Origin of the sequence: Rubellimicrobium aerolatum (genome assembly GCF_017872975.1) — a bacterium.
GTDB classification, from domain to species: domain Bacteria; phylum Pseudomonadota; class Alphaproteobacteria; order Rhodobacterales; family Rhodobacteraceae; genus Rubellimicrobium; species Rubellimicrobium aerolatum.
Genome location: NZ_JAGGJP010000002.1, coordinates 114,230 through 168,499 on the forward strand (window position 1 = coordinate 114,230; position 54,270 = coordinate 168,499).

At 70.0% G+C, this 54,270-nt stretch carries 56 protein-coding genes and 1 pseudogene (2 of these 57 only partly in view); 29 read left to right on the top strand and 28 right to left on the bottom strand.

Going from position 1 to position 54,270, the window contains the following annotated elements:
* Positions 1-1,500: the 3' portion of an NADP-dependent malic enzyme gene (locus J2Z33_RS02780; protein ID WP_209837677.1), read on the top strand. 780 nt of this gene lie to the left of the window's left edge; the window shows 1,500 of its 2,280 coding nt (coding positions 781-2,280); its start codon lies off the left edge, out of view; its stop codon occupies positions 1,498-1,500.
* Here J2Z33_RS02780 and J2Z33_RS02785 read toward each other — a convergent pair.
* The 3 genes from J2Z33_RS02785 to J2Z33_RS02795 all read right to left on the bottom strand — a co-directional run bounded on the left by J2Z33_RS02785 (position 1,497) and on the right by J2Z33_RS02795 (position 2,889).
* Entirely contained in the window at positions 1,497-1,682 is a 186-nt protein-coding gene (locus J2Z33_RS02785; RefSeq protein ID WP_209837679.1) for a hypothetical protein, read from the bottom strand. The two genes, J2Z33_RS02780 and J2Z33_RS02785, sit on opposite strands and share 4 nt — an antisense overlap.
* Positions 1,683-1,804: 122 nt before the next feature.
* Positions 1,805-2,128, bottom strand: a complete 324-nt coding sequence (locus J2Z33_RS02790; RefSeq protein WP_209837681.1) for a YnfA family protein — start codon at positions 2,126-2,128, stop codon at positions 1,805-1,807.
* Entirely contained in the window at positions 2,125-2,889 is a 765-nt protein-coding gene (locus J2Z33_RS02795) for an NAD kinase (RefSeq protein ID WP_209837683.1), read from the bottom strand. The genes J2Z33_RS02790 and J2Z33_RS02795 overlap by 4 nt, the downstream gene beginning before the upstream one ends.
* Before the next feature lie 165 nt (positions 2,890-3,054).
* Here J2Z33_RS02795 and glyA point away from each other — a divergent pair, with 165 nt between their 5' ends.
* Entirely contained in the window at positions 3,055-4,338 is a 1,284-nt protein-coding gene (glyA, locus tag J2Z33_RS02800; protein ID WP_209837685.1) for a serine hydroxymethyltransferase, read from the top strand.
* A 66-nt stretch (positions 4,339-4,404) separates the two neighbouring features.
* Entirely contained in the window at positions 4,405-5,154 is a 750-nt protein-coding gene (locus J2Z33_RS02805) for an alpha/beta fold hydrolase (protein ID WP_209837687.1), read from the top strand.
* A 20-nt stretch (positions 5,155-5,174) separates the two neighbouring features.
* Here J2Z33_RS02805 and J2Z33_RS02810 read toward each other — a convergent pair whose 3' ends face one another.
* Positions 5,175-5,675, bottom strand: coding sequence for a pyridoxamine 5'-phosphate oxidase family protein (locus J2Z33_RS02810; RefSeq protein WP_209837689.1), 501 nt, complete (start codon positions 5,673-5,675; stop codon positions 5,175-5,177).
* A 157-nt stretch (positions 5,676-5,832) separates the two neighbouring features.
* Between J2Z33_RS02810 and J2Z33_RS02815 the strand changes: the two genes are divergently transcribed.
* Positions 5,833-6,156: a hypothetical protein gene (locus tag J2Z33_RS02815; RefSeq protein ID WP_209837691.1), complete on the top strand. Its 324-nt coding sequence runs from the start codon at positions 5,833-5,835 to the stop codon at positions 6,154-6,156.
* Positions 6,157-6,228: 72 nt separating this feature from the next.
* Here J2Z33_RS02815 and J2Z33_RS02820 read toward each other — a convergent pair whose 3' ends face one another.
* From J2Z33_RS02820 to J2Z33_RS02840, 5 genes and pseudogenes are all read right to left on the bottom strand, one after another.
* Positions 6,229-6,426 (bottom strand): hypothetical protein, encoded by a 198-nt coding sequence (locus tag J2Z33_RS02820; RefSeq protein ID WP_209837693.1) that lies wholly within the window; start codon positions 6,424-6,426, stop codon positions 6,229-6,231.
* 890 nt (positions 6,427-7,316) lie between these two features.
* Positions 7,317-7,865, bottom strand: coding sequence for a hypothetical protein (locus tag J2Z33_RS02825; protein ID WP_209837695.1), 549 nt, complete (start codon positions 7,863-7,865; stop codon positions 7,317-7,319).
* 70 nt (positions 7,866-7,935) lie between these two features.
* Positions 7,936-8,337 (bottom strand): annotated as a pseudogene (locus tag J2Z33_RS02830) (elongation factor 4); the annotation flags it as partial.
* A gap of 48 nt (positions 8,338-8,385) precedes the next feature.
* On the bottom strand, positions 8,386-9,063 hold the full coding sequence (locus J2Z33_RS02835; RefSeq protein WP_209837697.1) for an AIM24 family protein: 678 nt from the start codon (positions 9,061-9,063) through the stop codon (positions 8,386-8,388).
* Positions 9,063-9,905 (bottom strand): bestrophin-like domain, encoded by an 843-nt coding sequence (locus J2Z33_RS02840; protein WP_209837699.1) that lies wholly within the window; start codon positions 9,903-9,905, stop codon positions 9,063-9,065. The genes J2Z33_RS02835 and J2Z33_RS02840 overlap by 1 nt, the downstream gene beginning before the upstream one ends.
* Before the next feature lie 120 nt (positions 9,906-10,025).
* Between J2Z33_RS02840 and J2Z33_RS02845 the strand changes: the two genes are divergently transcribed.
* From J2Z33_RS02845 to J2Z33_RS02905, 13 genes are all read left to right on the top strand, one after another.
* Positions 10,026-10,997, top strand: a complete 972-nt coding sequence (locus tag J2Z33_RS02845; protein WP_209837701.1) for a TAXI family TRAP transporter solute-binding subunit — start codon at positions 10,026-10,028, stop codon at positions 10,995-10,997.
* Positions 10,998-11,074: 77 nt separating this feature from the next.
* Positions 11,075-11,863, top strand: a complete 789-nt coding sequence (gene rlmJ / locus J2Z33_RS02850) for a 23S rRNA (adenine(2030)-N(6))-methyltransferase RlmJ (RefSeq protein WP_209837703.1) — start codon at positions 11,075-11,077, stop codon at positions 11,861-11,863.
* 28 nt (positions 11,864-11,891) lie between these two features.
* Positions 11,892-12,335 carry a tellurite resistance TerB family protein gene (locus J2Z33_RS02855; RefSeq protein WP_209837704.1) on the top strand — a complete coding sequence of 148 codons (444 nt, stop codon included), beginning with the start codon at positions 11,892-11,894 and terminating at the stop codon, positions 12,333-12,335.
* Positions 12,336-12,532: 197 nt separating this feature from the next.
* A complete protein-coding gene (locus J2Z33_RS02860) occupies positions 12,533-13,312 on the top strand; it encodes an ABC transporter ATP-binding protein (RefSeq protein WP_209837706.1) in 780 nt (259 codons plus the stop codon).
* 33 nt (positions 13,313-13,345) lie between these two features.
* Positions 13,346-14,086, top strand: a complete 741-nt coding sequence (locus J2Z33_RS02865) for a transporter substrate-binding domain-containing protein (RefSeq protein ID WP_209837708.1) — start codon at positions 13,346-13,348, stop codon at positions 14,084-14,086.
* Positions 14,087-14,197: 111 nt separating this feature from the next.
* Complete coding sequence (locus tag J2Z33_RS02870) at positions 14,198-15,094, top strand: ABC transporter permease (RefSeq protein WP_209837711.1); 897 nt, start codon at positions 14,198-14,200, stop codon at positions 15,092-15,094.
* Positions 15,091-15,894 (top strand): ABC transporter permease, encoded by an 804-nt coding sequence (locus J2Z33_RS02875; RefSeq protein ID WP_209837712.1) that lies wholly within the window; start codon positions 15,091-15,093, stop codon positions 15,892-15,894. The genes J2Z33_RS02870 and J2Z33_RS02875 overlap by 4 nt, the downstream gene beginning before the upstream one ends.
* Positions 15,895-15,966: 72 nt before the next feature.
* Positions 15,967-17,298, top strand: coding sequence for a glutamine synthetase family protein (locus J2Z33_RS02880; protein WP_209837714.1), 1,332 nt, complete (start codon positions 15,967-15,969; stop codon positions 17,296-17,298).
* Positions 17,299-17,373: 75 nt separating this feature from the next.
* Positions 17,374-17,937: a GNAT family N-acetyltransferase gene (locus tag J2Z33_RS02885; RefSeq protein ID WP_209837716.1), complete on the top strand. Its 564-nt coding sequence runs from the start codon at positions 17,374-17,376 to the stop codon at positions 17,935-17,937.
* A gap of 635 nt (positions 17,938-18,572) precedes the next feature.
* Positions 18,573-19,256 (top strand): type 1 glutamine amidotransferase, encoded by a 684-nt coding sequence (locus J2Z33_RS02890; protein WP_209837718.1) that lies wholly within the window; start codon positions 18,573-18,575, stop codon positions 19,254-19,256.
* Positions 19,253-20,602, top strand: a complete 1,350-nt coding sequence (locus tag J2Z33_RS02895) for a glutamine synthetase family protein (RefSeq protein WP_209837720.1) — start codon at positions 19,253-19,255, stop codon at positions 20,600-20,602. The genes J2Z33_RS02890 and J2Z33_RS02895 overlap by 4 nt, the downstream gene beginning before the upstream one ends.
* Complete coding sequence (locus J2Z33_RS02900) at positions 20,602-21,915, top strand: NAD(P)/FAD-dependent oxidoreductase (RefSeq protein ID WP_209837722.1); 1,314 nt, start codon at positions 20,602-20,604, stop codon at positions 21,913-21,915. The genes J2Z33_RS02895 and J2Z33_RS02900 overlap by 1 nt, the downstream gene beginning before the upstream one ends.
* A 152-nt stretch (positions 21,916-22,067) precedes the next feature.
* Complete coding sequence (locus J2Z33_RS02905) at positions 22,068-23,435, top strand: aminotransferase (protein ID WP_209837724.1); 1,368 nt, start codon at positions 22,068-22,070, stop codon at positions 23,433-23,435.
* A 67-nt stretch (positions 23,436-23,502) separates the two neighbouring features.
* Here the strand turns inward: J2Z33_RS02905 and phaR are convergent, their stop codons facing one another.
* The 3 genes from phaR to phaC form a co-directional block, all read right to left on the bottom strand.
* Positions 23,503-23,991, bottom strand: a complete 489-nt coding sequence (gene phaR, locus J2Z33_RS02910) for a polyhydroxyalkanoate synthesis repressor PhaR (protein ID WP_209837725.1) — start codon at positions 23,989-23,991, stop codon at positions 23,503-23,505.
* A 133-nt stretch (positions 23,992-24,124) separates the two neighbouring features.
* Positions 24,125-24,592 (bottom strand): phasin family protein, encoded by a 468-nt coding sequence (locus tag J2Z33_RS02915; protein WP_209837727.1) that lies wholly within the window; start codon positions 24,590-24,592, stop codon positions 24,125-24,127.
* 145 nt (positions 24,593-24,737) lie between these two features.
* Positions 24,738-26,534 (bottom strand): class I poly(R)-hydroxyalkanoic acid synthase, encoded by a 1,797-nt coding sequence (gene phaC / locus J2Z33_RS02920; RefSeq protein WP_245218509.1) that lies wholly within the window; start codon positions 26,532-26,534, stop codon positions 24,738-24,740.
* A gap of 118 nt (positions 26,535-26,652) precedes the next feature.
* On the opposite strand from phaC, the gene phaZ reads away from it, so the two are divergent.
* On the top strand, positions 26,653-27,948 hold the full coding sequence (gene phaZ / locus J2Z33_RS02925) for a polyhydroxyalkanoate depolymerase (protein ID WP_209837731.1): 1,296 nt from the start codon (positions 26,653-26,655) through the stop codon (positions 27,946-27,948).
* 3 nt (positions 27,949-27,951) lie between these two features.
* Here the strand turns inward: phaZ and J2Z33_RS02930 are convergent, their stop codons facing one another.
* Together J2Z33_RS02930 and J2Z33_RS02935 are read right to left on the bottom strand one after the other, a co-directional pair.
* Positions 27,952-29,208, bottom strand: coding sequence for a glycosyltransferase family 4 protein (locus J2Z33_RS02930; protein ID WP_209837734.1), 1,257 nt, complete (start codon positions 29,206-29,208; stop codon positions 27,952-27,954).
* A 228-nt stretch (positions 29,209-29,436) separates the two neighbouring features.
* Positions 29,437-30,168, bottom strand: coding sequence for an alpha/beta hydrolase (locus J2Z33_RS02935; protein WP_209837736.1), 732 nt, complete (start codon positions 30,166-30,168; stop codon positions 29,437-29,439).
* Positions 30,169-30,296: 128 nt separating this feature from the next.
* Here J2Z33_RS02935 and thrS point away from each other — a divergent pair, with 128 nt between their 5' ends.
* From thrS to J2Z33_RS02950, 3 genes are all read left to right on the top strand, one after another.
* Positions 30,297-32,243: a threonine--tRNA ligase gene (thrS, locus tag J2Z33_RS02940; protein WP_209837738.1), complete on the top strand. Its 1,947-nt coding sequence runs from the start codon at positions 30,297-30,299 to the stop codon at positions 32,241-32,243.
* Between the two features lie 102 nt (positions 32,244-32,345).
* The gene (locus J2Z33_RS02945) at positions 32,346-33,962 is read left to right on the top strand and encodes a DUF2382 domain-containing protein (RefSeq protein ID WP_209837741.1); all 1,617 of its coding nucleotides are present in this window, start codon (positions 32,346-32,348) and stop codon (positions 33,960-33,962) included.
* 167 nt (positions 33,963-34,129) lie between these two features.
* The gene (locus J2Z33_RS02950) at positions 34,130-34,339 is read left to right on the top strand and encodes a cold-shock protein (RefSeq protein ID WP_209837743.1); all 210 of its coding nucleotides are present in this window, start codon (positions 34,130-34,132) and stop codon (positions 34,337-34,339) included.
* 776 nt (positions 34,340-35,115) lie between these two features.
* On the opposite strand, the gene J2Z33_RS02955 is transcribed toward J2Z33_RS02950, so the two are convergent.
* Both J2Z33_RS02955 and thyX read right to left on the bottom strand, forming a co-directional pair.
* On the bottom strand, positions 35,116-35,832 hold the full coding sequence (locus tag J2Z33_RS02955; RefSeq protein ID WP_209837745.1) for a DUF3800 domain-containing protein: 717 nt from the start codon (positions 35,830-35,832) through the stop codon (positions 35,116-35,118).
* A gap of 3 nt (positions 35,833-35,835) precedes the next feature.
* Entirely contained in the window at positions 35,836-36,741 is a 906-nt protein-coding gene (thyX, locus tag J2Z33_RS02960; protein ID WP_209837746.1) for an FAD-dependent thymidylate synthase, read from the bottom strand.
* A gap of 184 nt (positions 36,742-36,925) precedes the next feature.
* Here thyX and J2Z33_RS02965 point away from each other — a divergent pair, with 184 nt between their 5' ends.
* Positions 36,926-37,354, top strand: a complete 429-nt coding sequence (locus tag J2Z33_RS02965; RefSeq protein WP_209837748.1) for a VOC family protein — start codon at positions 36,926-36,928, stop codon at positions 37,352-37,354.
* A 16-nt stretch (positions 37,355-37,370) separates the two neighbouring features.
* Here the strand turns inward: J2Z33_RS02965 and J2Z33_RS02970 are convergent, their stop codons facing one another.
* Both J2Z33_RS02970 and J2Z33_RS02975 read right to left on the bottom strand, forming a co-directional pair.
* Positions 37,371-37,877, bottom strand: coding sequence for a MarR family winged helix-turn-helix transcriptional regulator (locus J2Z33_RS02970; RefSeq protein ID WP_377109630.1), 507 nt, complete (start codon positions 37,875-37,877; stop codon positions 37,371-37,373).
* 158 nt (positions 37,878-38,035) lie between these two features.
* Positions 38,036-38,323: a succinate dehydrogenase assembly factor 2 gene (locus J2Z33_RS02975; protein ID WP_209837752.1), complete on the bottom strand. Its 288-nt coding sequence runs from the start codon at positions 38,321-38,323 to the stop codon at positions 38,036-38,038.
* 81 nt (positions 38,324-38,404) lie between these two features.
* On the opposite strand from J2Z33_RS02975, the gene J2Z33_RS02980 reads away from it, so the two are divergent.
* A complete protein-coding gene (locus tag J2Z33_RS02980) occupies positions 38,405-39,607 on the top strand; it encodes a pyridoxal phosphate-dependent aminotransferase (RefSeq protein ID WP_209837754.1) in 1,203 nt (400 codons plus the stop codon).
* A 208-nt stretch (positions 39,608-39,815) separates the two neighbouring features.
* Here J2Z33_RS02980 and J2Z33_RS02985 read toward each other — a convergent pair whose 3' ends face one another.
* The 3 genes from J2Z33_RS02985 to J2Z33_RS02995 form a co-directional block, all read right to left on the bottom strand.
* Entirely contained in the window at positions 39,816-40,430 is a 615-nt protein-coding gene (locus tag J2Z33_RS02985) for a DedA family protein (protein ID WP_209837755.1), read from the bottom strand.
* Positions 40,431-41,816 carry an MATE family efflux transporter gene (locus J2Z33_RS02990; RefSeq protein ID WP_209837757.1) on the bottom strand — a complete coding sequence of 462 codons (1,386 nt, stop codon included), beginning with the start codon at positions 41,814-41,816 and terminating at the stop codon, positions 40,431-40,433.
* Positions 41,817-41,900: 84 nt separating this feature from the next.
* Positions 41,901-42,779, bottom strand: a complete 879-nt coding sequence (locus J2Z33_RS02995) for an NAD-dependent epimerase/dehydratase family protein (protein ID WP_209837759.1) — start codon at positions 42,777-42,779, stop codon at positions 41,901-41,903.
* 105 nt (positions 42,780-42,884) lie between these two features.
* On the opposite strand from J2Z33_RS02995, the gene J2Z33_RS03000 reads away from it, so the two are divergent.
* From J2Z33_RS03000 to J2Z33_RS03015, 4 genes are all read left to right on the top strand, one after another.
* Entirely contained in the window at positions 42,885-43,550 is a 666-nt protein-coding gene (locus J2Z33_RS03000) for a glutathione S-transferase family protein (RefSeq protein ID WP_209837761.1), read from the top strand.
* Positions 43,551-43,662: 112 nt separating this feature from the next.
* Positions 43,663-45,615: a DNA topoisomerase IV subunit B gene (gene parE / locus J2Z33_RS03005; protein WP_209838226.1), complete on the top strand. Its 1,953-nt coding sequence runs from the start codon at positions 43,663-43,665 to the stop codon at positions 45,613-45,615.
* A gap of 46 nt (positions 45,616-45,661) precedes the next feature.
* The gene (locus J2Z33_RS03010) at positions 45,662-46,492 is read left to right on the top strand and encodes a hypothetical protein (protein ID WP_209837763.1); all 831 of its coding nucleotides are present in this window, start codon (positions 45,662-45,664) and stop codon (positions 46,490-46,492) included.
* Position 46,493: 1 nt separating this feature from the next.
* Positions 46,494-47,189 carry a hypothetical protein gene (locus J2Z33_RS03015; protein ID WP_209837765.1) on the top strand — a complete coding sequence of 232 codons (696 nt, stop codon included), beginning with the start codon at positions 46,494-46,496 and terminating at the stop codon, positions 47,187-47,189.
* A gap of 121 nt (positions 47,190-47,310) precedes the next feature.
* Here J2Z33_RS03015 and J2Z33_RS03020 read toward each other — a convergent pair whose 3' ends face one another.
* The 3 genes from J2Z33_RS03020 to J2Z33_RS03030 are packed head-to-tail and all read right to left on the bottom strand — an operon-like array spanning position 47,311 to position 49,703.
* Entirely contained in the window at positions 47,311-47,703 is a 393-nt protein-coding gene (locus J2Z33_RS03020) for a c-type cytochrome (RefSeq protein WP_209837767.1), read from the bottom strand.
* 43 nt (positions 47,704-47,746) lie between these two features.
* Positions 47,747-48,427 carry an ABC transporter ATP-binding protein gene (locus J2Z33_RS03025; RefSeq protein ID WP_209837769.1) on the bottom strand — a complete coding sequence of 227 codons (681 nt, stop codon included), beginning with the start codon at positions 48,425-48,427 and terminating at the stop codon, positions 47,747-47,749.
* Positions 48,420-49,703: an ABC transporter permease gene (locus J2Z33_RS03030; RefSeq protein WP_209837771.1), complete on the bottom strand. Its 1,284-nt coding sequence runs from the start codon at positions 49,701-49,703 to the stop codon at positions 48,420-48,422. Before J2Z33_RS03030 ends, J2Z33_RS03025 begins: the two co-directional genes overlap by 8 nt.
* A gap of 184 nt (positions 49,704-49,887) precedes the next feature.
* On the opposite strand from J2Z33_RS03030, the gene J2Z33_RS18810 reads away from it, so the two are divergent.
* A complete protein-coding gene (locus tag J2Z33_RS18810) occupies positions 49,888-50,499 on the top strand; it encodes a VPLPA-CTERM sorting domain-containing protein (protein WP_209837773.1) in 612 nt (203 codons plus the stop codon).
* Positions 50,500-50,536: 37 nt separating this feature from the next.
* Here J2Z33_RS18810 and J2Z33_RS03040 read toward each other — a convergent pair whose 3' ends face one another.
* The 4 genes from J2Z33_RS03040 to J2Z33_RS03055 form a co-directional block, all read right to left on the bottom strand.
* Positions 50,537-51,247 (bottom strand): ThuA domain-containing protein, encoded by a 711-nt coding sequence (locus J2Z33_RS03040; RefSeq protein ID WP_209837775.1) that lies wholly within the window; start codon positions 51,245-51,247, stop codon positions 50,537-50,539.
* 71 nt (positions 51,248-51,318) lie between these two features.
* Entirely contained in the window at positions 51,319-52,659 is a 1,341-nt protein-coding gene (proS, locus tag J2Z33_RS03045; RefSeq protein WP_209837777.1) for a proline--tRNA ligase, read from the bottom strand.
* A gap of 108 nt (positions 52,660-52,767) precedes the next feature.
* Positions 52,768-53,196 carry a hypothetical protein gene (locus J2Z33_RS03050; RefSeq protein WP_209837779.1) on the bottom strand — a complete coding sequence of 143 codons (429 nt, stop codon included), beginning with the start codon at positions 53,194-53,196 and terminating at the stop codon, positions 52,768-52,770.
* A gap of 44 nt (positions 53,197-53,240) precedes the next feature.
* Entirely contained in the window at positions 53,241-53,783 is a 543-nt protein-coding gene (locus tag J2Z33_RS03055; protein WP_245218510.1) for a cupin domain-containing protein, read from the bottom strand.
* 169 nt (positions 53,784-53,952) lie between these two features.
* On the opposite strand from J2Z33_RS03055, the gene J2Z33_RS03060 reads away from it, so the two are divergent.
* Positions 53,953-54,270: the beginning of an AI-2E family transporter gene (locus J2Z33_RS03060; RefSeq protein ID WP_209837781.1), read on the top strand. The gene runs 741 nt beyond the window's last position; only the first 318 of its 1,059 coding nucleotides appear in the window; its start codon is at positions 53,953-53,955; the stop codon falls past the right edge of the window.

The window sequence follows — 54,270 nt, forward strand, 5'->3', positions numbered from 1 at the left end:
GACATGTTCCTCGGCCTCTCAGGCCCGAACGTGCTCTCCCCTTCGATGGTCGCGCGCATGGCCGAGCGGCCGATCATCTTCGCCCTCGCCAACCCCTCGCCCGAGATCCTACCCGACCTCGCGCGGCAGGCCGCCCCCGGTGCGGTCATCGCCACCGGCCGGTCGGACTTCCCCAACCAGGTCAACAACGTCCTCTGCTTCCCGTTCATCTTCCGCGGCGCGCTGGACGTGGGCGCGACCACGATCAACGACGCCATGAAGCTCGCCTGCGTCGAGGGCATCGCCGAGCTGGCGCGCGCCACGACCTCCGCCGAGGCCGCCGCCGCCTACCACGGCGAGGAGATGACCTTCGGCCCCGACTACCTGATCCCCAAGCCCTTCGACCCCCGCCTGATGGGCGTCGTCGCCACCGCCGTCGCCCGCGCGGCGATGGAGTCGGGCGTGGCCACCCGGCCCATCGCCGACCTCAAGGCCTACAAGGACCAGCTCGACGGCTCGGTGTTCCGCTCGGCGCTCATCATGCGGCCCGTGTTCGAGGCGTCCAAGCACGCCGCCCGCCGGATCGTCTTCGCCGAGGGCGAGGACGAGCGGGTGCTGCGGACCGCCGCCGCCATGCTGGAGGAGACCGACGACAAGCCGATCCTGATCGGCCGCCCCGAGGTGGTCGACGTGCGCTGCCGGAGGCTCGGCCTGCCGATCCGTCCCGACCGCGACTTCGAGCTGGTGAACCCCGAATCCGACGCCCGCTACCGCGACTACTGGGGCACCTACCACGAGCTGATGGCCCGGCGCGGCGTCACCCCCGACACCGCCCGCGCGATCATGCGGACCAACACGACCGCCATCGGCGCGGTGATGGTCCACCGGGGCGAGGCCGAGTCCCTCATCTGCGGAACCCTGGGCCAGTATCTCTGGCACCTGGGCTACGTCCGCCAGATCCTCGCGCGGGACGGGCTGCGGCCCGTGGGGGCCCTGTCGCTGATGATCCTGGACGACGGCCCGCTGTTCGTCGCCGACACCCAGGTCCACCCCGACCCCACGCCCGATCAGGTGGTCGAGGCCGTCATCGGCGCCGCCCGTCACGCCCGCCGCTTCGGCGTCGTGCCCAAGGTCGCGCTCTGCTCGCATTCGCAGTTCGGCAACCTCGACACCGCCTCGGGGCTCCGGATGCGCGCGGCGATGGAGATCCTCGACCGGCTGCGGCCCGACTTCGCCTACGAGGGCGAGATGCACGTGGACGCCGCGCTCGACCCCGAGATCCGTGACCGGCTCCTGCCCGGCAGCCGGCTGGAGGGGGCGGCGAACATCCTGATCTTCTCGGGCACCGACACGGCGTCGGGGGTGCGGAACATCCTGAAGATGAAGGCGCGCGGGCTGGAGGTCGGGCCGATCCTGATGGGCATGGGCAACCGCGCCCATATCGTCACGCCCTCGATCACCGCGCGCGGCCTCCTGAACATGAGCGCCATCGCCGGGACCCCGGTGCAGCACTACAGCTAGGGCGCCGACTGGCAGGCGCGCGTGCCGCCCGCGAGCGTCAGGACGCAGACGGGGAGCGGGGCCGTCGCGGTCCCGGTCACGGGCGCGCGGGACGGCCGGGCCTCCGGCCCGCCGAGCGCCAGGGCGAAGGCGGTGAGGATCAGGGCCGCGAGGCCCAGGAGAAAGGATGGGCTGTCGGTCATGGCGTCTCCCGGACGGCCCCGAGCAGGGGGGACCACGCCGGGAGTTCGGGCCGGACCGGGATGCCGGGCAAGAACGGCGCGTTGCTAGGCGCCGGGGCCGGACCGCTATCGGCTAACGGCGCTCAACCGCTCCGGGGCGCCCAGAGGATCAGGGCCGCGCCGGCCAGCACCACCGCCCCGCCCGCGAGATCCCAGCGGTCCGGCCTCTGCCCCTCGACCAGCCAGAGCCAGAGCAGCGAGGCCGCGACATAGACCCCGCCATAGGCCGCGAAGGCCCGGCCCGCGAACCCCGACTCCGCTCGGGTGAGGAGCCAGGCGAAGCCGAGAAGCGCGGCCAACCCGGGAACCAGCCAGCCCGGGGACGCGCCGCCGCGCGCCCAGGCCCAGACGGCGAAGCAGCCGCCGATCTCCAGCCCCGCCGCCAGGGCATAGAGCGCGAGCGTCACTCGAACTGCTCGCGGATCAGCCGCTCGTCGAGGCCGTGGCCGGGGTCGAAGAGGAGGTGGTGGCGCACGGCGGGCTCCGAGGACACCTCGACCCAGGCCACGTCCTGCACGGGGCGGGAATCGGCGTCGGCGCGGACGGGGCGCTTGCCGGCCTCGATCACGTCGAAGCGCACCACGGCGTCCCTGGGGATCAGCGCGCCCCGCCAGCGGCGCGGGCGGAACGGCGCGATGGCGGTCAGCGCCAGCACCTCGGCCCCGATGGGCAGGATCGGCCCATGCGCCGAGTAGTTGTAGGCGGTCGAGCCCGCTGGCGTCGCCACCAGCGCGCCGTCGCAGACCAGCTCCTCCATCCGCACCTTGCCGTCCACGCTCACCCGCAGCTTGGCGGCCTGGGGGCCGGCGCGCAGGAGGGACACCTCGTTGATGGCGAGCGCCTCCTCGACCCCGCCCGTCACCGGGGCGGCGCGCATCCGCAGCGGGTTGATGATCGCGTGCTCCGCGCGCGCCAGCCGCTGGCGCAGCTCGGTCTCGCGGTAGGCGTTCATCAGGAAGCCGACCGTGCCCCGGTTCATGCCGTAGACCGGCACCTCGCGCCCTTCGACGGCGTGGAGCGTCTGGAGCATGAAGCCGTCGCCGCCCAGCGCGACCACGACCTCCGCCTCCTCGACCGGGGCTTGGCCGTAGCGGGACACCAGCCGGTCGCGCGCCTCCTGGGCCAGGGCGGCGTCGCTCGCCAGAAAGCGGATGCGAGGCGCGGTCATGCGCGAGGGCTCCCCCAGGTTTCCGTGGGGTTGTCCGCCGCCGTGATGCGAAACGCAAGCCGCCCCTTCGGCGACGCCCGAGGCCCGCCGCGCGTCGTTTTGCGCCTCGCGCCGGGGCCGCGCAGCCGCTAGAAGGCCGCAGACCCGCCTGACAAGGATCGCCCGATGCTGGACAACGGCTTCTTCGACACCTCTCTCGCCGCCCGCGACCCCGAGATCGCCCACGCCATCGCGCAGGAGCTGGGCCGCCAGCGCCACGAGATCGAGCTGATCGCGAGCGAGAACATCGTGAGCCGCGCCGTGCTGGAGGCGCAGGGCTCGGTGATGACCAACAAGTACGCCGAGGGCTATCCGGGCAAGCGCTATTACGGCGGCTGCCAGTTCGTGGACGTGGCGGAGACGCTGGCGATCGAGCGGGCGAAGCGGCTCTTCGGCTGCGCCTTCGCCAACGTCCAGCCCAACTCGGGCTCGCAGGCGAACCAGGGGGTCTACACGGCGCTCCTCCAGCCGGGCGACACCATCCTCGGCATGAGCCTCGACGCCGGCGGCCACCTGACCCACGGCGCCAAGCCCAACCAGTCGGGCAAGTGGTTCAACGCCATCCAATACGGAGTGCGGCGGCAGGACAGCCTTCTCGACTACGATCAGGTCGCGGGGCTGGCCACCGAGCACAGGCCCAAGGCGATCATCGCCGGCGGCTCGGCCATCCCGCGCGTCATCGACTTCGCCCGGATGCGCGAGATCGCCGACAGCGTGGGCGCCTACCTGATCGTGGACATGGCGCACTTCGCGGGGCTCGTGGCGGCGGGGCTCTACCCCTCGCCCTTCCCCCACGCCCATGTCGCGACCACGACCACGCACAAGACCCTGCGCGGCCCGCGCGGCGGGATGATCCTCACCAACGACGAGGACATCGCCAAGAAGATCAACTCGGCCATCTTCCCCGGCATCCAGGGCGGCCCGCTCATGCACGTCATCGCGGCCAAGGCCGTGGCCTTCGGCGAGGCGCTGGAGCCGTCGTTCAAGGACTACCAGCGGCAGGTCGTGGCCAATGCCCAGGCGCTCGCCGACGAGCTGATGAAGGGCGGGCTCGACATCGTGACGGGGGGCACCGACACCCACCTGATGCTCGTGGACCTGCGGCCCAAGGGCGTGAAGGGCAACGCCACCGAACAGGCGCTCGGCCGCGCCTGCATCACCTGCAACAAGAACGGCGTCCCCTTCGACCCCGAGAAGCCGACCGTCACCTCGGGCGTGCGCCTGGGCTCCCCCGCGGCGACGACGCGGGGGTTCGGAGAGGCCGAGTTCCGGCAGGTCGGCCGCTGGATCATCGAGGTCGTGGACGGGCTCAAGGCGACCGACGGGCAGGGCGACGCGGCCATCGAGGCGCGGGTCGCCGCCGAGGTGCAGGCGCTCTGCGAGCGGTTCCCGATCTATCCGGGGCTCTGACGTCCTCCCTCCGGGGCCGCGCTGGCGGCCCTGGAGCCCGGCGGGACGCGCGGCTAGAGAACGGCCATGCTGAACATCCTTCGCCACGGCACCCCGACTGATCGCCCCGCCCTGCTCATCGCCCATGGCCTCTTCGGCTCGGCCCGGAACTGGGGCGTGATCGCCAGGCGGCTGTCGGACGGGCGCGAGGTGCTGGCCGTGGACATGAGGAACCACGGCGAGAGCCCGCACGACCCCGTGCACGACTACCCGTCCATGGCGCGCGACCTCGCCGAGGTCATCGAGGCCCAGGGCGGCCCGATGGACGTGCTGGGGCATTCCATGGGCGGCAAGGCCGCCATGGTGCTGGCGCTGACGCGGCCGGGGCTGGTGCGGCGTCTCGTGGCGCTCGACATCGCGCCGGTGGGCTACGCGCACACGCAGTTGCCCGCCATCGCGGCGATGCGGCGGGTGGACCTCGCCACCGTCGGCTCGCGGAGCGAGGCCGAGGCGCGGATGGGGGCCGATCCGGCGATCGCGCCGTTCCTGCTCCAGAGCCTCGACCTTCAGGGCCGGCGCTGGCGGCTGAACCTCGACGCGCTGGAGGCGGGGATGGATGCGGTGATCGGCTTCCCGGAGGTCGCGGGGCGCTTCGACGGGCCTACGCTGTTCCTCTCGGGCGAGCTGTCCACCTATGTTCGGCCCGAGCACCGGGCGCGCATCAAGGCGCTGTTCCCCGGCGCCCGCTTCGCCCGCGTCAAGGGCGCGGGGCACTGGGTCCATGCCGACCGCCCCCGCGAGACGGAGGCGGCGGTCAGGGCCTTCCTCGACGCCTAGACAGGCGCCGTCGGGCGGGGTCAGCGCAGGCTGACCTCGGCCACGTTGTCCTGATAGTCCTTCTTCGGGTCGCGGCCGAGGATCGACAGCACCCCGGCGATCAGCGAGGAGCCGTCCTTCCAGATCTTGCCGTGCGCCGGGTCCAGCCGCAGCAGCGCCAGCTTGGGGTCGTCCTTGCCCCCCTCGTACCAGGCGGCCACGTGCGGGTTCCACAGCGCGTCGATCATCGCCCGGTTGTTGTCCACCCGGATCGTGCCCGACACCGTCGCCCAGATGTCGTGCCCCTTGGACACGAAGTGCAGGCTGGCGTCCTTGGCCCCCTGCCCCAGATGCTCCACGAGGTCGGATTCGGTGTTGCCGAAGAACCAGATCGGGCCGTGATCCCCGTCGTCCGCCAGTTGCGCGGTCATCGGGCGCGACTCGATCTCGGAGCCCAGGCCCAGCATCACGGTCATGTCCTTGCGGAGCGCGGCCCAGAAGCGGGCCTCGATCTCGGCGTCCTTCTTGGGGTCGTCGGTCATGGGTGTCGTCTCCTTGCGGTTCGGCGGGAGAACGGGCCGGCGCGGGGGCGGGTTCCGTGACGGGCGCGGGGGCGGGCTCGGGCTGGGCGGTGGCCTCCGCCGCTTCCGCCGCCGCCGCCGCGCGCGCGTCGTCCTCGGCCGCCCATTCGGGGTAGCGGTGGCGCGAGAACCAGGGGACGCGGGGGCGCTCGGGGTGGTCGGGGAAGTGGTAGCCGGCCTCCTCCCAGACCTGGCGCTGGATGAAGGAGCGGGCGACGCGGGCCTCCTCGCGCGGGTCGGCGATGCGGCGCTGGCCGAAGGGGGCCTCGGGGCGGCCGCGCAGGATCTCGGCCAGCCGGTTGGGCCGGTGCGGCGACGGGAGCGGCGCGTCGAGGAGGGCGAGGTCCTCGGGCGTGCAGGGCTGGGCGTGGTCGAGCGGCATGGGTCGGATCTCCTGGGCAGGGGCATGGCTTTGGAGGCCATCCTGCCCGGGAAGCGTTAACGCCGTCCGACAGCAACGAACGCTCAGGGGTCGATTCGCGCAACGCCCCCGCTGGGGCGCCCGCGGGGGGCGTCAGTCCTCGGCGGCCTCGCCGGAGTCCCCGTCGCCCTCGTCGTCGGCGTCGCCGGGGGTGACGGGCGCGGTCGAGTTCGCCTCGGCGGGGTTGCCCTCGGTGACGGCCTCGGGGCCGCCGGTGGCGAAGAAGATCAGCCACAGGACCACCACGACGACGATCCCGATGACGATGCCGAGGATGGCGTTGCGGCTCATGGTGGGGGTGCTCCGGTGGGGGTTCCGGGGGGACAAGGGCGGAAGGGGCGGCGGGGTTCCGTGAGTTCGGTGCGCGGCGGTTGGGGCGGCGTTGACCGGGAGGGGCGAGGGTGGGGGGATGCCGGATCGACCCGGTCAAGGACGGGGTCGTGGAGAGGCCCGAGGGGTGGTCGTCGGTTCACGGACCGGCTGGCCGGGGGTGGGCGGGTGGATGCGGGCGTCAGGTGAGCAGGTCCCAGCGCAGCCGAGGTTCACCCGCAGGGGGTCCGCGCGTCACCGTCGCAGGGTTGTAGGGTGGGTGAAACCCACCGTGGCTCGACGTGCGGATGGCGCAATGGTGGGTTGGCACCCACCCTACGGGTTGCTGGCAGGGTGCGCTTCAGCGCACCACGGGGGTTCAGGTGGTGCGCTGAAGCGCACCCTACGCAGGCCATCGGGTGAGGAGATGGCCTCGTTCCGAGCGGCAACGACGGGGGTCGATGGTGGATGGACCCGCGCCGGAGAAGTAGAGGCAGCTACATAAAGCTCCTTGCTCTATGCTAGGAACCAGCGTGACCATGAAGTCGCTGACCAGATGGCACGTTTGATCGCTAGGGAGGTGGCAATGGCAACTTATAAGGAGATTCGGGAGCACACCCGTAAGACGCGCGGCTTCGTCCCGCAAAACTGCTGGATTGCTCATGTCCTGGATACGCATGGCCTAACACAGAGGATTGCTCCTAACCGCCAAGATCCGCAGAAGCGGGTGAAGCCGTGCCCGGAGAACAAATGGGGAAGCCTTGAAGCTGCAATGCGGGAATTGGGCGCCCTGCCTTCGAAGTGAGCGCGTTCAACAGTAAGAACCCGCGCCGGAAGCGCGGAACCATCCACCCTATGCTTGCTAAAACTCGCTACGACACTTCAAGCCCATGGCGCTCATGAGCGGCCATCGCACCATTCATACAGTTCGCAAGCGTCCAGACGTTTTCAACTATTTCTGTGCCAAGTTCCGCACGAATTTTGCTCGACCAGCGAATCAGGGAAACACTTTGAGCAAGAGCAAGAATTATCAAGCAATCATCAGAGTCCGCAAGCATCCGCATGAACCCGACAACAAACGTGACTTGCAAATTTTCGTTGGAAGTGATTTTGGATAGATGAACTGTCGCTGCAACCGCACACATATCAAAAGACATGACAGTTTCATCGTCCAGAACAATAGATTTTTGGATGGAGAGATTTTCTCTTTTATGCTTTTGGCGAAATTGATCATATTGATTGCGAAACTCACTGGCTAGAAGCTCAGAAGTTTTATTAGCTGAACTCACAAAGCGCACAGGCACACCATCCTGATCGCGCTCCGCAGTCACGGTCGCCAAAGGATGAGCGCCGTAAGTTTCTAAATAAGATTCATGGTTGATAAAATGCTTACATATCTTCAACGTATTGCCACCAAACATCTTCTCTTCTCCGCCAAACTATTTAGCGAAGAGTCGGCGAGACTTATGGCAATATTGTGGCGCTGGCTCATCACCCATCCATCTTCAGCGCCGAGATGAACGCCTCCTGCGGGATGTCCACCTTCCCGAACTGCCTCATCTTCTTCTTCCCGGCCTTCTGCTTGTCGAGCAGCTTCAGCTTGCGCGTCGCGTCTCCGCCGTAGCACTTGGCGGTCACGTCCTTCCGCAGCGCCGACAGCGTCTCGCGGGCGATGACCTTGCCGCCGATGGCCGCCTGGATCGGGATCTTGAACATGTGGCGGGGGATCAGGTCCTTGAGCTTCTCCACCATCGCCCGGCCCCGCATCCGGGCCCGGTCGCGGTGGACCATCATCGACAGGGCGTCCACCGGCTCGTCGTTGACGAGGACCTGCATCTTCACCAGGGCGTCCTCGCGGTAGCCGGTGGTCGCGTGGTCGAAGCTGGCGTGGCCGTTCCGGCGAGAGGACCCCGGCAAGCCGGCCCGCGCGGGACGCCGGCCTCACTCGAAGAGGGAGCCCTGGATGCCGGCGCCGGTCATGGTCTCGTAGATGTGCTGGTTCCAGTAGGGCGTCCAGCACACCAGCGCGCGTCCCGTCCCCCGGAAGGCGCGGAGCCGCTTCTGGCCCAAAAGCGGCGCGGCCCAGATCGAGCCCGCCCTCTCGGAGGAGAAGCGCAGGCCCCGCGTCCGGCCCAGCACGAGGCGGCCCTGGACGCGCATCTCGTCCTCCACCTCCACCGTCTCCACCGGGCCCGGCGCGTTGATGGCGACGCGGCCCTGCCCCGCGAGCGTGGTCTTCCAGGCGAGGAGCCCGTCGCCGGCCCAGAAGGCGGGCCAGAACCTTTCGCGGTAGAGGCCGAGGCGCACGCCCTCCTCGGCCGCCCAGAACACGCCGGGTTCGAGCACCCAGGACTCCCCTTCCTCCACGTCGAGGACGTGGTAGCCCCCGAGCGAGGGTTGCAGCAGCACCGAGCCGGTGCCGTGGTAGCGCGGCCGGACCCGCGCCTCGCCCGAGACGAGGCCGCGGAGGAGGTCGCCGGGACCGGGCAGCCGCGCGGTGGCGCGCACGGGGCCGCGCAGGTTCGACACCGCGCCGCGCCGGGTGCGGACGCCCTCGTCCCGCAGGTCCACCCGGACCTGCCGCATCCCCTCGACCTCGCGCACGGAGAAGGTCGCCATCAGGAATCCCCCGCCCGATCAACGAAGGCCGCGCCCTCGTCCCAGGCCATCTGGCGGTCCCACAGGAGGCGGAACGGGTCGGGGTCGAGCCCCGCCTCGCCCCGGAGCGGGTCGTCGAGATAGGCGATGACGAACAGCACCACGCCCAGGAAGAAGGCGGAGATGGTGCCCAGGATCAGGTGCGCCACGAGCTTGATCCGCAGCAGGACGATGATGAGGAGGTTGAGCGCGGCCCCGACCAGCACCGCCTGCCAGAGCACGTCGGGGATGCGGGTGATGACGCCGTTGAGCCGCTGCTGGCGGGCCTGCGCGAAGGCGCCGAAGGCCGACAGCGTCTCGGCGTGGACGATCTCCTGGCCCGCGCCCTGCGGCTCGAAGCCGGCGAGGCGCAGCCGCAGCGCGTCCACGCGGTTGGCGCCGCCGTTCAGCACCTCGCCCCGCCGGTGGGCGGGCCAGTCCTTGTGGATGGTGAACAGGGTGTAGTCCCGGAGCTGCCCCCGCATCCGCGACCGCAGCGGCTCGGGGTAGGAGCCCATGTCGGCGTAGAGCGCGCCGAGCGCGCCGGCCTCCGCCTCGATGTCCTGCCCCACCGCCTCGCGGTTCTGGTAGGCCGCGACGGTCAGCAGGCCGAGGAGCAGCGCGTAGAAGAGCGAGAAGCTCGCGGTGGCGTAGCCGATGGTCTCGTTGATGGTGGGGTCGGCGCGGCCGATCAGCAGCCGCAGGATGGGCTTGAGGAGGAGGATGCCGGCGATGGCGGCCAGGACGAAGGTCGTGGTCAGCATCAGGGCGAGATCGCCGGGGGCCAGGTCGAGCAGCCGGTCGCGCCACGCCGAGAGGTCCATGCCACACTCCGGGTTCCGCCCTGGATGCTAGACAAAGCCGCATGGGACGCAAGCCCGGGCTTCCGCAGCGGCAAGAGGATCGTCTAGGCTTGCACGTCCGGCGGGCGAAGGAGGGGCGGCGTGGGGGCAGGGGCGAGGGGCCGGTGGGCGGCCTGGGCGGTGGCGGCGGCGGCGCTCCTGGGGTCGGGGGGCGCGGCGGCGCAGGAGATGACCGTCTACTCGATCGGCACGGCCGACCTCGACGGCGGCTACTGGCGGGTGGCCGAGGCGCTCTGCCGGCTCGCCAACGAGGCCACGGGGCCACGGGCGCGCTGCTCGCCCGAGACGACGCCGGGCTCGATCTACAACCTGCTGGCGCTGCGGCAGGGGCAGCTCGACCTCGCCATCGTCCAGTCCGACTGGCAGCGCGCCGCCTGGGAGGGGCGGCCCCCGCTCGACGCGCCCATGACCGAGCTGCGGAGCGTGCTCTCGCTCCACGAGGAGCAGGCGACGCTCCTGGCGCGCGGCGGCGCGGGCATCGCGGGCTTCGGCGACCTCCGGGGGCGGCGGCTGGACCTCGGGCCCCCGGCCTCGGGGCGGCGGGCGACGCTCGCGCAGCTCATGGCGGCCTTCGGGATCGGCGCGGAGGACCTCGCCGGGACCGTGGAGCTGGCCACGGCCTCCTCCCTGGACCAGCTCTGCGCGGGCAGCATCGACGCCGCCCTCCTCGTGGTGGGCCATCCCAGCGCGGCGGTGGCCCGCGTGCTGGCCGAATGCGACGTGGCGCTGGTGCCGGTGGCGGGGCCCGAGCTGGCGGGCCTGCTGGAGCGGGGCGACCTCGCCGCCTCGCGGGTGCCGGCGGCGGCCTATGGGCTGGCCGGGCCGGACCGGCCCACCGTGGCGGTGCGGGCGACCGTGGTCGCGCGGGCGGACGCCGACCCGGTGGTGGTCGGGGCCTTCGTGCGCGCGGCGCTGCGCGGCCTGCCCCGCCTGCGGCGCGAGGAGCCGCTGCTCGCCGGGCTCGGCCCCGACGCCATGCGGGACGCCGGCCTGACCGCGCCGCTCCATCCGGCGGCGGCGGCGGCCTTCGCCGGGGAGCGGAGCGCGGACTGACACGGCCCGCGCTTCCAGCCCTCACGGCGCGCGACCGCCCCTCCCCCTTCGGCCCGGGCGATGCTACCTCGGGGCCCATGCTCTCCTACCAGCACGGCTACCACGCCGGGAACCTCGCCGATGTCCAGAAGCACGCCCTCCTCGCCTGGGCGCTGGCGGAGATGGCGCGCAAGGACAAGCCGCTCTCCTATCTCGAAACCCACGCCGGTCGCGGCCTCTACGACCTCGCGGCCCCCGAGGCGATCAAGACCGGCGAGGCGCGGGCGGGCATCGAGCGGGTCGAGGGCTGGTTCCCCCCCGCCGACCCCTACGCCCGCGTGCTGCACCGGACGCGCCGGCTCCACGGCCCCCGCGCCTATCCGGGCTCCCCCCTCGTCGCGGCCCTGTCCCTGCGCCCGCAGGACCGCCTGACCCTGGCCGAGCTGCACCCGCGCGAGGGCGAGGCGCTGGAGCATCACCTCCTCCCCCATGGCGCGCGGGTGCTGCGGCAGGACGGCGCGCGCATGGCGCTGTCGCTCGCCCCGCCCGACCCGCGCCGGGGCCTCCTCCTGGTCGATCCCTCCTGGGAGGTGAAGGAGGAGTATGCCACGATCCCCGACCTGCTGGAGAAGGTGCACCGCCGCTGGAACGTCGGCGTCCTCCTGCTCTGGTATCCTCTCCTCGCCGACGACCGCCACCTCCCCATGCTCGCCCGGCTGGAACGGTCCTTCCCGCAGGCGCTCCGCCACGAGGTCCGCTTCCCGCCCGCGCGGCCGGGGCACGGCATGACGGGCTCGGGCGTCTTCGCCGTCAACCCGCCCTGGCGCATGGCCGAGCGCGCCGCCTGGCTGTCCGACCGCTTCGCGACGCTCCGACCCCTTTCCTGACCGCCCCCCGCGCCATATCTGCGGTGCCATGTTCGAATCCCTCCTCCGCCGCCTCCTCGACCCCGCCCCCGCGACCCTGGCCGACCCCGACGCCCGCCTCGCGCTCGCGGCGCTGCTCGTGCGCGTCGCCCGCGCCGACGACCACTACACGCCGGCCGAGACCGCCCGCATCGACGCCGTGCTGCGCGCCCGCTTCGGCCTCTCGCCCTTCGAGGCCGTCCGCCTGCGGACCGGCGCCGAGACGCTGGAGGAGGAGGCCCCCGACACCGTGCGCTTCACCCGCGCCATCAAGGAGCACGTCCCCTACGACGACCGCCTGGGCGTGATCGAGGCGCTCTGGGACGTGGCGCTGGCCGACGGCGCGCGCAGCGCCGACGAGGACGGGCTCCTGCGGCTGGTCGCGCCGATGCTGGGGGTGGAGGACGCCGACAGCGCGCTGGCCCGCCAGCGGGTGGAGGCGCGGCGGGCCTGACCGCCCCGCCCGCTGCCTTGCCGCCCGTCGCCTTCCCCGCGGGCGGACCTGCCCGGCCGGCGGGCGATCCGGGGACCCCGGCCCGCCCCGCGGCCCCCTCCGCCCGCCCGTCACCCCACGTCACGGGCCCTTGCGCCCGAAATCGTTGCATTTGCCCGGCAAATGGCGTCAGCTTGCCCGGACACAGGGAAGCCAACGTGACGACCAACGCCGCGCCGGTCCTCGAGATCCGCAACCTCCACAAGGCCTACGGCCAGCTCGAAGTGCTCCGGGGCGTGGACATCACGGCCCCCCAGGGGCACGTCGTCGCCATGATCGGCTCCTCGGGCTCGGGCAAGTCCACGCTGCTGCGCTGCTGCAACCTCCTGGAGGACAGCCAGCAGGGCGAGGTGGTCTTCTGCGGCGAGCCCGTCCGATGGCGCGGCCAGGGCCAGTCCCGCCGCCCCGCCGACCGCGCGCAGGTGGTCCGCATCCGCACCAACCTGTCGATGGTGTTCCAGAGCTTCAACCTCTGGTCCCACCTCACGATCCTCCAGAACGTCATGGAGGCGCCCGTCACCGTGCTCCGGCGCGACCGCGCCGAGGTGGAGGCCGCCGCCCGCGCCTATCTCGACAAGGTCGGCATCGGCGACAAGGCCGACGCCTGGCCCGCCCAGTTGTCCGGCGGCCAGCAGCAGCGCGCCGCCATCGCGCGGGCGCTGTGCATGGAGCCCAGGGCGCTGCTGTTCGACGAGCCCACCTCCGCGCTCGACCCCGAGCTGGAGCAGGAGGTCGTCCGCGTCATCAAGGCGCTGGCCGCCGAGGGGCGGACCATGCTCATCGTCACCCACGACATGAGGCTCGCGGCGGATGTCGCCGATCATGTCGTGTTCCTCCACAAGGGCCGGATCGAGGAGGAAGGCCCTCCCGACCGGCTCTTCCGCGACCCCCGGACCGAGCGGCTCCGGGGCTTCCTGTCGGCCACGCAGGCCGCCTGACACGAACCGCTCGACAGCACAGGGAACCACAGAATGACTCGACTTCTCCTCGCCTCGGTCCTGGCGCTCGCCGCCGGCGGAGCCTTCGCCCAGGACGTGGTGCGGATCGGCACCGAGGGCGCCTACCCGCCCTACAACTTCCTCGACGACGCGGGGAACCTCGACGGCTTCGAGATCGAGCTCGGGCGCGAGATCTGCGCCCGCGCCCAGCTCACCTGCGAGTTCGTCCAGAACGACTGGGATTCGATCATCCCCAACCTCGTGTCCGGCAACTACGACGTCATCATGGCCGGCATGAGCATCACCCCCGAACGGGACGAGGTGATCGACTTCACCCAGGACTACTACCCGCCGACCGCCTCGGCCTATGTCGCGCGCTCGCCCGACGTGGATGTGACCGCCGCCACCGTCGCCGCCCAGTCCACGACCATCCAGGCCGGCTACATCGCCACCACCGGGGCGACGCTGGTGGAATACGCCACCCCCGAGGAGACCGTCGCCGCCGTCCGCAACGGCGAGGCCGACGCGGTGTTCGCCGACTACGACTTCCTCGTGCCCATCGTCGAGGCCTCGGGCGGCGATCTGGCCTTCGTGGGCGAGGGCGTGCCCCTCGGCGGCGGCATCGGCGCCGGCCTGCGCGAGAGCGACGCGGGCTTGCGCGACGCGCTCGACGGCGCCATCGCCGCCATGAAGGCGGACGGCACGCTGAATGCCCTGCTCGGCAAGTGGTTCCCCGGCGAGGAGCCCCCGAGCTACGACGCCGCCACCCAGTAGGAAAGGACCGGGACGCCCCCTCGCGGGCGTCCCACCCCCCGCCATGAGCCTCCGACGCCCCCGGATCGAGACCGCCGCCCCCCGCGCCGCCCAGCACGGAGCCCGCGCCTGATGCTGCCCGACTGCTCCGACCCGTCCGCGCTCTCCGGCCTGTCGTGGCTGGCCTGCTACCTCACGACCGGCAAGCACCTGAACTTCTACGGCTCCTTCGGGACGGTGCTCCTGCTGCTGCTCGTGACCGCGCCGGTCGCGCTGGCCCTGGGCTTCGGCGGCGCGATGCTCGCCCGCTCGCGGGTCGCGCCGCTGTCGTGGATCGGCCGGGCCTACATCGCCGTCGTGCGCGGCGTGCCCGACATCGTGTTCTTCCTGTTCTTCGTGATCGCGCTCGACCAGGGGCTCGAATACCTCCGCCACCGGATCAAGTGCCCGGACTGGGACGGGCCCGTCTACCGGGGCAGCGACTTCGTGGTCTGCGACGCCGCCAAGCTGCCGCTGTCGAACGCCCCCCAATGGTTCCACGAGGCCTACGGCTTCGCCCTCGCCGTCCTGACCTTCGCCATCGTCTTCGGCGCCTTCGCGGCCAGCGTCCTCTTCGGCGCGATGAAGGCCGTCCCCCGCGCGCAGATGGAAACCGCCGAGGCCTACGGCATGACCCACGCCCAGGCCTTCTGGCGCGTCCTCGTCCCGCAGATGTGGGTCTACGCGCTGCCGGGCCTGTCGAACCTCTGGCTGGTGCTGGTCAAGGCCAGCCCCCTCCTGTTCCTCCTCGGCGTGGAGGACATCGTCTACTGGGCCCGCGACCTCGGTGGCTCCAAGACCCCGCAGTTCACCGACTACCCGCACGGCGACTGGCGGATGTGGTACTTCCTGTTCCTGCTCTGCTTCTACCTCGCCTTCACCCGCCTGTCCGAGATCGCGCTCGACCGCCTGATGCGCCGGCTCACCCACGGGCAGGCCATCGCCGGCGGCGAGGCGCAGCGCAAGGCGGCGCTGGGGGGCGCGGCATGAGCTGCTGGGACACCCTCGGGGCCTACGCCCTCCGCTCGCTGGGCTACGGCGAACGGGCGCTGCCCACCACCGACTTCACGCTCTGCCAGCAGGCGACGCTGATCGGCTCGGGGATGATCTGGAACCTCTACTTCGGCGCGGTCGCGCTCGGCGCCGGCTTCGTCCTCGCGGTCGCCGTGGCGCTGGCGCGGACCTCGGACAGCCCCTGGCTGCGCCGCCCGGCCGGCTGGTTCATCTTCCTGTTCCGGGGCTCGCCGCTCTTCATCCAGTTCTTCTTCGCCTATTTCCTGTTCCTGTCGCTCAAGGGCCGCTTCGACTGGGCCGACCCGCTCACCTCGGCCTGGCTCGGCGCGACGCTGGTGCTGTTCCTCAACACCGCCGGCTACTCGGCCGAGATCTTCCGCGGCGCGCTCCAGGCGATCCCGCGCGGCGACCTGGAGGCGGCGGACGCCTACGGCCTGACCGGCTGGACCAAGTTCCGCCGCATCACCTTCCCGACCATGCTGCGCCTCGCCTGGCCCGCCTACACCAACGAGGCGATCTTCCTCTTCCACGCCACGGCGCTGGTGTTCGTCTCGGGCTTCCCGGCGATCCAGCAGAAGGGGGACGCGCTCTACTACGCGCAGTACTTCGCCGACAAGACCTTCAACCCCTTCGTCCCCTACCCCATCCTCGCGGGGTATTTCATCCTCGTGACCCTATCCATCGTGGGCCTGTTCTGGCTCGGGTCGCAGAGGCTCAACCGCCACCTGCCCTCCCCCTCGGGACGCTGGAGGGCCAAGTTCCAGGTGATCCGATGACATGGCCCCCACGGTGGTAAGCCGTCGGCCCGACACGCCCTGACAACCTTGCCCAAACCCAACAGGTGACCCATGAGCTGGCTCGACCAGCACCCGGAGGTCCGCGCCGTCCGCTGCGGCGCCATCGACCTCAACGGCCAGGCGCGCGGCAAGCGCGTCCCCGTCCGCTTCGCCCGCAAGATCGAGGAGGACGGCACCCGCTTCCCCCTCTCGGTCCTCAACCTCGACATCTGGGGCGAGGACGTGGAGGACTCCCCCCTCGTCTTCGAGATCGGCGACCCCGACGGGGTGCTCCGGCCCACCGAGCGCGGCTACGTCCCGATGCCCTGGCTCCAGGTGCCCTCGGCGCTCCTGCCGATGTGGATGTTCACCGAGGACGGCCAGCCCTTCGACGGCGACCCCCGCCACGCCCTGCGGGCGGTGGTGGACCGCTACAGGGCGCGCGGCCTCACCCCCTGCGTCGCCACCGAGATGGAGTTCTACCTCGTGGACGACTCCGGCTCCGAGATCCGCCAGCCCCCCTCCCCCCGCTCCGGCAAGCGCCGCCCGGGGGCCGAGATCCTGTCCCTGCGGGCGCTGGACGCCTTCGACCTGTTCTTCAACGACCTGTATGACGCCTGCGACGCCATGGACATCCCGGCCGAGGCGGCGATCAGCGAGGTCGGCCTGGGCCAGTTCGAGATCAACCTGAGCCACGTCCCCGACGCGCTCAAGGCCGCCGACGACGCCTGGCTGTTCAAGCAGCTCGTGCGCGGCCTCGCCCGCAACCACGGCTTCGCCGCGAGCTTCATGGCCAAGCCCTACGAGGACTACGCCGGCAACGGCCTCCACACCCACTTCTCGGTGCTGGACGCCGAGGGGCGCAACGTCTTCGCCGACGGCACCCACGAGGGGACGCCGCTCCTCCACAACGCCATCGCCGGCTGCCTCAAGGGCATCCCGGAACTGGCGCTGGTCTTCGCCCCCCACGCCAACAGCTACGAACGGCTGGTCCCGGAATCCCACGCCCCCACCGGCATCTGCTGGGCCTACGACAACCGCACCGCCTCGGTCCGCGTCCCCGGCGGCAGCCTCGGGGCGCGGCGGGTGGAGCATCGGGTGGCGGGCGGCGACGTGAACCCCTACCTGTTCCTCGCCGCCGTCCTCGGCTCGGCGCTGGTGGGCATCGAGGACGGCCTCCAGCCGCCGCCGCCGATCATCGGCAACGCCTACGAGCAGGACATGGCCCAGATCCCCGACACCTGGGAGCAGGCCATCGACGCCTTCGAGCACAGCGCCTTCGCCCGCCGCGTCTTCGCCCCGCAGATCATCGACAACTTCGTCATGACCAAGCGGCAGGAGCTCCACTACATGAAGGAGCTGACCCCCCGTCAGCAGCTCGAACTGTATCTCGACACCGTCTGAGCCGCCCCCTTCCCCCGGCGCAAGTCCCTGCCAAGGGACTTGCCCACCGCCGCGCGCAGCGCACCGGACCCCCGCATGACCGCCTTCGACCTCGCCCCCACCCTCGAATCCCCGGCCCTCCGCCTCCGCCCCCTCGCCGCCTCCGACCGCGACGCCCTCCACGCCGCCGCCAGCGACCCCGGGACCTGGGCCGGCCACCCCGCCCGCGACCGCCACCTCCGCGCGGCCTTCGACCCCTACTTCGACGTTCTCCTGAAGGCGGGCGGCACCCTCGCCGTCATCGACCGCGCCTCGAACCGCATCATCGGCGCGTCCCGCTTCTACGTCCCGCCCGACCGGCCCGAATCCATCGCCATCGGCTTCACCTTCCTCGACCGCGCCCACTGGGGTGGCGCGGTGAACCGCGAGATGAAGCGCCTCATGCTCGCCCACGCCTTCCAGACCTTCCCCGAGGTCTGGTTCCACATCGCCCCCACCAACCTCCGCTCCCGGCGCGCCACCGCCAAGCTCGGCGCCCTCCACGACCACGACGCCGTGCTCGACCTCGCCGGGATGCCGGCCGAGTGGACCTGCTGGCGCCTCACCCGCGCGGCCTGGGAGGCCAACGACGACGCCGCGCGGGCCGTCCCCGCCCGGTAGGCAAGGCCCGCCCCGCCCGCCGCCAAGGCGAACCCGGCCCGGTCCTTCGCAGGGTGGGGCTCCACCCCGCCGCGCGCCGGCGGCCCCCCACGCCCGCGCCGCCCTCTCAACTTGGCCCAAATACGCAAGCCCCGCCTCCGCCCGCGCCGCGCGCTGCAGGGATGGCCCCCCGCCCACGCCAGCGGAGCCGCCGCTTCCCGGTCCCCCATTCCCTAAAAGGCCACGCAACACGCAACGCCCGTTGCTGTCAGGCCCCGTTAACGCCCCCGTGCGATTCTCCCTCCCACGCGGCCCGGAGTCTGCCCTCCGCCCCGCCCATCCCTTGAGGCCCGCCCACGCGGCCTCCCCCCGCGCCGGAGGCCCCCCGCCCCCGGTCGGTCTGTTTGACAGCGCGACGGGACCGCTCCCCCCGTCGCCCCCTGGGCAACCGCAAGGCCCCAGCCGCCGGCGCGTCGTGCACGCGCCTCCCGTGGGCCGGGCAGTCAATCCGGCACCACGGCCCCATGCCCCCCGGGCCGCGCGTCGGCAGAACGCCCGCGCGGCCCGGGAGGGTCATGGACTCACCCCGCCCTTGGGGGGTTGACGACCCCCCCGGGGACGGGCGTAGGCAAGGCTCGTCCCAACACGAGACCCCCATGCTGATCGGCATCCTGCAAACCGGCCACGCGCCCGACGCGCTGCGGCCGTCCCATGGCGACTACCCCGACCTCTTCCAGCGCCTCCTCCGCGACCGCGACCTCGACTTCCGCACCTGGGCCGTGGTGGACGGCGAGTTTCCCCAAGGCCCCCACGCGGCCGAGGGCTGGCTCATCACCGGCTCCCGCCATGGCGCCTACGAGGACCACCCCTGGATTCCCCCGCTGGAGCAGTTGATCCGCGACATCCACGCCGCGAACGTCCCGCTCGTCGGCGTCTGCTTCGGCCACCAGATCGTCGCCCAGGCGCTCGGCGGCCGCGTCGAGAAATTCCCCGGCGGCTGGTCGGTGGGGCGCACCGAATACGACTGGAACGGCGAACGGCTCGCTCTCAACGCCTGGCACCAGGACCAGGTGACGCAGCGCCCCGAGGGCGCCACCGTCCTCGCCTCCTCCCCCTTCTGCGAGAACGCCGCCCTCCTCTACGGCGACCGCATCCTGACCGTGCAGGCCCACCCCGAGTTTCCCAACGGCTTCGTCGCCGAGATGATCGAGAAACGCGGGCGCGGCCTCGTCCCCGATCCGCTCCTCGACGCCGCCAAGGCGAGCCTCGATGCCCCGCTGGACGACGCCCGCCTCGCGGACCGCATCGCGCGCTTCTTCCACGAAAGGACCGCCGCATGAGCTGGCTGGACAAGATCCCCGCCGCCGCGCGGACCTACCTCGACAACAACCGCCTGGACGAGGTGGAATGCGTGATCGCCGACTTCCCCGGCATCGCGCGCGGCAAGGCGGTCCCGGCCGCCAAGTGGGAACGGCAGCAGTATTTCCACCTGCCGAACTCGATCTTCTTCCAGACGATCACCGGCGACTGGGCCGAGGCCGCGACCGACGGCTTTACCGAGCCCGACATGACGCTCCGCCCCGACCTCGACACCGCCACCGCGACGCCCTGGGCGGCGGACGGCACGCTCCAGGTCATCCACGACGCCTACGACATGGCCGGCAACCCGGTCGGCGTCGCCCCCCGCAACGTGCTCAAGCGCGTGGTCGCCCTCTACCGCGAACGCGGCTGGACCCCCATCGTCGCGCCCGAGATGGAGTTCTACCTCGTCGGCAAGAACGTGGACCCGGCCAAGGAGATCCTGCCCATGATGGGCCGCACGGGCCGCCCCGCCGCCGCCCGCCAGGCCTATTCGATGACCGCCGTGGACGAATACGGCCCCGTCATCGACGACATCTACGAATACGCCGAGATCCAGGGCATCGAGATCGACGGCATCACCCAGGAGGGCGGCGCGGGCCAGCTCGAGATCAACCTTCGCCACGGCGACCCGATCCGGCTGGCCGACGACGTGTTCTTCTTCAAGCGCCTGATCCGCGAGGCCGCCCTCAAGCACGACTGCTTCGCGACCTTCATGGCCAAGCCCATCGAGGGGGAGCCCGGCTCCGCGATGCACGTCCACCACTCCATTCTGGATGCCAGCGGACGCAACATCTTCTGCGGGCCGGACGGCGAGGAGACGCCCGAGTTCCTGAACTTCGTGGGCGGCCTCCAGCGGCACATGCCCGCCGCCATCGCGGTGATCGCCCCTTACGTGAACAGCTACCGCCGCTACGTCCGCAACCACGCCGCGCCCATCAACCTCGAATGGGGCCGCGACAACCGCACCACCGGCCTTCGCGTCCCGGTCTCCTCGCCCGAGGCGCGACGGATCGAGAACCGCCTGCCCGGCATGGACTGCAACCCCTACCTCTGCATCGCCGCCTCGCTCGCCTGCGGCTACCTGGGCATGACGCAGCAGACCCCCGCCGGCGCGATGTTCGAGGGCGACGCCTACAAGTCCGACGCCGAGATTCCCTATTCCCTCTCGGACGCGCTCGACCTGTTCGAGGACTCCAAGGACCTCCAGTCCGTCCTGGGCGAGGAGTTCGCCCGCGTCTACTCCATCGTCAAGCGCACCGAGAACGACGAGTTCCTTCAGGTCATCAGCCCGTGGGAGCGGGAGCACCTGCTCCTCAACGTCTGATGCCCCGCGACCCGCTGACCCGCAACGACCCGGTTGCCGGGGCCTACCCCGCCTCGTGGTATGCCGCGAGCGCCGAGGTCTCCGACCCCCGCGCGCCGCTCCGGGGCTCCCACCGCGCCGACGTGGCCATCGTCGGCGCGGGCTACACCGGCCTCTGGGCGGCGAAGGTGCTGGCCGAGGCGGGCCTCAAGCCCGTCGTGCTGGAGGCGCACCGCGTCGGCTGGGGCGCCTCGGGCCGCAACGGCGGTCAGGTCGGCACCGGCTTCAACTGGGACCAGCGCAAGCTGGAGTCCCGCATGGGCCAGGGCGCCGCCCGCGCCGTCTGGGACATCGCCGAGGCGGGCAAGCGCCAGCTCCGCGACTTCTGCGCGGCCCATGCGCCCGAGGCCCGCTACCTCCCCGGCGTCGCCCATGGCGAATACTCGCCTGCCGAGGCCCGCGACACCCGCGAGGCCGCCGAGCATCTCGCCCGCCACTACGGTTATGACGCCATCGAGGTCATGGACCGCGACCGCTTCCGTTCGCTGATCAGATCGCCGCTCTATGTCGGCGGCGTCCTCGACCGCGGCGCGGGCCACGTCCACCCGCTGCGCTACGCCCTCGCGCTGGCCCGCTCCGCCGAACGCGCGGGCGCGGTGATCCACGAAGGCTCGACGGTGCTGGGCATCGACAAGGGAACGCCGGCCGTCCTGAGAACCGCAGCGGGGGAGCTGCGCGCCGATCACGTCATCCTCGCCGGCAACGGCTACATGCCCGACCTCGACCCGCAGGTGGCCGCCCGCGTCATGCCGATCAACAGCTTCATCGGCGCGACCGAGCCGCTCGGCAACCGCTGGACCGACATCCTCGCCGAGGACATCGCGGTGGCCGACTCCAAGTTCGTCGTGAACTACTATCGTTTCAGCGAGGACCGCCGCTTCCTCTTCGGCGGGCGCGAGAGCTACGGCTTGGGCTTCCCCCGCGACATCGCCGGTCCGCTCCGCCAGCGTCTCGCCACCCTCTTCCCGCAACTCGCGGGCGTGAGGATCGAGCACGTCTGGGGCGGCACCCTCGGCATCACCATGACGCGGCTGCCGCTCCTGCTGCGGGTCGCCCCCAACATCCTGTCGGGCGGCGGCTTCTCGGGCCACGGCGTCGCCCTCGCCGGCATCGCCGGCCGCGCCATGGCCGAGGCGATCCTTGGGCAGGCCGGCCGCTTCGACGCGCTCGCGCTCCTGCCCACGCCACGCTTCCCCGGCGGCGCGGTGGCCCGCGCGCCGCTCCTGACGCTGGCGATGACATGGTATGCGTTGCGGGACAGGCTGGGCGTCTGACCCGCTCACGACATCGCGAACGCAAGGTCATCCGCCCCGCACGCTGATCCGCGCAAGCCCCTTGCGCGGATTCCCCGGACCCCCGCTCCGCCTCGCATTGTTCGAGGCGCGAGAGACGGGTTAATCAGGACGCAGCACAAGGGAGAGCCGCCATGAACGACGCAAGCCCGAACTCCTGGGAGGCGCGCGCCGACGCCGCCACCTTCTACGGCTTCACCGACCTGCCGAGCGTGCGGGAGCGGGGCGCGGTCGTCCTGACCCATGGCGAAGGCCCCTACGTCTACGACGTGCAGGGCCGCGAATACCTCGACGCCAACTCGGGCCTCTGGAACATGGTGGCGGGCTTCGACCACCCCGGCCTCATCAAGGCGGCGCAGGACCAGTATGCCCGTTTTCCCGGCTACCACGCCTTCTTCGGTCGCCTGTCCGACCAGACCGTGATGCTGTCCGAGAAGCTGGTCGAGGTCTCCCCGTTCGAGAGCGGGAAGGTGTTCTACACCAACTCAGGGAGCGAGGCGAACGACACGGTGGTCAAGATGCTCTGGTTCCTCTGGGCCGCCGAGGGGCAGCCGCAGCGCCGCAAGATCCTGACCCGCGTGAACGCCTACCACGGCGTCACCGCCGTCTCGGCCTCGATGACCGGCAAGCCCTACAACGGCGTGTTCGGCCTGCCGCTCCCCGGCTTCATTCACCTGTCCTGCCCGCACTACTGGAAGAACGGCGCCGAGGGCGAGACGGAGGAGCAGTTTACCCAGCGCATGGCGCAGGAGTTGGAGGAGGTCATCGCGCGCGAGGGGGCCGACACCATCGCCGGCTTCGTCGCCGAGCCCGTCATGGGCGCGGGCGGCGTGATCGTCCCGTCGGAGGGCTACTTCCAGGCGATCCAGCCGATCCTGCGAAAGCACGGCATCCCGCTCATCTCCGACGAGGTGATCTGCGGCTTCGGGCGCACCGGCAACACCTGGGGCTGCGAGACGTATGGGTTCACGCCCGACGCGATCATCTCCTCCAAGAACCTCACCGCCGGGTTCTTCCCGATGGGCGCGGTGATCCTGGGGCCGGAGCTGACGGACCGCCTGCAACGCGCCTCGGAGGCCATCGAGGAGTTCCCCCACGGCTTCACCGCCTCGGGCCACCCGGTCGGCTGCGCCATCGCGCTCAAGGCCATCGACGTGGTGATGAACGAAGGGCTGGCCGACAACGTGAAGCGCCTGACCCCGAAGTTCCAGGCCGGCATGGCCAAGCTGGCCGAGCACCCCAACATCGGGGAATGGCGCGGCGTCGGCCTGATGGGCGCGCTGGAGGCCGTGGCCGACAAGGCGACCAAGCGCCCCTTCGACGGCAAGCTCTCGGTCTCCGAACGCATCGCCAACGCCTGCACCGACCAGGGGCTGATCTGCCGCCCGCTGGGCCAGAGCATCGTCCTCGCCCCGCCCTTCATCATGACCGAGGATCAGATGGACGAGATGTTCACCAAGCTCGGCCGGGCGCTGGACCAGGTGTTCGCCGAGGTCGCCTGATCCGACCGCCGGGAGGGCTGTCTGCCCTCCCGGCCCCACCCGAAGATACTTGAGGTCAGAAGAAGCCTCAGGGCTTCTTGGCCTCGTCCTCGTCCTTCGCGGGACCGGAGGAGCCGGGCATCAGCCCGCTGGTCATGGCCTTGAAGAAGGCCTCCTGCTGGGCGCGCATCGCCTCGAAGCCGGGCAGCTTGGCCATCGGGTTCGTCTTGGTCATCTGCTCCATCATCTTCGACTGCCCCTCGCGCAGCATCTCGAAGCTCGCGGCGAGGAACTGGGGCACCACCGTCGCCGCCTGCGTCGTGTAGCTGCGGACCAGCGAGGTCAGAACGTCCGTCGGCAGCACGTTCTCGCCGCGCGATTCGTGCTCCGCGATGATCTGGAGGAGGTATTGCCGCGTCAGGTCGTCGCCGGACTTGAGGTCCACGATCTGGACATCCCTGCCCTGCCGGATGAAGACCGCGATGTCCTCCAGTGTCACGTAGTCGCTCGTCTCGGTGTTGTAGAGCCGACGGCTGGCGTAGCGCTTGATGAGGAGCGGCTTGTCGGGATCGGGCATGGACGGCTCCATTGCTGCGGCTGCGAAGAGCCTAGGCCCCGCGTGAGCAAAAAGAAAGGGCGGACCCGCGACGGGCCCGCCCCAAGTTCGCGGTCCGCCGGGAGGAGGGCGGACCGGCGTCGATCCCGACGGATCAGACGTTCGTCGAGACCGAGGTCGGCACGACCTTGGCACCGGCCTGCGCGGCGGTGGCGAAGTCGGCGCCCGCCTTGCGGGCGGCGGCGGTCACGTCCTCGGACATGTCCTTGCCGGCGGCCATCATCAGCTCCAGCGTCTCGGTCTGCACGCGCTTGGCGATCTCGGCAAAGGCGGCCACGTGCTCGGCGGCGGCTTCGGCCGAGGTCGTCATGAAGTCGGTGACGGCCTTGGCGTAGTCGGCGGGCTCGGACTTGACGGTGGTCACGTTCGAGAGCTTGGACAGCGTGTCCTGCATCCAGCGGGCCGACAGGTCCGTGGACTTCTGCGCGGCCTCGATGGCGACGGCGGACATCTTCTCGGCCAGGGCGGCCTGGGACTTGGCGAGGTTCTCCATCGAGGAGGTGTCCACGGGGTAGTTGCTCATCATGTCCTTCATCATCTGGGCGTAATCGGTCGAGGCCATCGGAGGCTCCTTTCGGCTTGAGGCGAGGGCGTCGCCCCCGTGAATCGTGGCAGGAATATGTATGCTGCGGTGCAGCATTGCAAGAGGGATCTCTGCGGCGCAGCGGGATGCGCCCACCCCGCGCCCGTGCCGGATTGCCGCAGGGTCACGCGGCGCCCGGGACGGCGCGGACGTAGGTTCCCGGCGCGGGGGCGATCGGCGGATGGGCGGCGTCCCCGGGCGGGCGCGCGGCGACCATCCCGCCCGAGCGGCCGGCCAGCCATTCGGCCCAGCGCGGCCACCAGCTTCCCTCGTGCTTCTCGGCGGACTTCAGCCAGTCCTCGGGCGGGAGAGACAGGTCGTGGCCGGTCCAGTGGCCGTACTTGCGCTTGGAGGGCGGGTTCACGATCCCGGCGATATGGCCCGATTCGGACAGGATGAAGGTCCGGTCCCCGGACCCCATCGCCTGGACGCCGCGATAGGACGACTTCCAGGCGGCGATGTGGTCGGTCTCGCAGGCGACGGCGCAGACCGGCACCCCAACCTCCGAGATGTGGACCGTCTCGCCGCAGATCGGGAAGCCGGTGGTCGCGAACAGGTCGGACTGGCAGAGGCCGCGCAGGTATTCGACCGCCATCCTGGCGGGCAGGTTGGTCGAATCGCCGTTCCAGTAGAGGAGGTCGAAGGCCGGCGGCGTCTGCCCCATCATGTAGGAGCGGATCGCGGGCTGGTAGATCAGGTCGTTGGAGCGCAGGTAGCTGAACGTCCGCGCCATGAAGAGCGCCTCCAGGATGCCCTTCTCCATCGCTTCCTTCTCGATGCCGTCCACGAAGTCGTCGTCGAGGAAGACCCCGACCTCGCCCTGGTCCGAGAAGTCGGTGAGCGCGGTGAAGAAGGTGGCCGAGTTCACCGACGCATCGCCCCGCTTCCGGAGCAGGGCGAGCGTCAGCGCCAGCGTGGTCCCGGCGATGCAGTAGCCGACGGCGTTGACCTTCTGCGTCCCGCAGATCGCCTTCACCTCGCGCAGCGCCGCCAGATACCCCTCCTCGACGTAGTTCGACAGGGACGTGTCCTTGTAGGACGGGTCCGGGTTCACCCAGGAGACCACGAAGAGCGTGAAGCCCTGGTCCACGATCCACTTGATGAGGGAGTTCTGCGCCTTGAGGTCGAGGACGTAGAACTTGTTGATCCAGGGCGGAAAGATCACCAGCGGGATCTCGCGCACCTGCTCCGTCGCGGGCGTGTATTGGATCAGCTCGAACATCCGGTTCCGGAACACCACCTCGCCGGGCGTGGTGGCGAGGTTCTCGCCCACCTGGAACGCGCTGTCGTCGGCCAGCCGCACGATCAGCTCGCCGTCGTTGCGCTCCAGGTCGTTGACGAGGTTGGTCAGGCCGTCCACCAGCGACTGGCCGTTCGTCTCGATGGCGCGCTCCAGCGCGTCGGGGTTGGTGGCGAGGAAGTTCGTGGGCGCGAGCAGGTCCACGATCTGCCGCGAGAAGTAGTGGAGACGCTTCTTGTCCTTGTCCGACAAGCCGTCGGTCTGATCGACCGCCTTCTGCACGGCCTCGGCGTTGATGAGGTATTGCTGCTTCCAGAAGTTGAACCAGGGATGCGTGTCCCAGAGCGGGTTGGCGAAGCGGCGGTCCTTGGGGCCCGGGTCCTCGGGGGCCTTGAACGGTCCCTTGGCCAGCGCGGCCTGCGCCTCGGCGAAATGGGCGAGCGTCCTGCCCCAGTAGCCGGCCTGGAGCTCGATCATCTTGGCCGGATGCTCCACCGCCTCGGCCATCCAGGCCTGCGCGGCCTTGAGGTAGAGCTCCTGCGACGGGCCCTGGAGGGCGGCGGGCACCTTGCGCCGCCGGCTCATCACCGCCACGAGGCGCTTGGTCAGCTCGTCGATCTTCTTCCGGTTGGCCTCGATCAACTCAAGGTTGCGGCCCTGTTGCTCCGCCCCATCGGTCATGTCGGAACGCTCCGTTGTCATGGGCGGAACTCCACGTTAGTTATGCGGTTGCAGCATCAAGGCGTCGTTAAGGACTTCGTGCGATCCTTGCCCGCGCGCCCTCAGCCGGAGACCTGCCTTGAAGTATATGTTGACCTACGACCTCATGGAAAGCGCGCGCAACACCAACCAATGGCTAGGGGCGACCGCCCGCGCCATCGGCGCCTATCCGGCGATGGCGGCCACCGGCAACCCACTGGTCGAATGGATCAAGGCCTGGGGCGAGGTGACGGAGCGGACCTTCGCCCGCATGGTGGTCAAGCCCGACTGGGGCATCTCGGCCGTCAAGGGCGACGACGGGCGGGACCACACCGTGCGGCTGGAGACGGTGATCGCCAAGCCCTTCGGCGACCTCGTGCACTTCCGCGTGCCCGGCCGCTTCCCGCGCGAGCGGCGGGTCCTGCTGGTGGCGCCGATGTCGGGCCACTACGCCACGCTGCTCCGCAAGACGGTGATCTCGCTCCTGCCCGACTGCGAGGTGTTCATCACCGACTGGCACAACGCCCGCGACATCCCGGTGAGCGAGGGCAAGTTCGACGTGGAGGACTACACGCTCTACGTCACCGAGTTCATGCGCCACCTGGGCGCCGACCTGCACGTGATGGCGATCTGCCAGCCCGCGCCGCTGGTGCTGGCGGCGACGGCGATCCTGGCCGAGGAGGCGCCCGAGGCGCAGCCGCGCTCGCTCATCCTGATCGGCGGGCCGATCGACCCGGACGCCAACGCCACGGACGTGACCGACTTCGGCCGCCGGACCACCATGGGCGTGCTGGAGCAGACGGTGATCCAGCAGGTGGGCTTCAAGTACCGGGGCGTGGGCCGGATGGTCTATCCGGGGCTGCTGCAACTCGCGTCCTTCATGTCGATGAACGCCGAGACCCACACCCAGAGCTTCGTGGACCAGATCTTCCGCGCCGCCAAGGGGCAGGTCGCCGACCACGACAAGCACAACGCCTTCTACGACGAATACCTCGCCGTGATGGACATGACGGCCGAGTTCTACCTTTCGACCGTGGAACGGATCTTCAAGGGCCGCGAGATCGCGCGCAACGCCTTCGAGGTGGCGGGACGCCCGGTGGATATCGGCCGGATCAGCACCGTCGCGGTCATGGTCGTCGAGGGCGAGAAGGACGACATCTCGGCGCCCGGGCAATGCCTCGCGGCGCTGGACCTGCTGACTGGCCTGCCCGGCGGCAAGAAGGCGGCGCACCTGGAGCCCGGCGCCGGGCACTACGGCATCTTCGCCGGCAAGAGCTGGCGCGACAACATCCGGCCGCTGGTGCTCAAGTTCATGGACGCCAACGGCGGCCACGCGCAGCGCCGGTCGCGTCCCGTGGCCGTCCTGCCTCACGTCGCCGCGCAGGGCGGCGACTGAGGATCAGCCGGCGACGAGGTCCTGGAGCAGCCCGCGCCGGACCTCGCCCACGCGGGACCAGGTGAAGTCGCGCGACCGTTCCCGGACGCTCCCGCCCATCCGCTCGCGCAGGCCGGGGCTGGCTGCGATCGTGCGGAGCGCCTCGACCCAGCCGTCGGCGTCGTAGGGATCGAGGATGAATCCGTCGATCCCGTTCCGCACCACGCGGCCCGCTCCCATGGGCGAGACGATCATCGGAAGCCCGCAATGCGCGGCCTCATTGGTGACGAGGGGGTTCCCCTCCTCCAGCGAGGGGAACACGAAGGCGTCGGCGCTGGCGTAGAGGCCGCCCACGTCCTGCACGAAGGGCAGGCGCAGCACGTCGGGGCGGGCGAGCTCGGTGGCGCAAAGGGTCTCGATCACGTCCTCGATGCCGCCGGCGAGGACCAGGCGGCCCTTGACGCCGCTGCGCGCCCAAGCCCGGAGCAGGAGATGCGCGCCCTTGCGGACGCAGATCGAGCCCACGAAGAGGAAGGTCGGGCCATCCTCGGAGGGCTTCAGCAGGGGACCGTTCCTGGGCACGAGGCGCGCGGGGTCGAAGCCGTAGCTCGCGGACAGGAGTTGCGTGCCAGGTAGATCTAGCTCGCGGAGCGAGGATTCGACCTCGCCGCTTGGGCAGAAGACCGCATCCGACAGGGCCAGCCGCTCGCGCTCCTCCTGGATGTCCGCTTCGGTGATGCGATGGTGGGGCGACAGGTCCAGGCGGTGGTAGGCATCGTCGAGCACGCGCTTGGCCAAGGCCTTGCCGCAGTTCACCTTCTCGCGGACCACCGTGACGCCGCGGGACCGCAGCTCGCGGCCAAAGGCAGGGGAGGTCTCGCTCCAGATGTAGGCGACGGTGCCGGGGGACCGGGCGGGCAGGCTGCGGAGGAAGGCCAGCTCGGCCATGCGACGGGTGCGGGCGGGCGCCACGCGGTTGGCGAGCGTGCCCAGGCGGGTCGAGAGCAGCGACCGGAACTCCACCCCGGGCTGGCGGCCCTTGGTGTAGGGCACGATCAGGTCGGCGCGATCCGCCTCGCTGGAAGTCGCGCAGAGGACCTGGTCGCAGCAGTAGCTCACCCCCTGCCCGGTGTAGGGCAGCGTCAGCAGGGTGCGGATCGAGAGCGGCGTCCCGAGCGCCGTCGCGTCGCCCGGCCGATCCTGCGCAGGCCAGGCCGGGAACCTTACCGTCGCGGGCGAGGCGCCGGTGAGCATCACCTTGTTCATCACAGTTTCGCTCATCACCATTGGACCCGGCTTGCTGTCGGCATCGAGGGAGGCCGGGGCGTGGTCGCGGTGCGTCCAGCCCGGCAGAGATGCGGCTGAACGTAGTTAACGGCAGATGAGGAAGGCTGGAAAGCCGTTCGCTGCAAAGCGGCGAAAGTAAGGCGGCAATTTGGTATTTGTAGGCGGATGTTTGCCTATCATGCCCAATGAGCCGGCGTCATCGGAACCGTCGCCGCCTGCCGCTCAATCGGAGACTTCGCCGATCGCCTGCGCGATGAGCTTGAGGCAGCGCGGCGAGGAGAAGCGGTGGTCGGCGTCCTTGACCACGGTCAGGCGGAGGTTCGGCCCGGTGGCGTGGTCGAGCAGGCGGTAGGCTGTGGCGGGCGGCACGTCGGCGTCGGCGGAGCCCTGGAGCATCCGGGTCGGCATGGGCAGGTGCAGCGGCTCGCGGAGCAGGAGGTGGTCGCGCCCGTCCTCGATCAGGCGGCGGGTGATCGGATAGGGCGCGCCGTAGTCGGACGGGACGTGGATCACGCCCTCGGCCATCAGTCGGGCCTTCTGCTCCTCGGAGGCTCCGTCCCAGTAGGAGTCCTCGGTGAAGTCGGGCGCGGCGGCGACCGTGACGAGGCCGGCGACGCGATGGGGCGCGCGGCGCGCGATGAGGAGCGAGATCCAGCCGCCCATGGAGGAGCCCACCAGGATCGCCCGGCCGGGCGCGAGGTCGAGCACGGCCTCGGCGTCCTCCAGCCACTGGCCGATGGTGCCGTCCTCGAAGGCGCCCTCGCTCTGGCCGTGGCCGGAGTAGTCGAAGCGGAGGAAGGCGCGGCCCCTGGCCTCGGCCCAGTCGGCGAGCCACGCCGCCTTGGTGCCCGTCATGTCGGAGCGGAAGCCGCCGAGGAAGACCACGTGGGGGCCCTGCCCCGCCTGCCGCATCACCGCGAGGCGTCGGCCCTGGGGCGTGGCGATGGTGTCCATGTGTCGTCTCCCGCTTCGCTCGTGCCCGTCATGGTGCGCGGGCCTTGACGGCCTTGCAAGCCGTCGGCAGAACCCCGCCCACCCGCAACCGGGCGCAATCGTGGGCGCCGAACCGACGAGGAGAGGCCATGACCTCCATCTCCCTGACATTCCCCGACGGGCAGTCCCGTTCCTACGACGCTGGCGTGACGGCCGCGCAGGTGGCGCAGTCCATCGCGCCGTCGCTGGCCAAGGCCGCCGTGTCCGCCACGCTCGACGGGCGGCACTGGGATCTGGCGTGGCCCATCGAGCGGGACGGCGCTCTGGCGATCAGGACGCTCAAGGACCCCGAGGGGCTGGAGCTGATCCGCCACGACCTCGCGCACGTCATGGCGCGGGCGGTGCAGGCGCTCTGGCCGGACGTGAAGGTGACGATCGGGCCGGTGACCGAGACGGGCTGGTTCTACGACTTCGACCGCAGCGAGCCCTTCACGCCCGAGGACCTGGGGGCCATCGAGGCCGAGATGCGGCGCATCATCGGGCTGCGCGACCCCGTGCGGACCGAGGTCTGGGACCGTGCTCGCGCCATCGCGCATTACGAGGGCACGGGCGAGCCCTTCAAGGTGGAGCTGATCGGCCGCATCCCCGAGGGCGAGCCGATCCGGATGTACTGGCACGGCGACTGGCAGGACCTCTGCCGGGGGCCGCATCTCCAGAACACCGGGCAGTTGCCGGGCGACGCCTTCCGCCTCATGGGCGTGTCGGGCGCCTACTGGTTCGGCGACGTGACCCGGCCGCAGCTCCAGCGGATCACCGGCGTCGCGTTCCGCAACCGCGACGAGCTGAAGGCCCACCTGACGATGCTGGAGGAGGCCGCCAAGCGCGACCACCGCAAGCTCGGGCGCGAGATGGAGCTCTTCCACATGCAGGAGGAGGCGCCGGGGATGGTGTTCTGGCACCCGAACGGCTGGACCGTCTACCGCGCGCTGGAGGACTACATGCGGCGGCGGCAGCGCGCTGCGGGCTACCGGGAGATCCGCACGCCCCAGGTGCTCGACCGCATCCTGTGGGAGAAGTCGGGCCACTGGGAGGCCTACCGCGAGAACATGTTCCTCGTGGAGGTGGACGAGGAGGGCGCGAAGGAGAAGCGGATCAACGCGCTCAAGCCCATGAACTGCCCGTGCCACGTGCAGGTCTACAATCAGGGGCTCAAGTCGTATCGCGACCTGCCGCTGAGGCTGGCGGAGTTCGGGTCGTGCCACCGCTACGAGTCGTCGGGGTCGATGCACGGGCTGATGCGCGTGCGCGGCTTCGTGCAGGACGACGCCCACATCTTCTGCACCGAGGACCAGATCGAGGCGGAATGCGCGTCCTTCCTGGCGCTGCTGTCGTCGGTCTATCGCGACCTCGGCTTCGAGAGGTTCGACATCAAGCTGTCCACGCGGCCCGAGGTGCGGGTGGGCTCGGACGAGGTGTGGGACAAGGCCGAGGCGGCGCTGGCCGGGGCCATCGCGAAGGCGGGCTACCCCTACGAGCTCGCCGAGGGCGACGGGGCCTTCTACGGGCCGAAGCTCGACTTCAAGCTGACCGACGCCATCGGGCGGGACTGGCAGTGCGGGACGTTCCAGGCGGACTTCAACCTGCCGGTGCGGCTGGACGCCGAATACGTGGGCGAGGACGGGGCCAAGCACCGGCCCGTCATGCTGCACCGCGCGATCCTGGGGTCGTTCGAGCGATTCCTCGGCATCCTGATCGAGAACTACGCGGGGCGGCTGCCCTTCTGGCTCGCGCCCCGGCAGGTGGTCGTGGCGTCCATCGTCTCGGACGCGGACGGCTATGTCCGCGAGGTGACGGAGGCGCTGGTCGCGGCGGGGCTGAGGGCCGAGGCCGACACGCGGAACGAGAAGATCAACTACAAGGTCCGCGAGCATTCGGTCGGCAAGGTGCCCGTGATCCTCGCCATCGGCCAGAAGGAGGTCGAGGCGCGCACCGTGTCGATGCGGCGGCTGGGCGAGGAGGGGCAGAAGGTGGTGGCCCTGGGCGAGGCGATCGCGCTGCTGGCCAGCGAGGCGCGGGCGCCCGACCAGCGGGGCTGACCGCCGAAGCCGACAATTGATCCGCGCGCGGGGGAACGAACCGCGCGCGGGGGCCGTTTGTCCTGTGTCCCGTCCGACGGGGCAGGCCAACGGCGAGCATCCATGCCACTTCCCCCCAAGTCCGACACGACCGGCCCGATCCCCTCCGGCACGCCCCTGCGGCTGCCCGAGGGCGCGGTGATCCAGCGCGTGGAGGAGCGGGCGACCCTCGGCAAGCGCGTGGTGGACCAGGGCGGCGTCCGCGTCGCCACGCGGACCGAGACCCGTGCCGAGACCCTTCGCGACACCGTGAAGGAGATCGCGGTCGAGGTCGAGCGCGTGCCGGTGGGACGCTTCGTGGAGGCCGTCGAGCCGCCGCGGAGCGAGGGCGACCTCACCATCCTGCCCGTCTACGAGGAGCGGCTCGTCGTCGAGAAGCGGCTGTTCCTCGTCGAGGAGGTCCACATCCGCCGCCAGGCGCGGTCCCGCGAGGTCGAGGTGCCCGTGGAGATCCGCCGCCAGGTGGCCGAGGTGGAGCGCCTGCCCCCGTTGGACGGTCCAACCGAAAGTCCAGACGCACACTCAGGAGACATGAGAATGATGGACGACATCACCACCACGAGCGGCGGCTCGCGCATCGTGACCGCCCTGTTCGACAACGGCGCCGAGGCCGAGCGGGCCGTGTCCCGCCTGCGGGCGGCCGGCATCCCCGACAGCCAGATCCGCGTGACCTCGGGCGGCTCGACGGCCATGACGAGCCATGACGACACCACCTATCGCGACCAGCACAAGGGGTTCTGGGACTCGCTCGGCGACTTCTTCTTCCCGGACGAGGACCGCTACACCTACGCCGAGGGGCTGACGCGCGGATCGACCATGGTGACGGTCACGGGCTTCGACGCCGCGCACCATGACACCATCGTGGACATCCTGGACGACGAGGGCTCGGTGGACCTGTCGGCCCGCGAGACCGAATGGCGGTCCTCGGGCTGGTCGGGCTACCAGGGGTCGAGCTACCGCGACGGCGACATCTCGGGCACGGGCGGCATGGCGGGCGGCTCCTCGGGGCTGTCGGGCGCGGCCGGGGCCGGCATGGGCGCGGCGGCGATGGGCACCGACCTGGGCCTCAACGACGGCACCTCGGACCTGAACACCCGGGGCACCATCTACGATGACGGGATGCAGGACCGGAACCTCCAGATGGCCGCCGACATGGGCCGGCGCAGCCAGGCCGACCTGGGCAGCCAGCAGGCGGGCTATGCCTCGTCGGGCTCCATGGGGCAGACGGGGGGCGAGTTCGGCAGCTACCGCGACGACGAGCTGAACGAGGACGGCACCGTCAAGGTCGTCGAGGAGCGGCTGGCCGTCGGCAAGCGCGAGCAGGACCTGGGCCGGGTCCGCGTCCGCTCCTACGTTCGCGAGGTGCCGGTCGAGGCCGGCGTGGACCTGCGCGCCACCCGAGTCCACATCGAGCGCCGCCCGGTGGACCGCGCGGTGGGCGTGGGCGACATCGCCATGACCGACCAGGTGCTCGAGGCGCGCGAATCGGCCGAGGTGCCGGTGGTGGCCAAGGAGGCCCGCGTGGTCGAGGAGATCGGCCTGCGGTCCGAGACCGAGGTCCAGCACCAGACGATCCAGGACACCGTCCGCAAGACCGAGGTGGAGATCGAGGACGAGCGCACGGGCGAGCGGACCGGCCTGACCGGCGGCACGCTGGGCACGGACCGCGACCGCATCTGACGGCGGCTCCGGCGAGGATGGGGCCCCGGGCGGTGACGCCCGGGGCCCTTTCCGTTCGCGCGTGGCGAAATCGGCGGGCGGACACGTTGCCCGCCCTTCGCTTGCCCCTAAATCCGTCGAAGGAGACCGGCCGGCGCAAGGCCAAGGACGCGATGGAGAGACCGACCATGCCCAAGGGCACCGTGAAGTGGTTCAACACGACGAAAGGCTACGGCTTCATCGCCCCCGAGAACGGGGGCAAGGACATCTTCGTGCACATCTCGGCGGTGGAGCAGTCGGGTCTGACGGGGCTCGCCGACAACCAGCCGATCGAGTTCGACCTCATCAGCGGCCGTGATGGGCGGGAGATGGCGGGGAACCTGCGAAAGTCGCAGTGAGGCGATCCGCGCGGGCGGACGAGCGAGGCCGGGGCGAGGGCTCCGGCCTTTGGCGTCCTTGGGGAGTCCCATGCCCGGCCGGCGCGGCTGTTCTGGCGCGCGCCGGCGGGGATGGGGGCCGTGGTGCCGGATTGACTGCCCGGCCCACGGGAGGCGCGTGCACGACGCGCCGGCGGCTGGGTCTTTGCGGCTCCCCTGCGGTGGGGGGCCTCCCAGGTGGAGACGGGGCCAGCGGGCCCGTCGCCTGTCAAACAGACCGACCGGGGGCGGGTGAGCCTCCGGCGCAGGGGGAGGCCGCGGGGTGCGGGCCTCGTGGGGCGGGCGGAGGTCATGACGGACTCCGGGCCGCGTATGGGGGGAGTTGTGCCACGCGAGGAGCTAACGACGTCCGACAGCATCGGGCGTTGCGTGTTGCGTGGGATTTTAGGGAACGGGGACGGCGCGAGGGGAGCGTAGGGCGGGATTCAGCCCGCCGCGGGATTGCCCCGGCGCGAGCCGCCGCTGGCGGGCTGAAGCCCGCCCTACGGGGGCTCGGGAAGGCTGGGTAGGGTGCACTTCAGCGCACCGGGGAGGCGCGGGGAGGTGGTGCGCTGAAGCGCACCTTACGGGATCGCCCATGTCGGGCGGAGTTCACCCGCCCAAGGGCAGCACGACATGAAGCAAACCCCGCTCAACGAGACGGGGGCGCTTCGACGGGCTTGAGCCATAGGGTGGGTGGTTCTCCGCGGAACGCGGCGAGCTACGATCCCTACGCTTGCTTACCAAAGCGTTACTCATTACCGATGGTACCAGCGCCTCTCCGATGGCCACGTTTTTGAAATTGCCGCACTTAGAACTCCGGAGTTGATAATAGCTTCATTGTATTTTTGGTGCCAAACTGCATCATAAGATGCTCGATAAAACTGACGAGCATAAAGGTACACATCAGCGAGCTGTATCAGTCGGCTATGATGCGATCGAGCAAAATGAACTGTATCAATAAGCCGGTCTATCTTAGTCCCTTTCGCCCAATAGGTGCCACCGTCCCTGTACTGCGACAAGGACGCCACTGTCGGACCAACTTTCGGCTCATCCATATCGCCAATCAACATACCCAAACTGTCACTTCGAACTAAGAACTTATCTATCTGCTCTACTAGATACATGAACGCCACCTCGTCCGGTTCCTGAGGGTAAACGAAGTTGGCTGGTATAATCTTTATATAAAATCGAAAGATCTCCTTAGACGCACAGATCGCTAACAGCTCCTTGAATATCTCAAGCCTAAGCTGCGAGTCCATGCCCTTAAAGGAACTTTTCCCGTGAAAGATATCGCGACCATGAAATTCAGTGCCATGCTCCAATAGTCTCCTATTGAATACCTTAAGGGCCAGATCATTCATTTTGGCCTCAATGGACGAAAGATCCTCAGATCGAACCGCGACTCCACCCATCCAAAAAGCTTCTTGGGCAGGGGGGTCATATTTTACTTCATCATAGTAGAATAGATACACGACCTACCCCCACACCCCCTCGAACTCCCGCCATTCCCCCTTGCTCATCCCGGACGTCTCCTGCGTCACCACCTCCCCGGCCAGCCGGCGCTTGAGCACCTCCACGCCCTTCGCGGAGAGGGACACGCTCCCCAGGCGGAAGTCCTCGAAGGCCGTCCAGGCGAAGGGCACCCAGTCGGCGACGATGCCGGCGAGGACCTCGGCGTAGACGCGGATCTCGTATTGGGCGTGGGGGTCGGCGCGGAGGCGGAGGAAGTGGAACAGGTTGTGGAGGTTCGTCTTCCAATACCACTGCGTGTAGACGTTCATGGGGAGGTTCATGCGGGCGAGCTCGCGCGCGAGGCCCTGCTGGCCCTCCTGCGAGATCATCGCCTCGTAATGGTCGTAGGCCTGGGTCGCGTCCTCGCGCAGCCAGCCCAGGACGCGGGCGGCCTCGTCGTCCGAGAGCGTGTCGCCCCGGCCCTGGTTGTTCACCGCGCTCTGGGCGGCCAGCGCCTCGCGGGCGGGGATGTAGAACTCGCGGTCGAGGATGGAGTAGCGGGCGCTGTATTCGTTCACCGAGGCCGTGCGGTGGCGGATCCACTGGCGGGCCACGAAGACGGGGAGCTTCACGTGGAGCTTGATCTCGCACATCTCGAAGGGGGTCGAGTGCCAGTGGCGCATGAGGTAGCGGATCAGCCCTTCGTCGTTCTGCACGGACTTGGTGCCGCGCCCGTAGGAGACGCGGGCGGCCTGCACGATCGAGGAATCGTCGCCCATGTAGTCCACGACGCGCACGAGCCCGTGGTCGAGGACCGGGTGGACGAGGTGGAGGTGCCGCTCCATCCCCTCGGACACGGGGCGGAGCGTCGGGCGGGCGGCGGCGCGGAGGTCGGCGATCTCGGCCTCCTGTTCGGGGGTGAGCGGCATGGGCGGTCCTCCTGAAGGCTCGGGACCGTCTTGGGGCGAAGGGCGGGGGCGGGGCAACGGGTTCGGGCGCGCGGCGGCGCGGTCGGGCGGGCGCGTGGCCGCGCCGCGACAGGATCGGGGGCGGCGGGGCTGGCGCAGGGCGCGGGCGCTGCTAGGTTGCCGGCCGACGAAATGGGGGGACGGCATGACGATCCGCTATCTGCACACCATGGTCCGCGTGCTGGACCTGGAGACGAGCTTGGCCTTCTGGGAGCTGCTGGGGCTGAAGGAGGTCCGCCGCATCGACAACGAGGGGGGGCGGTTCAGCCTGGTGTTCCTGGCGCCGCCCGGGCAGGAGGAGTGCCCGGTCGAGCTGACGTGGAACTGGGACGGCGATCCGGGGCTGCCGTCGGATTCGCGCCACTTCGGGCATCTGGCCTACGAGGTGGACGACATCTACGAGACGTGCCGGACCCTCATGGAGGCGGGCGTGACCGTGAACCGGCCGCCCCGAGACGGGCACATGGCGTTCGTCCGCTCTCCCGACAACGTGTCGGTCGAGCTTCTCCAGAAGGGGGCGCGCAAGGCGCCGGAAGAGCCCTGGGCGTCGATGCCCAACACCGGGCACTGGTGAGGGGCGGGGCGCAGGGTCAGTAGATGTAGCGGATCTGGTCGGTCCAGTAGCGTTCCATCCGCTTGAGGGCGTTCGTGATCTCGTCCATGGCGTCCGCGTCGAGGATGGCGCGGGCGATCAGCCCCTCGGCGTGGGTGGCGAAGAGGCGGGCCACCACCTCGCGCAGCTTGCGGCCCCTGTCCGTGAGGCGGACGCGGACGGAGCGGCGGTCGATCTCGCTCCGCTGGTGGTGCATGTAGCCGAGCTCCACCAGCTTCTTGAGGTTGTAGCTGACGTTCGAGCCCTGGTAGTAGCCACGGGTCTTGAGCTCCCCGGCGGTCACCTCGTTGTCGCCGATGTTGAACAGCAGGAGCGCCTGCACCGGGTTCACGTCGAGGATCCGCAGCCTCTCGAACTCGTCCTTGATGACGTCGAGGAGGAGGCGGTGCAGCCGCTCGACGAGCGTGAGCGCGTCGAGGTAGCTGCGCATGAAGGCGGCGTCGCGCGCCGGGAGTAGGGTGTCACCACCAGTTCTAATGTTCATGGCACGGGTCCGATCCAGCGATTTCGAACCCAATATGCGGGAACAGTCGCGAACATCCGGTTAAAGCCGGAGCGTTCTTCGCGGCGAGTCCCTGAAAACTTGATTGAAATGCCGGGTCGGTCGGGCCGGGTCAGTCGGGGCAGGTCAGTCGGGGCGGGTCAGTCGGGGCGGGTCAGGCCCACGGCCCCGGCGCGGACGCGGGCGAGGAGCGCCATGTAGCGCGGGGGAGTGGCGTCGGCGCCGCTGATCCAGGCGAGGAGGTCGTGGTCGCTCTCGGCCAGGAGGGATTCGTAGAGGTCGAGGTCGGCGGGGGAGAGGGTCGCCAGCTCGCGCCCGGCGAAGTCGCGCAGGATCAGGTCCATCTCGCGGATGCCGCGCCACATGGAGCGGGTGCGGAGGCGGCCCAGCCGGGCCTCGGGCGATTCGGGCCTGGAGGAATCGGGCATGGGCCTTCCTTCAAGTGCTTGTGAGCGGCGCGGGGCGGGCGTAAGGCCGGGCGCGGTCCCCTGCCCCATCGCGAGTCCGCCATGCCCTTCCTGTCCACCGCCTTGAGCCGCGTCAAGCCGTCGCCCACCATCGCCGTCACCACCCGCGCGCAGGAGTTGCAGGCGATGGGGCGGGACGTGATCGGGCTGGGCGCGGGCGAGCCGGACTTCCCGACGCCCGAGAACATCCGCGAGGCGGGCATCCGGGCGATCCGCGAAGGAAAGACGCGCTACACCGCCGTCGATGGCATCCCGGAGCTGAAGCGGGCGATCTGCGCGAAGTTCGACCGGGAGAACGGGCTGGCCTACCAGCCGGGCCAGGTGACGGTGGGCACGGGCGGCAAGCAGGTCCTTTACAACGCGCTGATGGCGACGCTGAACCCCGGCGACGAGGTGATCGTCCCCGCGCCCTATTGGGTGAGCTATCCGGACATGGTGCTGCTGGCCGGGGGGGTGCCGGTCTTCGTCGCCGCCGGGCCGGAGGCGGGGTTCAAGATCACGCCCGAGCAACTGGAGGCGGCGATCACGGCGCGGACCAAGTGGCTGATCTTCAACTCGCCGTCCAACCCGACCGGGGCGGGCTACACGGCGGCGGAGATCAAGGGGCTGACGGAGGTGCTGATGCGGCACCCGCAGGTCTGGGTCATGGCCGACGACATGTACGAGCATCTGGTCTTCGACGATTTCAGGTTCGCGACGCCGGCGCAGGTGGAGCCGGGGCTTTATGACCGGACGCTGACGGTGAACGGGGTCAGCAAGGCCTACGCGATGACCGGCTGGCGCATCGGCTATGCCGCCGGGCCGGTGCCGCTGATTCGCGCGATGGGGAAGATCCAGTCGCAGAGCACGTCGAACCCCTGCTCGATCAGCCAATGGGCCGCCGTGGAGGCGCTGACCGGGCCGCAGGACTTCCTGGGGCCGAATCGGGCGCTGTTCCAGCGGCGGCGCGACCTCGTGGTGCGGATGCTGAACGCGGCCGAGGGGGTGCGCTGCCCGGTGCCGGAGGGGGCGTTCTACGTCTATCCCGACATCGCGGGTTGCATCGGCAAGGTCAGCCGGGGCGGCGCGCGGATCGCGACGGACGAGGACTTCGCGACGGCGCTCCTGGACGAGGCGGGGGTGGCGGTGGTCTTCGGGGCGGCCTTCGGCGTTTCGCCGGCCTTTCGGGTCAGCTATGCCACCAGCGACGAGCAGCTTTCCGAGGCCTGCGGGCGAATCCAGGGGTTCTGCGCGGGGCTCCGCTGATCGGGCGCGCGGAGAGTTGCCGATCCGGGTCGGGGGACCATGGGACGAAGGTCCGAAACGGCCGCCGAATCAGTCGCGTTAACCTTTTGCCGACGTTAGCGTGAACGGGAGAAGGCGAGATGGACGCGGTTCGGCCGCAGGGCATCCCGCCGACCAGCCCACTCGGTCGCGCCCCGCCACCATGGGGTGAGGCGCGACCGGATCGGCCTCAGCCGCGCCCCGACCGGCGGCGGCGAAGCCCGCGGACGACGCGGACGATGTAAAGGCCGACGATCGCCAGGACGATGAGCGTCGAGATGGGGTTCACCCAGGCCTCGACGGCCTTGTAGTTGCTTTCGAGCAGGTAGCCCGCCCCCGCCAGGATCGCGATCCAGAGGAAGCTGCCCGCCGCCGTGTAGGCCGCGAAGGACGGGAACGGCATCTCGGCCAGGCCCGCCGGGACCGAGATCAGGGTTCGGATCGTCGGCACGAGGCGGCCCAGGACCACCGCGACGGGGCCGTAGCGGTGGAACCAGTCCATGGCGCTCTCGGCCTCCTGGCGCGACATGGTGAGCCAGACGCCGTGGCGGTCGAGGAAGCGCAGGAACCTTTCGCGGCCCCAGGCGCGGGCGAGGCCATACCAGAGCAGCGTGCCCACCGTGGAGCCGAGGGTCGCCACGATCAGGAGGCCGATCAGGGGGATGGCGCCCTGCGCGGCCTTGAAGCCGGCGAGCGGGACGATCAGCTCGGACGGGATGGGGGGGAAGACGTTTTCGAGGATCATCAGGAGACCCACCGCGAGGAGGCCCCCGGTCTCGATCCAGGCGGTGATGAAGTCGAACATCTAGGCGTGCAGTCCTGTGAGGGGGCGCGAGGCGCGGCGCCAGAACCGTGCCATGAGGAGGGCCGAGGCCGCAACGAGGGAGGTCACGAGGCCGAGCCAGACGCCGGCCGCGCCCCAGCCGAGGGCGAAGCCCAGGACATAGGCCACCGGCAGGCCGATGGCCCAGTAGGAGAGCGCGGCGAGGATCATCGGGACCGTCGTGTCGTGGAGGCCCCGCAGGAGCCCCATGGCGAGGACCTGCATCCCGTCGAAGATCTGGAACAGCGCCGCGAAGGCGAGGAGCCCCGCGCCCACGGCGATCACCTGCGCCGCCGCCGGGTCGGCGGGATCGACGAACAGCGACAGCAGCGGCCCCGGCGCGAGCAGGAAGCCGGTGGAGGCCAGCACCGCGAAGCCCGCCGACAGCGCGATGGCCACCAGCGCCCCCTGGCGCAGCCCCTCGCGGTCGGAGCGGCCCAACGCCTGCCCGGCGCGGACGGTGACGGCCTGGCTGAGGCCAAGGTGGAGCATGAAGGTGGCCGAGGCCATCTGGAGGGCGACCCCGTGGGCGGCGAGGGCGACCTCGCCCACCCAGCCCATCATCACGGAGGAGCCGGCGAAGAGCCCGACCTCGGCCAGCAGTTGCCCGCCGATGGGCCAGCCCAGGCGGAAGACGCGGCCCATCGCCGCCCAGTCGGGGCGCCACCAGCGTTGCAGGAGGCGGTAGTCGGGCAGCCAGCCCAGCGCGTAGGCCCAGAGCGCCGCCGCCGTGAGGGTCTGCGTGCCGAGCGCCGCCCAGGCCGCGCCCTCGATGCCCAACTCGGGCAGGCCCCAGGCGCCGAAGATCAGCGCGTAGCCCCAGAGGGCGTTGAGCAGGGCGGCGGCGATGGTGGCCCACATCAGGACGCCGGCCCGCTCGAGCGCCGACAGGAACGAGCGCAGGACGGCGATCATCAGGGTCGGGATCAGGCCCCAGCCCGCGATGCCGAGATAGCGGCCGGCGAGGTCGGCGATGGCGGGCTCCTGGCCCAGGTGGCTGAAGATCAGGCCGGACCAGAGCAGCACCGGCAGGAACAGCGCCGCGTAGCCCATCGAGAGCCAGAGCCCCATGCGGGTGGCGCGGCGCACCTCGCGCAGGTCGCCCTCCTCGCGCGCGGTGGCGGCGAGCGGCATCACGGCGATGCCGAAGCCCGAGCCCATCAGGAAGACGATGTACCAGAGCGAGGAGGCGAGCGTGATCGCCGCGAGTTCCGTCACGCCATACCAGCCCAGCAGCACGATGTCGGTGAGGTGGATGGCGAAGCCCGCGAGGTTGGAGCCGATCAGCGGCACCGCGAGGGCGAGGAGGCCGCGCGCGTGGCCGGACCAGCCCGGGCGGGCCGGGGCAAGGGTCGGGGTCTGGGTCATGGCGGCGGACCTAGGCCGGAACGGAGGCCAAGTCGAGCGCGGAACGGGCGGGGTTGCCCGTCCCTTGGGCGGTTCGCGAACGGGTCAGGGCAGGTCGCGCCAGCCGTGGGCGGGGGCGAAGCCCAGGAGGCGGCGGGCCTTGGCGTTGGAGTAGAAGGTCTCGTGTTCGCCCAAGGGGCGGTGGAGGGGGAGGCCCTCGTAGAAGCGGCGGATGACCTCGGCGGAGGGGAGGCCGACGGAGGAGTCGTCGTTGGCGACATTGAACACCTGATAGCCGAGGCCGTCCGTCGCGAGGCAGCGGTCCACCATGTGCCCGAGGTCGCGGGCGTCGATGTAGGCGAAGATGTTGCGGCGGCGGACCTCCGGGTGCTCGCGCCAGGTCGTCGCGTGGGCGGAGTATTCGTGCGGCTCGATGACGTTGTTGATGCGAAGGGCGTAGATGTCGGAGCCGGTGCGGGCCTGGAAGCTGCGGGCGGTCGCCTCGTTGCAGACCTTGGACATGGCGTAGGCGTCCTGGGGGACGGTCGGGTGCTCCTCGTCCACGGGGATGTAGAGGGGGCGCACCTCGCCCTGCGCGAAGCAGACGCCGTAGGTCGTTTCCGAGGAGGCGATGACGATCTTGCGGATGCCGAGCTTGGTCGCGGCGTCGAGGACGTTGAAGGTCGAGAGGACGTTGACGCGGTAGGTCTCACTGTCCGCCGTCAGGAACATCGAGGGGATGGCAGCGAAGTGGACGACGGCGTCGTAGGGGGCGGGAGCCTCGTCCAGATCCGCGCCGGAGGCCGGGGAGGCCATGGCGTTGAAGACCTGATGGCCGTCGGTGAGGTCCACCCGGAGGTCGGGGACGCCGGGATGGTTCAGGCGGGCGAGGTCGATGTTGGTGACCCGGTGCCCCTGCCCCACCAGATGGGGGATGGCGTGGCGACCGGCCTTGCCGGCGCCGCCCGTGAAGAAGACGCGCATGGGTGTTCCTCCTTTGCCGCGCCCTGTATGGAGCCCGTCCGGCCCCGGCTTTCAAGGCCGCGCGCGGCGGTCTAGCAAGGACCCGTCCCGAGGGAGACCGTTTCGATGCCCACGCTCTATGGCACCCATCGCAGCCGCGCGACCCGCAACCTCTGGCTCGCGGCGGAGATCGGGCTGGAGCTGGAGTTGCGGCAGGTCTGGCAGGCCTATCGGCTGGACCGGCCGGAGGGGCCGGACGCCGCCCTCAACACCCGCTCGCGCGAGTTCCTGGCGCTGTCGCCGATGGGCGCGATCCCGGTGCTGGTGGACGGCGATCTTGTCCTGACCGAGTCGCTGGCGATCAACCTGTATCTGGCGCGGCGCCATGGCGGCGACCTCGGCCCCCGCGACGAGGGCGAGAACGCGCTGATGACGCAATGGACGCTGTTCGCGGCCACCTCGCTGGAGGGGCCGGGGCACGCCATCCAGAACGCCTACACCTACGGGCGGTCGGACAGCGACGGCGGGCGCGAGGAGATCGCCGATATGGTGGAGAAGCTGGGCCGGCCGCTGCGGGCGCTGGAGGCGCATCTGTCGCGGGAGGCGCATCTGGTCGGCGGGCGCTTCACGGTGGCCGACATCAACGTGGCCGAGGTCCTGCGCTACGCCCAGGCGCACGAGCCGGCGCTGGACGACGCGCCGAGCGTGCGGGCCTGGCTGGCCGCGTGCCAGGCGCGGCCGGCCTTCAGGGCCATGTGGGAGCGTCGTTCGGCTGAGCCGATGTGGCCGTGAGCAGGTCCGCGCGGCGGGTCGGTCCGCGGGTCGCGGCCTGCGTCACTCGGAATCGTTGCGGAAAGGGACGGAAATGACTAGTTGGGAAGAACGCAACGAGAACATGACGCCCATGCCCGACGACCTCCTGAACGTGACCGAGACCTATGACGCCTCCTCGATCGAGGTGCTGGAAGGGCTGGAGCCCGTCCGCAAGCGGCCGGGGATGTACATCGGCGGCACGGACGAGGCGGCCTTGCACCATCTGGTGGCCGAGATCCTCGACAACTCGATGGACGAGGCGGTGGCGGGGCACGCCAGCCGCATCGAGGTGGAGCTGCTGGCCGATGGCAGCGTGACGATCCGCGACAACGGGCGGGGGATGCCGGTCGATCCGCACCCCAAGTTCCCCGGCAAGAGCGCGCTGGAGGTGATCCATTGCACGCTGCACGCGGGGGGCAAGTTCTCGGGCAAGGCCTACGAGACCTCGGGCGGGCTGCACGGCGTCGGCGCGTCGGTGGTGAACGCGCTGTCGGATTCGCTGGTCGTGCAGGTGGCGCGGAACAAGGTGCTGTACGAGCAGCGGTTCTCTCGCGGGGTGCCGCTGGGACCGTTGCAGACCTTGGGGGCCGCGCCGAACCGGCGGGGCACGTCGAGCACCTTCCACCCGGACGCGGAGATCTTCGGGCACCACGTCCTGCGGCCCTCGCGGCTGTTCAAGATGGTGCGGTCGAAGGCCTACCTGTTCTCGGGCGTGGAGATCCGCTGGAAGTCGGAGATCGCGGAGGGCGACACGCCCACGGAGGCGACGTTCCGGTTCCCGGGCGGCCTCGCGGACTACCTGACCGAGACGCTGGGCGAGGCGTCCACCTATGCCGAGAAGCCCTTCGCGGGCACGGTGTCCTTCCCCGAGAAGTTCGGGGTGCCCGGCAAGGTGGAATGGGCGATCAACTGGACGCCGGCGCGGGACGGGTTCCTGCAAAGCTACTGCAACACGATCCCCACCCCCGAGGGCGGGACGCACGAGACGGGGTTCTGGTCGGCGATCCTCAAGGGGCTCAAGGCCTATGGGGAGCTGGCGAAGAACCGCAAGGCCCAGGACATCACGCGCGAGGACCTGCTGACGGGCGGCTGCGCGCTGGTGTCGTGCTTCATCCGCGAGCCGGAGTTCGTGGGGCAGACCAAGGACCGGCTGGCGACGGCAGACGCCGCGCGGCTGGTCGAGGGGGCGGTGCGCGACCACTTCGACCACTGGCTGGCCGCGAACACCAAGAGCGCGGGGGCGATCCTCGATTTCCTGGTGCTGCGCGCCGAGGAGCGGCTGCGGCGGCGGCAGGAGAAGGAGACGGCCCGGAAGTCGGCCACGCGCAAGCTGCGGCTGCCGGGTAAGCTGGTGGACTGTTCCGCCACCAGCCGCGCGGGGACGGAGCTGTTCATCGTCGAGGGCGACTCGGCGGGCGGGTCGGCCAAGATGGCGCGGGACCGGCGGACGCAGGCACTGCTGCCGCTGCGGGGCAAGATCCTGAACGTGCTGGGGGCGGCCTCGGCCAAGCTGGGGAGCAACCAGGAGATCGCCGACCTGTCGCAGGCCCTAGGCGTGTCGCTGGGGTCCAGGTTCAACGTCGATGACCTGCGCTACGAGAAGGTCATCATCATGACCGACGCCGACGTGGACGGGGCGCATATCGCGTCGCTGCTGATGACGTTCTTCTTCACCCAGATGCGGCCGATGATCGACCGGGGCCACCTGTATCTGGCCTGCCCGCCGCTTTACCGGCTGACGCAGGGGACGAAGCGGCTTTATGTCGCCGACGACGCCGCGAAGGCGAAGTGGCTGGCGAAAGGCCTGGGCGGCAAGGGCAAGATCGACGTGCAGCGGTTCAAGGGCCTGGGCGAGATGGACGCCAAGGACCTGAAGGACACCACGATGGACCCCGCGACCCGGCGGCTGATCCGGGTGTCGTTGCAGGACGACGAGCCGGGGGAGACGGAGGATCTGGTCGAGCGGCTGATGGGGAAGAAGCCGGAGATGCGGTTCCAGTATATTCAGGAGAATGCGCGGTTCGTGGAGGAGTTGGATGTGTGACAGAAATTGAACTTCTCTCCTCTATATTTATAAATTCATGAGCCGAATGATGGGCCAGCGAAGTAAACGAGGCACCTGCAGATTAACAGGCAAGCCGGGACTACTGGTCAAATCACATATTATCCCAAAGGCATTAACTAGACCTTCTGAGGCCGGGGCGCCACTACTTCAATCCACAAAAGGCCAAGGCTTCAAGAGACGATGGAGTAGTTGGTTCGATGGCGATTTGGTGACTCGCGAAGGCGAGGACATCCTATCTGAAATCGATGATTTGGCTATTAAAGTCCTAAGGAATCACAAGCTTATCTGGTCTGCTTGGCTTCCATTTAAGCCAGCATTTCAGAAACTGACGCCATTCAGCGACGGGCCAAGCTTACGACAACTTGCATTCAGCCAATCAGAAGGTGAAGCACTACATAGGTTTGTTTTAAGTATTATTTGGCGAGCAGCTGCCTCTAATCTTCCAGACATGTCTGATGTGAAGATTGATAGCAACATCGAAGAGAGATTACGGCAGGCATTGCTAGATAACGCTCCTCCACCGTTAGAGCTTTTTCCAACGTCGGTTACGCAGCTTACAACTCTTGGCGAGGTACACAATCAAACGCCCTACATCGACGTAAAGCGGCAACCGGCGATGCTAGGCTTGGCCGCCAAGGACATGAGGATTTTGAGGTTGTATATTGATGGACTCATATTTCACTCCCACTTCGACTCTAAAGACGTCGAGCCCTTGAATGGAAACTCACTAATCATCGGCGCGTCTGACAAACTTATAGTGTCCGGGGTGACTTACGAGAGATCGTTTCAGTATGAGAACCTGCTGACCGTGGCCTACGAGGCAGCTCTCGGCCCCCTTGGATCGCCAATCAAATAAAATGCGCCCCGCCCTCCTCGCCCTCCTCCTCCTCGCCGCCTGCGGCCGCCCCCTCACGTCCAACGAGGTGGCGTTCCTCTCCGGTCTTCAGGGCGACGCGCTAGACGCCTCGCGGGTGCGGCTGCATGACGGGATCCAGCTCGGGGGGCCTCGGGTGGTGCCGGCGCCGCCTCGGGTGACGTGCCAGGCGCGGCTGTTTCCGCCGCCACGGGGGGAGACGATCCGGGTGCAGACGGGGGCCATCGCGGTCTTCGAGCACGTCTATGTCCGGCGCGACCTGTATCGCGAGGACATGGTGGCGGGGTGGCCCGAGGTGCTGCCGCTCGCGGACGCGATGCTGCTGGCGCACGAGATGGTCCATGCGTGGCAGTGGCAGAACCGGATCGTGACCGGGTATCATCCGCTGCGCGCGGCCTTCGAGCACGTGGGGGCGGCGGACCCGTATCTGTTCGAGCTGGGGAGCGGGGCGGACTTCCTCGATTACGGCTACGAGCAGCAGGGGTCGATCATGGAGGAATACGTCTGCTGCCGGACCCTCGCGCCGGAGGCGGCGCGGACGGAGCGGCTCCATGGGATGCTGGGAGAGCATTTCCCGCTGCGGCCGCTGGAGGAGCGGATGACGGAGTGGGTCGAGCTGCCCTGGCGGGGGGTGGAGGTGGAGGGGATCTGCGACGGGGGCGGGACGGGCGCGGGGTGAGCGGGCGCGTGGGGCGGGGTTCGGCCTGCCATGCTCCACCTGACACGGGAACGCGGGTCGGAGCCGTCGCGTGGCGGGGTGAACCCCGCCCTACGGGGTGGAGGTGTGTCCTCCCGGTGGGCTACTCCTGAATGCTCTCCAGATAGTCAGCCAGCGCCAGCAGCGTCTCGGGGATCGGGGTGCCGAGGCCGGGGGTCTCCTCGACGATCACGGTGGGGCCGAGGTCGGTCGCGCCGAACTCGGGCATCGCGGGGCTGAAGTGGGAGCCACGGCGATAGCCGTCGATGACGCTCATCACCTCGTCGCGGGGGAAGGTGCCGTTGTTGCGGGCGGCGATGGTCGTCAGGTCGGCGGGGCGGGGGGAGAGGCCCTCGGCCATGGGACCCGCGCCCTTGGCGTCGGGGCCGTGGCAGGACGCGCAGTTGTCGAGGAAGGCGGCGCGGCCCGAGACCTCGGGCGGCTCGGGCACGCAGGCCATCAGCGCCAGTGGCGCGAGGAGGATGAGGTGGCGCATGGGGGGCTCCTGCTCTGGCGATCCTTGAGTCGCCTTGGGGCGACTATGCCGGAACGACCCGGCCGGCGTCGAGCCTCAGCACTCGGTCCATGCGGGCCGCGAGGGCGAGGTTGTGCGTGGCGATGAGCGCCGACAGGCCGGTGGACCGCCCGAGGTCCATCAGCGCCGCGAAGACGCGATCCGAGGTGTCGGGGTCGAGGTTGCCGGTCGGCTCGTCGGCGAGGAGGAGGCGCGGGGCGTTCGCCAGCGCGCGGCAGAAGGCGACGCGCTGCTGCTCGCCCCCGGAAAGCTGGGCGGGGCGGTGGTGGGCGCGGGGGCGGACGCCGACGCGGTCGAGGAGGTCCATGGCGCGGGACTCGGCGTCCCGGCGGGGGGTGCCGTGGGCGAGTTGGGGGAGCACGACGTTCTCCAGCGCGGTGAACTCGGGCAGGAGGTGGTGGAACTGGTAGACGAAGCCCACGAGGTCGCGGCGGGCGATTGTGCGGGCGCGGTCGCCAAGGCGCGTCATGTCGGTGCCGGCGAGGATCACCTGCCCCTCGTCCGGCGTGTCGAGCAGGCCCGCGATGTGGAGGAGCGTGGACTTGCCCGCGCCGGAGGGGGCGACGAGCGCCACGACTTCGCCCGTCTGGAGGGTGAGGTCGATGCCGCGCAGGACCTCGACGGCGGTGGGCTTGCCGGGGTTGTAGGTCTTGCGGATGCCGTGGAGCGCGAGCGCCTCATTCATAGCGCAGCGCCTCGACGGGGTTCATGCGGGCGGCACGGCGGGCGGGGAAGATCGTGACGACCCAGGACAGGACCAGCGACAGCGAGACGGCGGACAGGATGTCGGCCCATTCGAGCTTGGCGGGCAGGCGGTAGAGGCCCCGGATGGACGGGTCCCAGACGCCGCCGCCCGAGAGGTAGTTCACGGCGGCGAAGATCGGGTCGATCCAGATGGCGAAGGCGCAGCCGAGGAGGACGCCCAGGATCGTGCCGATGGTGCCGATGGAGGCGCCGCAGAGGAAGAACACCCGCAGGACCGCGCCCTCGGTGAGGCCCATGGTGCGGAGGATGCCGATGTCGCGGCCCTTGTTCTTCACCAGCATGATGAGGCCGGAGATGATGTTCATCGACGCGATGAGGACGAGGACCGAGAGGATCACGAACATCACGTTGTCCTCGACCGTCAGGGCCGAGAGGAACGCGCCGGAGGAGTCCTTCCAGGTCCAGGCGTAGGCGTCGGGACCGGCGGCCTCGACGATGGCGGGGACGAGGGCCTCGATGGCTTCGGGGTCGGCGACGGTGACCTCGATCTCGTCGGCCACGCCCTCGCGGTTGAAGAAGGTCTGCGCGGCGGGCAGCGGCAGGTAGGCGCGGGTGCGGTCGATGTCGTAGCGGCCGGCGGTGAAGATGAAGGCGACCGGGTAGGAGGAGACGCGGGGCGAGACGCCCATCGGCGTGCGCGCGCCGTCGGGCGAGATGATCCGCAGGCGGTCGCCGACGTTCAGCCCGAGCTCGCGCGCGATGCCGGAGCCGATGGCGATGCCGGTGGGGAAGTCGGCGAGGCTGCCCTCGGCGGTCTCGGGGTTGGCGATGCGGGGGATCTGGGCCAGGTCCTCCGGGGCGATGCCGAGGACCTCCATCCCGGCGTTGCGGCCCTGGTTGGTGCCCATCACCTGCCCGCGCACGAGGGGCGCGGCGCGAGTGACGCCTTCAACCCCAGCGATGCGCGCGGCCCTGGCGGCGGCATCGGGGATGGTGCGGTCCTCCTGCCCCTGCGGGCCGATCCGGGGGGAGACATAGATCGTCACGTGGGCGTTCGCCCCGAGGATGGTGTCCACGAACTCCTCGCGGAAGCCGGAGCGGACGGCGAGCGTCGCCACCAGCGCGAAGACGGCCAGCGTCACGCCGACGAGGCTGATCCAGGTCATCACCGAGACGCCGCCCTCGGCCCGCCGGGCGCGCAGGTAGCGCCACGCGATCATCCATTCGTAGGGGGCGAAGGGGGCGGTGCGGGCCATGGGTCTTGCTCCGGTCTAGGGGCGCAGGTGGCATGGCCCCGCCGGAAGGGTCAAGGGCGGGGTCGGGCTAAGCCCTTGGCCGAATTGGGACGGCGATCTACCCAGTTCGGATGAGGGACGGACAATTGCCGCCCCCGGCCCCGCCATCTACTTACGTTTCATCAACCTTTCCAGGAGAATGAACGTGCTAGGCCTCAGATGCGCCGCCGTGGCGGCGGTCCTATCCCTTCCCGTGTCCGCGCAAGCCGTCGTGATCGACTTCGATCCCCTGGAAGCGGAGCACGGCTGGTATTCGCAGATCGGCTACGGCTACGAGGAGGACGGCTTCGAGGTGACCGCGGGCGCCGAGGAGTCCAACGGGCTCGGCGTCTGGGGCACGGAGGGGCCGGGCTACCAGGGCTCGGCGGCGCTGTTCAACGACACGCCGGGCGGGGTCGTGACGCTGCGGCGCATCGGCGGCGGCGCCTTTGCCCTCGATGCCATCGATCTGGCGGGGCTTTATGCCGCCAGCGCGGCCTCGATCACCTTCGACGCCATCCTCGCGATCGGCGGGACGGCCTCGCAGACGTTCCAGCTCGACGCGCTGGCCGGGTTCGAGACTTTCACGTTCGGCAGCCTGTTCGACGACATCCTGTCGGTGTCGTGGATGCAGTCCTCGCCCTATCACCAGTTCGACAACATCGCGGCCGACTCGGCGTCGGGCACGCCGGCCCCGGTCCCGCTGCCGGCAAGCCTGCCGCTGCTGCTGGGCGCGCTGGGGGCGGTGGCCCTGGTCCGGCGCGCGCGGACGGCCTGACGGCCCGGCGGCCCGCCCAGGAGGGTGGGCCCTCGCCTCACCAGTGGCTGCCGGGGCTCTGGAGGTGCTCCACCCCCTGCCCCGCCGCCAGCGCCTTGCCGGCGGCGGCCCAGAGGAGGCCCCGGCGCAGCATCTCGAAGGGGGTCCCTTCGGCGATCACGTCGGCCTTGTGGCCGAGGGCGTTGTAGTAGACGCGGCCGAGGCCCCAGGCCTTCGTCCAGGCGACCGGCATCTCCACCTCGCCGTTGGGGGCGTGATACCAGGGCACCGTCGGGAAGGTGGTGGTGGCGAGGACGCGGTTCGCCGGATCGACGTGCAGGTAGTATTGCTCGGTCGCGACCTCGAAGTCGGGGAGGCCCCGGACCAGCGCGTCGTCGGGGCGGGTGATCCGCACCGTGTAGCGCTGGCCGTCGCCGCCGGGGTGCGCGACCCACTGGCCCCCCGTCATGAACTGCCAGAGCGGGTTGCCCCGGAAGGCGTCGCACATCCCGCCGTGGCAGCCGGCGAGGCCGGTGCCGCGCGCCACCGCCTCGGAGACGTTCGTCGCGCGTTCGCGCGACAGGTCGCTCATGGTCCAGACCGGCACGAGGAGGTCGAGGGCGCGGAGCGCGTCGGCGTCGTCGAAGCAGTCGAGGGAGTCGGTGACGGCCACCTCCGCCCCCTCGGCTTCCAGCATCCGGCGGAACAGGTCGGCCACGCGGTCGGGCTCGTGCCCCTCCCAGCCGCCCCAAGTGATGAGTGCCTTCATGCGTTGTCCTCCCCGGCGCGGAAGGGACAGGATTCGGCCGGGACGGTCAAGCCGCCCCGGCCACGTCGGGATCAGGGATGCGCGGCGTAGATTTGCGCCACGCGGTCGATGGCGGCGTCGGGGGACATCTCCTCGCTCTCGCCGGTGCGGCGGGAGGTCAGCTCCACGACGCCGGTCTTTAGGCCGCGCGGGCCGACGGTGATGCGCCAGGGCAGGCCGATGAGGTCGGTGGTCGCGAACTTCTCGCCCGCCCGGGCGTCGCGGTCGTCGTAGAGCGGGTCGAGGCCGCGCGCCTGGAGGCCCTTGTAGATCGCCTCGCAGGCGGCGTCGGCCTCGCTGTCGCCCTGCTTGAGGTTGACGATGGCGGCGTGGAAGGGGGTCACGCCCTCGGGCCAGATGATGCCCTTGTCGTCGTGCGACGCCTCGATGATCGCGCCGAGGAGGCGGGAGACGCCGATGCCGTGCGAGCCCATCTCGACGGGGACCTTGCGGCCGTCGGCGGTGGCGACGGTGGCGCCCATGGCCTCGGAATACTTGGTGCCGAAGTAGAAGATCTGGCCGACCTCGATGCCGCGCGCCACGCGGCGGCGCTCCTCGGGGACCTGCTCGAAGGCGGTGGCGTCATGCGTCTCGTCGGTGCGGGCGTAGAGCGACGTGAATTCCCGGCAGATGGCGGCGACCTCCTCCCGGTCGTCGTAGTCCACCTGGCGGTCGCCGAGCTTGAGGTCGGTCACGGCGGAGTCGTAGAAGACCTCGGACTCGCCCGTGCTCGCCAGCACCAGGAACTCGTGGGTGTTGTCGCCGCCGATCGGGCCCGAGGCGGCGCGCATCGGGATGGCGGTCAGGCCCATGCGTTCATAGGTCCGCAGGTAGCTGACCATGTGGCGGTTGTAGGCGTGGAGCGCGGCGTCGCGGTCGAGGTCGAAGTTGTAGCCGTCCTTCATCAGGAACTCGCGCCCGCGCATGACGCCGAAGCGGGGGCGCATCTCGTCCCGGAACTTCCACTGGATGTGGTAGAGCGTCAGCGGCAGGTCCTTGTAGGAGGACACCGAGGAGCGGAAGATGTCGGTGATCATCTCCTCGTTGGTGGGACCATACAGGAGCTCGCGCTTCTGGCGGTCGGTGATCCGCAGCATCTCCTCGCCGTAGTCGTCGTAGCGGCCGGATTCGCGCCAGAGGTCCGCCGTCTGAAGGGTGGGCATCAGGAGCGGGATGTGCCCGGCGCGGCCCTGCTCCTCGTGGACGATCCGCTCCACCCGCCGCAGGACCTTGAGGCCGAGGGGGAGCCAGGAGTAGATGCCCGCCGCCTGCTGCTTGATCATGCCCGCGCGCAGCATGAAGCGGTGCGAGACGATCTGCGCCTCCGCCGGGTTTTCCTTGAGGACGGGGAGGAAGTAGCGGGAAAGGCGCATTCGCTGGTCCTTGGCGGCGGGTTCATCGGGCCGCGCCGTGTTAGGGCACTGCAACGGGCCGGGCAAGCCAAGCCTGCCCGGCCCCGCACTCGTCACGCCCCCGGAGGGTCACACCGCGCCGATCGCCGCGCCGAGGCGTGCCCCATGCCCGGAGGCCTGGGCCACGCCGAATCCATAGCGCAGGACCGTGAACAAAAAGATAAGCATGGAGCCGAAGCTCAGGAACGCGCCCAGGACGATGACGGGGAAGCCTTCGGGCCGACCCGCGATCTCCACGGCGAGGCCGCCGGACATCAGCAGGACGCCGGGGATGGCGAGGGCGGCGTGGACGCGCGGGAGCCGGCCCTGCGCCGCGCGCGGGGTCAGGCGGTAGTAGATCGCGAAGAGGGCCATGGTCACCCAGCCCAGGAGGTTGAGGTGGGCGTGGACGGGGGCGAACTGGAAGTTGCCGGTCGGCCCCATCCAGAGGCCGAGCACCATGCCGGCGGTCACGCAGAGGACGGCGGACAGGAAGAAGACGTTGGCGATGTCGCGCATTTGAAGGGTCCTGAAGAAACAAGGGTAGGTGAAAGGGTCCGGCCTCAGAGCGGCGAGCCGGTGAAGGTGGCGCCGTGCCGCCCGGCGCTCTCGATGACGGCGGCCATGTCCTCGGGGAGGCGGCAGGCCCGTTGGGCCATCTCGGCGAAGAAGCCCTCGAAGCCGCCGGGCGTCAGGATCAGGAGGTGGCGCGAGGCGGTGAGCGCGCGGAACGTGTGCTCGGTCCCGCGCGGGATGAAGGCGGCCTCGCCCGGTCCCTTGCGGAAGGTCCGACCGGCGACCCAGAACTCCACCTCGCCGGTGAGGATGACGAAGCATTCGTCCTCGCGCGCGTGGACGTGTCGCGGCGGGCCGGAACGGGCGGGCGAGGTGCTGTCCACGATGGACAGCGCGCCACCCGTGGCGGCGGCGGGCAGGATCGCGCGGTAGGTCGTGCCGTTCCAGTCGTGCAGGGGCGCGGCCCCGTCAGGAGCGGGCGCGGAAACGGGCATGGCGCAACGGCCGAGGAGGTCGCGGGCCATGCGCGCGCCGAGGTCGGTCCTGCCGGGATCGGCCGCCATGGGACGGCGGCGGGAAAAGGCGTTCATCTGATGCTCCGGTGGAAATGGGGCGTTGGGAAATTCTCAATGGTTGCAGGCTAGACCGGGGGCGGGGGCCGGCGAAAGTCAGGGAATCCCCACCCGGGGCCGCCCGTCCTTGCCAAGCGGCGGGGCGTCGGCCACATCTGGGCGGGTCAGCGAAGGGGGACGGACCGCGATGGCGGTGACGGTGGGGCAGCAGGCGCGGATCTGGGGGGTGGTCGCGCTCGTCCTCTTCCTGCTGCTGTGGTTCCTGGGCGACGTGCTCCTCCCCTTCGTCCTGGGGGCGATCCTGGCCTATCTCCTCGATCCCCTCGCCGACCGGCTGGAGCGGGCGGGCGTGCGGCGGGTCTGGGCGGTGGTGCTCATCACCCTGTCGGCGATCGTGGCGATGGTGGTGGCGGTGCTTCTCATCATCCCGACGCTGGTGGGTCAGGCGACCGCGCTGGTGGAGGTGGCCCCGCAACTGGGGGAGCAGCTCAGCGCCCGCCTCCTC

What these genes read in the sequence shown, in the direction of transcription:
- J2Z33_RS02935 (WP_209837736.1), bottom strand. Translation starts at nt 30,168, where the DNA reads ATGGACACCATCGCCACGCCCCAGGGCCGACGCCTCGCGGTGATGCGG.
- J2Z33_RS02865 (WP_209837708.1), top strand. Translation starts at nt 13,346, where the DNA reads ATGACTCGACTTCTCCTCGCCTCGGTCCTGGCGCTCGCCGCCGGCGGA.
- J2Z33_RS02890 (WP_209837718.1), top strand. Translation starts at nt 18,573, where the DNA reads ATGCTGATCGGCATCCTGCAAACCGGCCACGCGCCCGACGCGCTGCGG.
- J2Z33_RS02945 (WP_209837741.1), top strand. Translation starts at nt 32,346, where the DNA reads ATGCCACTTCCCCCCAAGTCCGACACGACCGGCCCGATCCCCTCCGGC.
- J2Z33_RS02820 (WP_209837693.1), bottom strand. Translation starts at nt 6,426, where the DNA reads ATGAGCCGCAACGCCATCCTCGGCATCGTCATCGGGATCGTCGTCGTG.
- J2Z33_RS02970 (WP_377109630.1), bottom strand. Translation starts at nt 37,877, where the DNA reads ATGAACATTAGAACTGGTGGTGACACCCTACTCCCGGCGCGCGACGCC.
- J2Z33_RS02965 (WP_209837748.1), top strand. Translation starts at nt 36,926, where the DNA reads ATGACGATCCGCTATCTGCACACCATGGTCCGCGTGCTGGACCTGGAG.
- J2Z33_RS02950 (WP_209837743.1), top strand. Translation starts at nt 34,130, where the DNA reads ATGCCCAAGGGCACCGTGAAGTGGTTCAACACGACGAAAGGCTACGGC.
- J2Z33_RS02985 (WP_209837755.1), bottom strand. Translation starts at nt 40,430, where the DNA reads ATGTTCGACTTCATCACCGCCTGGATCGAGACCGGGGGCCTCCTCGCG.
- J2Z33_RS02980 (WP_209837754.1), top strand. Translation starts at nt 38,405, where the DNA reads ATGCCCTTCCTGTCCACCGCCTTGAGCCGCGTCAAGCCGTCGCCCACC.
- J2Z33_RS02930 (WP_209837734.1), bottom strand. Translation starts at nt 29,208, where the DNA reads ATGAGCGAAACTGTGATGAACAAGGTGATGCTCACCGGCGCCTCGCCC.
- J2Z33_RS02785 (WP_209837679.1), bottom strand. Translation starts at nt 1,682, where the DNA reads ATGACCGACAGCCCATCCTTTCTCCTGGGCCTCGCGGCCCTGATCCTC.
- J2Z33_RS02805 (WP_209837687.1), top strand. Translation starts at nt 4,405, where the DNA reads ATGCTGAACATCCTTCGCCACGGCACCCCGACTGATCGCCCCGCCCTG.
- J2Z33_RS02975 (WP_209837752.1), bottom strand. Translation starts at nt 38,323, where the DNA reads ATGCCCGATTCCTCCAGGCCCGAATCGCCCGAGGCCCGGCTGGGCCGC.
- parE (WP_209838226.1), top strand. Translation starts at nt 43,663, where the DNA reads ATGCCCGACGACCTCCTGAACGTGACCGAGACCTATGACGCCTCCTCG.
- thyX (WP_209837746.1), bottom strand. Translation starts at nt 36,741, where the DNA reads ATGCCGCTCACCCCCGAACAGGAGGCCGAGATCGCCGACCTCCGCGCC.
- J2Z33_RS02810 (WP_209837689.1), bottom strand. Translation starts at nt 5,675, where the DNA reads ATGACCGACGACCCCAAGAAGGACGCCGAGATCGAGGCCCGCTTCTGG.
- J2Z33_RS02915 (WP_209837727.1), bottom strand. Translation starts at nt 24,592, where the DNA reads ATGGCCTCGACCGATTACGCCCAGATGATGAAGGACATGATGAGCAAC.
- J2Z33_RS02900 (WP_209837722.1), top strand. Translation starts at nt 20,602, where the DNA reads ATGCCCCGCGACCCGCTGACCCGCAACGACCCGGTTGCCGGGGCCTAC.
- J2Z33_RS03020 (WP_209837767.1), bottom strand. Translation starts at nt 47,703, where the DNA reads ATGCGCCACCTCATCCTCCTCGCGCCACTGGCGCTGATGGCCTGCGTG.
- J2Z33_RS02990 (WP_209837757.1), bottom strand. Translation starts at nt 41,816, where the DNA reads ATGACCCAGACCCCGACCCTTGCCCCGGCCCGCCCGGGCTGGTCCGGC.
- glyA (WP_209837685.1), top strand. Translation starts at nt 3,055, where the DNA reads ATGCTGGACAACGGCTTCTTCGACACCTCTCTCGCCGCCCGCGACCCC.
- J2Z33_RS03000 (WP_209837761.1), top strand. Translation starts at nt 42,885, where the DNA reads ATGCCCACGCTCTATGGCACCCATCGCAGCCGCGCGACCCGCAACCTC.
- J2Z33_RS02825 (WP_209837695.1), bottom strand. Translation starts at nt 7,865, where the DNA reads ATGTTTGGTGGCAATACGTTGAAGATATGTAAGCATTTTATCAACCAT.
- J2Z33_RS02795 (WP_209837683.1), bottom strand. Translation starts at nt 2,889, where the DNA reads ATGACCGCGCCTCGCATCCGCTTTCTGGCGAGCGACGCCGCCCTGGCC.
- J2Z33_RS02880 (WP_209837714.1), top strand. Translation starts at nt 15,967, where the DNA reads ATGAGCTGGCTCGACCAGCACCCGGAGGTCCGCGCCGTCCGCTGCGGC.
- J2Z33_RS02855 (WP_209837704.1), top strand. Translation starts at nt 11,892, where the DNA reads ATGTTCGAATCCCTCCTCCGCCGCCTCCTCGACCCCGCCCCCGCGACC.
- J2Z33_RS02870 (WP_209837711.1), top strand. Translation starts at nt 14,198, where the DNA reads ATGCTGCCCGACTGCTCCGACCCGTCCGCGCTCTCCGGCCTGTCGTGG.
- J2Z33_RS03025 (WP_209837769.1), bottom strand. Translation starts at nt 48,427, where the DNA reads ATGAATGAGGCGCTCGCGCTCCACGGCATCCGCAAGACCTACAACCCC.
- J2Z33_RS02885 (WP_209837716.1), top strand. Translation starts at nt 17,374, where the DNA reads ATGACCGCCTTCGACCTCGCCCCCACCCTCGAATCCCCGGCCCTCCGC.
- J2Z33_RS03015 (WP_209837765.1), top strand. Translation starts at nt 46,494, where the DNA reads ATGCGCCCCGCCCTCCTCGCCCTCCTCCTCCTCGCCGCCTGCGGCCGC.
- J2Z33_RS02995 (WP_209837759.1), bottom strand. Translation starts at nt 42,779, where the DNA reads ATGCGCGTCTTCTTCACGGGCGGCGCCGGCAAGGCCGGTCGCCACGCC.
- J2Z33_RS02895 (WP_209837720.1), top strand. Translation starts at nt 19,253, where the DNA reads ATGAGCTGGCTGGACAAGATCCCCGCCGCCGCGCGGACCTACCTCGAC.
- J2Z33_RS03010 (WP_209837763.1), top strand. Translation starts at nt 45,662, where the DNA reads ATGATGGGCCAGCGAAGTAAACGAGGCACCTGCAGATTAACAGGCAAG.
- J2Z33_RS03055 (WP_245218510.1), bottom strand. Translation starts at nt 53,783, where the DNA reads ATGAACGCCTTTTCCCGCCGCCGTCCCATGGCGGCCGATCCCGGCAGG.
- J2Z33_RS02905 (WP_209837724.1), top strand. Translation starts at nt 22,068, where the DNA reads ATGAACGACGCAAGCCCGAACTCCTGGGAGGCGCGCGCCGACGCCGCC.
- phaC (WP_245218509.1), bottom strand. Translation starts at nt 26,534, where the DNA reads ATGACCGATGGGGCGGAGCAACAGGGCCGCAACCTTGAGTTGATCGAG.
- J2Z33_RS02835 (WP_209837697.1), bottom strand. Translation starts at nt 9,063, where the DNA reads ATGGCGACCTTCTCCGTGCGCGAGGTCGAGGGGATGCGGCAGGTCCGG.
- J2Z33_RS02875 (WP_209837712.1), top strand. Translation starts at nt 15,091, where the DNA reads ATGAGCTGCTGGGACACCCTCGGGGCCTACGCCCTCCGCTCGCTGGGC.
- J2Z33_RS02840 (WP_209837699.1), bottom strand. Translation starts at nt 9,905, where the DNA reads ATGGACCTCTCGGCGTGGCGCGACCGGCTGCTCGACCTGGCCCCCGGC.
- phaR (WP_209837725.1), bottom strand. Translation starts at nt 23,991, where the DNA reads ATGCCCGATCCCGACAAGCCGCTCCTCATCAAGCGCTACGCCAGCCGT.
- proS (WP_209837777.1), bottom strand. Translation starts at nt 52,659, where the DNA reads ATGCGCCTTTCCCGCTACTTCCTCCCCGTCCTCAAGGAAAACCCGGCG.
- J2Z33_RS03050 (WP_209837779.1), bottom strand. Translation starts at nt 53,196, where the DNA reads ATGCGCGACATCGCCAACGTCTTCTTCCTGTCCGCCGTCCTCTGCGTG.
- J2Z33_RS03040 (WP_209837775.1), bottom strand. Translation starts at nt 51,247, where the DNA reads ATGAAGGCACTCATCACTTGGGGCGGCTGGGAGGGGCACGAGCCCGAC.
- rlmJ (WP_209837703.1), top strand. Translation starts at nt 11,075, where the DNA reads ATGCTCTCCTACCAGCACGGCTACCACGCCGGGAACCTCGCCGATGTC.
- J2Z33_RS03030 (WP_209837771.1), bottom strand. Translation starts at nt 49,703, where the DNA reads ATGGCCCGCACCGCCCCCTTCGCCCCCTACGAATGGATGATCGCGTGG.
- thrS (WP_209837738.1), top strand. Translation starts at nt 30,297, where the DNA reads ATGACCTCCATCTCCCTGACATTCCCCGACGGGCAGTCCCGTTCCTAC.